The 57671-nt window shown below is 37.5% G+C and carries 63 protein-coding genes, 1 pseudogene and 2 riboswitches; of the genes and pseudogenes, 52 read left to right on the top strand and 12 right to left on the bottom strand.

All coding sequences use genetic code 11. From position 1 onward, the window contains the following. Positions 1-42: 42 nt before the first annotated feature. The gene (locus tag Q1B07_RS15185) at positions 43-441 is read right to left on the bottom strand and encodes a hypothetical protein (RefSeq protein ID WP_299091472.1); all 399 of its coding nucleotides are present in this window, start codon (positions 439-441) and stop codon (positions 43-45) included. Between the two features lie 350 nt (positions 442-791). Between Q1B07_RS15185 and Q1B07_RS15190 the strand changes: the two genes are divergently transcribed. Both Q1B07_RS15190 and Q1B07_RS15195 read left to right on the top strand, forming a co-directional pair. Further along, positions 792-917 carry a hypothetical protein gene (locus Q1B07_RS15190; protein ID WP_299091474.1) on the top strand — a complete coding sequence of 42 codons (126 nt, stop codon included), beginning with the start codon at positions 792-794 and terminating at the stop codon, positions 915-917. Positions 918-1034: 117 nt separating this feature from the next. Continuing rightward, a complete protein-coding gene (locus Q1B07_RS15195) occupies positions 1035-1532 on the top strand; it encodes a nucleoside hydrolase (protein WP_299091476.1) in 498 nt (165 codons plus the stop codon). A 354-nt stretch (positions 1533-1886) separates the two neighbouring features. On the opposite strand, the gene Q1B07_RS15200 is transcribed toward Q1B07_RS15195, so the two are convergent. Beyond that, positions 1887-2738, bottom strand: a complete 852-nt coding sequence (locus Q1B07_RS15200) for a helix-turn-helix domain-containing protein (RefSeq protein WP_299091479.1) — start codon at positions 2736-2738, stop codon at positions 1887-1889. Between the two features lie 216 nt (positions 2739-2954). Here Q1B07_RS15200 and Q1B07_RS15205 point away from each other — a divergent pair, with 216 nt between their 5' ends. The 7 genes from Q1B07_RS15205 (at position 2955) to Q1B07_RS15235 (ending at position 9700) form a co-directional block, all read left to right on the top strand. Beyond that, complete coding sequence (locus Q1B07_RS15205; RefSeq protein WP_299091480.1) at positions 2955-3317, top strand: HIT family protein; 363 nt, start codon at positions 2955-2957, stop codon at positions 3315-3317. A 13-nt stretch (positions 3318-3330) separates the two neighbouring features. Next, positions 3331-3657, top strand: coding sequence for a nucleoside triphosphate pyrophosphohydrolase (locus Q1B07_RS15210; protein WP_299091483.1), 327 nt, complete (start codon positions 3331-3333; stop codon positions 3655-3657). Positions 3658-4001: 344 nt separating this feature from the next. Beyond that, positions 4002-4193 carry a hypothetical protein gene (locus Q1B07_RS15215; protein WP_299091485.1) on the top strand — a complete coding sequence of 64 codons (192 nt, stop codon included), beginning with the start codon at positions 4002-4004 and terminating at the stop codon, positions 4191-4193. Beyond that, on the top strand, positions 4138-4977 hold the full coding sequence (locus Q1B07_RS15220; RefSeq protein WP_366945204.1) for an MFS transporter: 840 nt from the start codon (positions 4138-4140) through the stop codon (positions 4975-4977). The genes Q1B07_RS15215 and Q1B07_RS15220 overlap by 56 nt, the downstream gene beginning before the upstream one ends. Positions 4978-5422: 445 nt before the next feature. Beyond that, on the top strand, positions 5423-7150 hold the full coding sequence (locus Q1B07_RS15225) for an ABC transporter ATP-binding protein (RefSeq protein WP_299091489.1): 1728 nt from the start codon (positions 5423-5425) through the stop codon (positions 7148-7150). 2 nt (positions 7151-7152) lie between these two features. Further along, positions 7153-9015 (top strand): ABC transporter ATP-binding protein, encoded by a 1863-nt coding sequence (locus Q1B07_RS15230; RefSeq protein WP_299091492.1) that lies wholly within the window; start codon positions 7153-7155, stop codon positions 9013-9015. A gap of 295 nt (positions 9016-9310) precedes the next feature. Further along, entirely contained in the window at positions 9311-9700 is a 390-nt protein-coding gene (locus Q1B07_RS15235) for a cupredoxin domain-containing protein (RefSeq protein WP_299091495.1), read from the top strand. A 306-nt stretch (positions 9701-10006) separates the two neighbouring features. Here the strand turns inward: Q1B07_RS15235 and Q1B07_RS15240 are convergent, their stop codons facing one another. Together Q1B07_RS15240 and Q1B07_RS15245 are read right to left on the bottom strand one after the other, a co-directional pair. Further along, entirely contained in the window at positions 10007-10165 is a 159-nt protein-coding gene (locus Q1B07_RS15240) for a hypothetical protein (protein WP_299091498.1), read from the bottom strand. Between the two features lie 270 nt (positions 10166-10435). After that, on the bottom strand, positions 10436-11059 hold the full coding sequence (locus Q1B07_RS15245) for a LysE family translocator (RefSeq protein ID WP_299091501.1): 624 nt from the start codon (positions 11057-11059) through the stop codon (positions 10436-10438). A 248-nt stretch (positions 11060-11307) separates the two neighbouring features. Here Q1B07_RS15245 and Q1B07_RS15250 point away from each other — a divergent pair, with 248 nt between their 5' ends. The 5 genes from Q1B07_RS15250 to Q1B07_RS15270 all read left to right on the top strand — a co-directional run bounded on the left by Q1B07_RS15250 (position 11308) and on the right by Q1B07_RS15270 (position 16155). Continuing rightward, the gene (locus tag Q1B07_RS15250; RefSeq protein ID WP_299091504.1) at positions 11308-11997 is read left to right on the top strand and encodes a response regulator transcription factor; all 690 of its coding nucleotides are present in this window, start codon (positions 11308-11310) and stop codon (positions 11995-11997) included. 14 nt (positions 11998-12011) lie between these two features. Beyond that, a complete protein-coding gene (locus Q1B07_RS15255; RefSeq protein ID WP_299091518.1) occupies positions 12012-13013 on the top strand; it encodes a sensor histidine kinase in 1002 nt (333 codons plus the stop codon). A gap of 86 nt (positions 13014-13099) precedes the next feature. Then, positions 13100-13864 carry an ABC transporter ATP-binding protein gene (locus Q1B07_RS15260; RefSeq protein WP_299091520.1) on the top strand — a complete coding sequence of 255 codons (765 nt, stop codon included), beginning with the start codon at positions 13100-13102 and terminating at the stop codon, positions 13862-13864. Beyond that, positions 13839-15701, top strand: a complete 1863-nt coding sequence (locus Q1B07_RS15265) for an ABC transporter permease (RefSeq protein ID WP_299091523.1) — start codon at positions 13839-13841, stop codon at positions 15699-15701. Before Q1B07_RS15260 ends, Q1B07_RS15265 begins: the two co-directional genes overlap by 26 nt. A 328-nt stretch (positions 15702-16029) precedes the next feature. Next, positions 16030-16155, top strand: coding sequence for a YjcZ family sporulation protein (locus tag Q1B07_RS15270; RefSeq protein ID WP_299091643.1), 126 nt, complete (start codon positions 16030-16032; stop codon positions 16153-16155). Positions 16156-16383: 228 nt separating this feature from the next. On the opposite strand, the gene Q1B07_RS15275 is transcribed toward Q1B07_RS15270, so the two are convergent. Beyond that, complete coding sequence (locus Q1B07_RS15275; RefSeq protein ID WP_299091524.1) at positions 16384-17001, bottom strand: cell wall hydrolase; 618 nt, start codon at positions 16999-17001, stop codon at positions 16384-16386. 478 nt (positions 17002-17479) lie between these two features. Between Q1B07_RS15275 and argH the strand changes: the two genes are divergently transcribed. Continuing rightward, positions 17480-18940, top strand: coding sequence for an argininosuccinate lyase (gene argH, locus Q1B07_RS15280; protein ID WP_299091526.1), 1461 nt, complete (start codon positions 17480-17482; stop codon positions 18938-18940). A gap of 95 nt (positions 18941-19035) precedes the next feature. Here argH and Q1B07_RS15285 read toward each other — a convergent pair whose 3' ends face one another. Next, a complete protein-coding gene (locus Q1B07_RS15285) occupies positions 19036-19539 on the bottom strand; it encodes a DinB family protein (protein WP_299091528.1) in 504 nt (167 codons plus the stop codon). Between the two features lie 324 nt (positions 19540-19863). On the opposite strand from Q1B07_RS15285, the gene Q1B07_RS15290 reads away from it, so the two are divergent. The 7 genes from Q1B07_RS15290 (at position 19864) to crcB (Q1B07_RS15320) (ending at position 24117) form a co-directional block, all read left to right on the top strand. After that, complete coding sequence (locus Q1B07_RS15290; RefSeq protein WP_366945207.1) at positions 19864-20307, top strand: GNAT family N-acetyltransferase; 444 nt, start codon at positions 19864-19866, stop codon at positions 20305-20307. Positions 20308-20331: 24 nt separating this feature from the next. Continuing rightward, on the top strand, positions 20332-20796 hold the full coding sequence (locus Q1B07_RS15295; RefSeq protein ID WP_299091531.1) for a DinB family protein: 465 nt from the start codon (positions 20332-20334) through the stop codon (positions 20794-20796). Positions 20797-21341: 545 nt separating this feature from the next. Further along, positions 21342-22094 carry an AAA family ATPase gene (locus tag Q1B07_RS15300; protein WP_299091647.1) on the top strand — a complete coding sequence of 251 codons (753 nt, stop codon included), beginning with the start codon at positions 21342-21344 and terminating at the stop codon, positions 22092-22094. 180 nt (positions 22095-22274) lie between these two features. After that, on the top strand, positions 22275-22553 hold the full coding sequence (locus Q1B07_RS15305) for a metalloregulator ArsR/SmtB family transcription factor (protein WP_299091649.1): 279 nt from the start codon (positions 22275-22277) through the stop codon (positions 22551-22553). 98 nt (positions 22554-22651) lie between these two features. After that, positions 22652-23035, top strand: coding sequence for a VOC family protein (locus Q1B07_RS15310; protein ID WP_299091533.1), 384 nt, complete (start codon positions 22652-22654; stop codon positions 23033-23035). A 342-nt stretch (positions 23036-23377) separates the two neighbouring features. After that, positions 23378-23752 carry a fluoride efflux transporter CrcB gene (crcB, locus tag Q1B07_RS15315; RefSeq protein ID WP_299091537.1) on the top strand — a complete coding sequence of 125 codons (375 nt, stop codon included), beginning with the start codon at positions 23378-23380 and terminating at the stop codon, positions 23750-23752. Next, on the top strand, positions 23752-24117 hold the full coding sequence (crcB, locus tag Q1B07_RS15320) for a fluoride efflux transporter CrcB (protein ID WP_299091651.1): 366 nt from the start codon (positions 23752-23754) through the stop codon (positions 24115-24117). Before crcB (Q1B07_RS15315) ends, crcB (Q1B07_RS15320) begins: the two co-directional genes overlap by 1 nt. An 88-nt stretch (positions 24118-24205) precedes the next feature. On the opposite strand, the pseudogene Q1B07_RS15325 reads toward crcB (Q1B07_RS15320), so the two are convergent. Beyond that, positions 24206-24666, bottom strand: a pseudogene (locus tag Q1B07_RS15325) (PLP-dependent aminotransferase family protein); the annotation flags it as partial. A gap of 115 nt (positions 24667-24781) precedes the next feature. Here Q1B07_RS15325 and Q1B07_RS15330 point away from each other — a divergent pair. Beyond that, a complete protein-coding gene (locus tag Q1B07_RS15330) occupies positions 24782-24976 on the top strand; it encodes a hypothetical protein (protein ID WP_299833006.1) in 195 nt (64 codons plus the stop codon). 456 nt (positions 24977-25432) lie between these two features. Here Q1B07_RS15330 and Q1B07_RS15335 read toward each other — a convergent pair whose 3' ends face one another. Together Q1B07_RS15335 and Q1B07_RS15340 are read right to left on the bottom strand one after the other, a co-directional pair. After that, positions 25433-26188: a putative protein N(5)-glutamine methyltransferase gene (locus tag Q1B07_RS15335; RefSeq protein WP_299091653.1), complete on the bottom strand. Its 756-nt coding sequence runs from the start codon at positions 26186-26188 to the stop codon at positions 25433-25435. Between the two features lie 390 nt (positions 26189-26578). Further along, the gene (locus tag Q1B07_RS15340) at positions 26579-27454 is read right to left on the bottom strand and encodes a DMT family transporter (RefSeq protein WP_299091541.1); all 876 of its coding nucleotides are present in this window, start codon (positions 27452-27454) and stop codon (positions 26579-26581) included. Positions 27455-27974: 520 nt separating this feature from the next. Between Q1B07_RS15340 and Q1B07_RS15345 the strand changes: the two genes are divergently transcribed. The 4 genes from Q1B07_RS15345 (at position 27975) to Q1B07_RS15360 (ending at position 30612) form a co-directional block, all read left to right on the top strand. After that, entirely contained in the window at positions 27975-28451 is a 477-nt protein-coding gene (locus tag Q1B07_RS15345; protein WP_299091544.1) for a MarR family transcriptional regulator, read from the top strand. A 361-nt stretch (positions 28452-28812) separates the two neighbouring features. Then, a complete protein-coding gene (locus tag Q1B07_RS15350; RefSeq protein ID WP_366945205.1) occupies positions 28813-29112 on the top strand; it encodes a DUF3231 family protein in 300 nt (99 codons plus the stop codon). 163 nt (positions 29113-29275) lie between these two features. Beyond that, positions 29276-29884, top strand: a complete 609-nt coding sequence (locus Q1B07_RS15355) for a transglutaminase family protein (protein ID WP_299091547.1) — start codon at positions 29276-29278, stop codon at positions 29882-29884. Between the two features lie 197 nt (positions 29885-30081). Next, the gene (locus Q1B07_RS15360) at positions 30082-30612 is read left to right on the top strand and encodes a DinB family protein (RefSeq protein WP_299091549.1); all 531 of its coding nucleotides are present in this window, start codon (positions 30082-30084) and stop codon (positions 30610-30612) included. Positions 30613-30761: 149 nt separating this feature from the next. Here Q1B07_RS15360 and Q1B07_RS15365 read toward each other — a convergent pair whose 3' ends face one another. Continuing rightward, positions 30762-31406: a YitT family protein gene (locus tag Q1B07_RS15365; RefSeq protein ID WP_299091551.1), complete on the bottom strand. Its 645-nt coding sequence runs from the start codon at positions 31404-31406 to the stop codon at positions 30762-30764. A gap of 20 nt (positions 31407-31426) precedes the next feature. Beyond that, positions 31427-31867 carry a GNAT family N-acetyltransferase gene (locus Q1B07_RS15370; RefSeq protein WP_299091553.1) on the bottom strand — a complete coding sequence of 147 codons (441 nt, stop codon included), beginning with the start codon at positions 31865-31867 and terminating at the stop codon, positions 31427-31429. A gap of 125 nt (positions 31868-31992) precedes the next feature. Here Q1B07_RS15370 and Q1B07_RS15375 point away from each other — a divergent pair, with 125 nt between their 5' ends. From Q1B07_RS15375 to Q1B07_RS15395, 5 genes are all read left to right on the top strand, one after another. Beyond that, the gene (locus Q1B07_RS15375; protein WP_299091555.1) at positions 31993-32445 is read left to right on the top strand and encodes a MarR family winged helix-turn-helix transcriptional regulator; all 453 of its coding nucleotides are present in this window, start codon (positions 31993-31995) and stop codon (positions 32443-32445) included. 19 nt (positions 32446-32464) lie between these two features. Further along, complete coding sequence (locus Q1B07_RS15380) at positions 32465-32983, top strand: GNAT family N-acetyltransferase (protein ID WP_299091557.1); 519 nt, start codon at positions 32465-32467, stop codon at positions 32981-32983. Between the two features lie 139 nt (positions 32984-33122). Continuing rightward, positions 33123-33674: a GNAT family N-acetyltransferase gene (locus Q1B07_RS15385; RefSeq protein WP_299091560.1), complete on the top strand. Its 552-nt coding sequence runs from the start codon at positions 33123-33125 to the stop codon at positions 33672-33674. Positions 33675-33759: 85 nt separating this feature from the next. Next, positions 33760-34257, top strand: a complete 498-nt coding sequence (locus tag Q1B07_RS15390; RefSeq protein ID WP_299091563.1) for a GNAT family N-acetyltransferase — start codon at positions 33760-33762, stop codon at positions 34255-34257. A 47-nt stretch (positions 34258-34304) separates the two neighbouring features. After that, positions 34305-34814, top strand: a complete 510-nt coding sequence (locus Q1B07_RS15395) for a tetratricopeptide repeat protein (RefSeq protein WP_299091566.1) — start codon at positions 34305-34307, stop codon at positions 34812-34814. 329 nt (positions 34815-35143) lie between these two features. Here the strand turns inward: Q1B07_RS15395 and Q1B07_RS15400 are convergent, their stop codons facing one another. Then, complete coding sequence (locus Q1B07_RS15400; RefSeq protein WP_299091568.1) at positions 35144-35578, bottom strand: MarR family transcriptional regulator; 435 nt, start codon at positions 35576-35578, stop codon at positions 35144-35146. 371 nt (positions 35579-35949) lie between these two features. Between Q1B07_RS15400 and Q1B07_RS15405 the strand changes: the two genes are divergently transcribed. The 20 genes from Q1B07_RS15405 to Q1B07_RS15500 all read left to right on the top strand — a co-directional run bounded on the left by Q1B07_RS15405 (position 35950) and on the right by Q1B07_RS15500 (position 57587). Beyond that, on the top strand, positions 35950-37194 hold the full coding sequence (locus Q1B07_RS15405) for an MFS transporter (RefSeq protein WP_299091571.1): 1245 nt from the start codon (positions 35950-35952) through the stop codon (positions 37192-37194). Between the two features lie 355 nt (positions 37195-37549). Continuing rightward, positions 37550-37987: a MarR family transcriptional regulator gene (locus tag Q1B07_RS15410; RefSeq protein ID WP_299091573.1), complete on the top strand. Its 438-nt coding sequence runs from the start codon at positions 37550-37552 to the stop codon at positions 37985-37987. Positions 37988-38176: 189 nt separating this feature from the next. Continuing rightward, on the top strand, positions 38177-39208 hold the full coding sequence (locus Q1B07_RS15415) for an NADH:flavin oxidoreductase/NADH oxidase (protein WP_299091576.1): 1032 nt from the start codon (positions 38177-38179) through the stop codon (positions 39206-39208). Positions 39209-39378: 170 nt separating this feature from the next. Then, entirely contained in the window at positions 39379-40590 is a 1212-nt protein-coding gene (locus Q1B07_RS15420) for a multidrug effflux MFS transporter (protein ID WP_299091579.1), read from the top strand. Positions 40591-40710: 120 nt separating this feature from the next. Next, on the top strand, positions 40711-41535 hold the full coding sequence (locus Q1B07_RS15425) for an aldo/keto reductase (RefSeq protein ID WP_299091581.1): 825 nt from the start codon (positions 40711-40713) through the stop codon (positions 41533-41535). Positions 41536-41816: 281 nt separating this feature from the next. After that, positions 41817-42851 (top strand): ROK family transcriptional regulator, encoded by a 1035-nt coding sequence (locus tag Q1B07_RS15430; RefSeq protein WP_299091584.1) that lies wholly within the window; start codon positions 41817-41819, stop codon positions 42849-42851. 181 nt (positions 42852-43032) lie between these two features. Then, positions 43033-44265 (top strand): sugar MFS transporter, encoded by a 1233-nt coding sequence (locus tag Q1B07_RS15435; protein WP_299091587.1) that lies wholly within the window; start codon positions 43033-43035, stop codon positions 44263-44265. 209 nt (positions 44266-44474) lie between these two features. Continuing rightward, a riboswitch (cobalamin riboswitch) is annotated at positions 44475-44671 on the top strand. Positions 44672-44835: 164 nt separating this feature from the next. Beyond that, a riboswitch (cobalamin riboswitch) is annotated at positions 44836-45025 on the top strand. Between the two features lie 270 nt (positions 45026-45295). Further along, positions 45296-45679, top strand: a complete 384-nt coding sequence (locus Q1B07_RS15440; protein WP_299091589.1) for a (2Fe-2S) ferredoxin domain-containing protein — start codon at positions 45296-45298, stop codon at positions 45677-45679. A 12-nt stretch (positions 45680-45691) separates the two neighbouring features. Beyond that, positions 45692-47338 carry a precorrin-3B C(17)-methyltransferase gene (gene cobJ / locus Q1B07_RS15445; RefSeq protein WP_299091592.1) on the top strand — a complete coding sequence of 549 codons (1647 nt, stop codon included), beginning with the start codon at positions 45692-45694 and terminating at the stop codon, positions 47336-47338. Positions 47339-47357: 19 nt separating this feature from the next. Further along, positions 47358-48251, top strand: coding sequence for a sirohydrochlorin chelatase (locus Q1B07_RS15450; RefSeq protein WP_299091594.1), 894 nt, complete (start codon positions 47358-47360; stop codon positions 48249-48251). Beyond that, a complete protein-coding gene (gene cobK / locus Q1B07_RS15455; protein ID WP_299091597.1) occupies positions 48248-49030 on the top strand; it encodes a precorrin-6A reductase in 783 nt (260 codons plus the stop codon). Before Q1B07_RS15450 ends, cobK begins: the two co-directional genes overlap by 4 nt. Positions 49031-49213: 183 nt before the next feature. Continuing rightward, positions 49214-49861: a precorrin-8X methylmutase gene (locus tag Q1B07_RS15460; RefSeq protein ID WP_299091599.1), complete on the top strand. Its 648-nt coding sequence runs from the start codon at positions 49214-49216 to the stop codon at positions 49859-49861. Positions 49862-49864: 3 nt separating this feature from the next. Next, on the top strand, positions 49865-50983 hold the full coding sequence (locus Q1B07_RS15465) for a cobalt-precorrin-5B (C(1))-methyltransferase (RefSeq protein ID WP_299091602.1): 1119 nt from the start codon (positions 49865-49867) through the stop codon (positions 50981-50983). Continuing rightward, positions 50967-52178 (top strand): precorrin-6y C5,15-methyltransferase (decarboxylating) subunit CbiE, encoded by a 1212-nt coding sequence (cbiE, locus tag Q1B07_RS15470; RefSeq protein ID WP_299091605.1) that lies wholly within the window; start codon positions 50967-50969, stop codon positions 52176-52178. Before Q1B07_RS15465 ends, cbiE begins: the two co-directional genes overlap by 17 nt. Positions 52179-52182: 4 nt before the next feature. Continuing rightward, entirely contained in the window at positions 52183-52884 is a 702-nt protein-coding gene (gene cobI / locus Q1B07_RS15475; RefSeq protein ID WP_299091608.1) for a precorrin-2 C(20)-methyltransferase, read from the top strand. Then, a complete protein-coding gene (gene cobM / locus Q1B07_RS15480) occupies positions 52884-53657 on the top strand; it encodes a precorrin-4 C(11)-methyltransferase (RefSeq protein WP_299091611.1) in 774 nt (257 codons plus the stop codon). The genes cobI and cobM overlap by 1 nt, the downstream gene beginning before the upstream one ends. After that, entirely contained in the window at positions 53654-54778 is a 1125-nt protein-coding gene (locus Q1B07_RS15485) for a cobalamin biosynthesis protein (RefSeq protein ID WP_299091614.1), read from the top strand. The genes cobM and Q1B07_RS15485 overlap by 4 nt, the downstream gene beginning before the upstream one ends. A gap of 15 nt (positions 54779-54793) precedes the next feature. Then, positions 54794-56167 carry a cobyrinate a,c-diamide synthase gene (locus Q1B07_RS15490; protein ID WP_299091617.1) on the top strand — a complete coding sequence of 458 codons (1374 nt, stop codon included), beginning with the start codon at positions 54794-54796 and terminating at the stop codon, positions 56165-56167. 72 nt (positions 56168-56239) lie between these two features. Further along, entirely contained in the window at positions 56240-57034 is a 795-nt protein-coding gene (cobA, locus tag Q1B07_RS15495; protein WP_299091619.1) for a uroporphyrinogen-III C-methyltransferase, read from the top strand. Beyond that, entirely contained in the window at positions 57018-57587 is a 570-nt protein-coding gene (locus Q1B07_RS15500; protein ID WP_299091622.1) for a nitroreductase, read from the top strand. Before cobA ends, Q1B07_RS15500 begins: the two co-directional genes overlap by 17 nt. Positions 57588-57671 lie beyond the last annotated feature (84 nt).

The following is a 57671-nucleotide window of genomic DNA, read 5'->3' on the forward strand; positions in this document are numbered from 1 at the left end:
CTAAGGGTTGATATACTTATTTCTCTATCAGTCTGCTAGCCCTTAATTTTTTTGTCCAGCTAAGTGTAACCTATCCAATGCTTTAAATATTATTGATTCACTAACCCAATCGTTATCTTGTCCTATTTTATAATTTTCATCTTCATCTTTTATTAACAAGACAGCTTTTTGCTTATCAAGATCTTTTACCGGGTTTGTAGTAATTAAATTTTCTCTTACAAATGGCTCTAATTCATAATTATCAAGTATCCATGAAATTGATTTTTTTAGAATTTCATCTAAATCATCTTTTCGTTCCCTTCCTTTTTCTGGATGAATTTCTAGTACTCTTTTCCAAAGCCTTCTGTTCATTAAATCATCCATAGTATCAGCGTCTATTTTACTAATTTCTTCAAGCTCTTCTTTAATTAAGTTTAAAAATTTCTCATCAGAAAGTTCCAAATACCTATTTCTTAATTCTTCAGGACTTTCAAACCTTAAAAAATTTTAAACTTTGAAGATGGGTTCCGAAGGAATTGTAGGGGAGGTTTGTCGAAGTTTTCTTTTAATGGTGTTGGTAAGGCTACAATTAAAGACAATAAAAATCCTAAGGATTTAGAATATACTGGAACGACAAAGGTTAATTGGAGAATTAAGAGATATTACTAGACGGGTTTATAGAATCGGTATATTTGATACCTTGGGTACTGACCGGGGGCATTTATAATATATTCTTTAGTTAGAGTTGATTTGTGAATCCATTATTTTTCATCGGAATAAAAGTAAAGCCATTTTTTAAAGGAGTGAAACCCATGAACTTCCCAACAATCAGTACTGAAAAATTATTAAAAAGATTAGAACCCCCAACTTCCAAAATCCAAATGGTCTTAGATACTGATACAATTAATGAGGTAGACGATCAATTTGCGATTGTGTAGGCATTACAATCCGCAGAAAAGCTGGATGTAGAAGCCATCTATGCTGCTCCTTTTCACAATGATAAATCATCTGGCTCAGAAGACCGGATGAAAAAAGCTATGTTGAGATCCTGAATATTGAATGTCACTCCAGAAGGCTTCGTTTATAAAGGGTCTACATACTATTTAAGTGATTTAAATCAGCCCCAGATTAATGAAGCAACATTAGATTTAGTTAAGAGAGCCATGGAGGCTGATGAAGACGATCCATTATTTGTGTTAGCCATTGGTGCGATTACAAATATGCCCTCAGCTATTTTAATCGAACCAAAAATCATCGAAAAAATCGTTGTTGTATGGCTTAGTGGTAATGCGCTGCATTTGCCGGATATAGCTGAATTTAACTTAAAGCAAGACGTTTTAGCTGCTCGATTGATTTTTGATTGTGGCGTACCGTTTGTTCAAATCCCTTATATGGGCGTAACCTCCCATCTACATACGACACTGCTTGAAATTAATCAATATGTAAGAGGTCAGGGTAGAATTGGAAATTTCCTCGCTGAACGATTTGAAGGGTATCATGATGATCATTTTGCCTATTCCAAAGTAATCCTTGGTTCTAGATTATGCAACTAGAATTGAAAACTACCGAATCAAAAATTTATCTATACAAATGAATACAGGACAAAGGACACTTTTAATAAACAATGGATCTGAATCTAAGAGTATAGATTTTTAGAGCTTGTTAAAAAAACCTTCATATGTATTTAAGGAGATCTTAAGTTACGTTTAATCAGATTCTTGAAAATATAACTCAAGAGATGAAAAAACTCTTGGGATATATTTGTATTCAATATTATATATTAAACATCGGTATAGAGGAAATACGAAATAAACTGTTTTCAAACCTATTTAAAAAGACCAAGGAATTGGATTGTCAACACTAAACTAGACAATTATAAGTTGTTAGCTTATATTCAATCGGACTAGTTACTCCCCAATAAAATCATACAAATAACCCCTATTCTCTCTCCGTACCTCCACCAACAACATAGCATATACCACTCGGTAAAAATATCCCTCAAATGTAGAGTGAATTCGATTCATTTTTTTCGCAAAAACAGTTTGTTTAAATGCATCAATAACAGTGTCAATGACATCATCTAAAAAACGCTGAAGGTTCAGTTTATGATAGGCAATTAACACTCGTTTCCAAAGCTTATAGATATCCATGGCACTGAAAAAAGGCTTAGCAGCTTGGACAAAATCCTTGTGAACAGATTCAGGTAGAAAGCTTGTATCTAAATGTTGGATGTCGATAGAATCAATCATATTTAACTCTGAATCATTATTGGGATGATAATCCACGCCATTTTCCGTATTACTTACGTAAGAAGGTTTTGTTTTATTCTCACAGAGTGAACTTTGCTTATTCTCTGTTTTAATAGGTGTGACAGGTGGCGTGACATCGTGGGGTGACATATTATTTTTTAATTGATCAATCGATTGAAATGGCTGGATGATCAAGAGATTTACTCCCTGCTTGCCGTTCATTCTAGCAGTTGGAATTTTTTTGATGATCCCAAGACTTTCAAGCTTTTTCATCGCGCGAATAACCGTTCTTCTGCTTATCTCGATTGCATCAGCAATTGTGTCGTATTTGGCAAAGGATACTCCAATAACCTTCACAGAATGTCTCCATATAAAGGTTAAAACATTTAATGTACTATCTGATAGGGATGATTTGTGCAAATATAAAAAGCCTCGAACCGCTTGATCCATTTCTTCAATTGTAGAGAAAGATTGATAAGATTGAATGTTCTCATATGTAAACTTTTCCATTATGAACTCCCCTTAAAAAGTATTCTTTCACCTTCTATATACATTTTTAAGGGAGGTAGAGTAGCGTCCTTTTAAAATTTTTTTATAAAATAATTCTTTTAATAGCTTATGAACGATATGAAAAATTTGATTGCTATAATCATATGTTCACAATACTAATTCACTAAAAGATTTATTAAAGTAAAAGAAACAATACTTATTAATGAGGTAGACAAAATGTCATACATTTTTTGTACCATAAACGATATTACATTAGAAAACAACTTAGCCATGGCCTTCTTTGATAAATTTCCTGTTACGAACGGTCATCTGCTTATTATTCCTAAACGTCATGTAGAACACTACTTTGATTTAACATCAGAAGAAAAGCAAGCAATGGATGATTTACTTCTTCAAGGAAAGGAGTTATTAGACCATCAATTTAATCCCGATGGTTATAATATAGGAATTAATAATGGGGAAGCAGCAGGACAAACAATCTTCCATGTTCATGTCCATTTAATCCCGCGTTATAAAGGAGATATGAAGGAGCCACGTGGTGGAGTAAGAGGTGTTATTCCAGAAAAAAGAATGTATTAAGGGAGAAATCTAAATGCCAGTTTACAATAAGCTTGTGCGAGATAAAATACCAGAAATCATCGAGAAAACAGGAAAGAAATATAAGACAAAGATTTTATCAAATGAAGAATACATAAAAGAACTGCATGCAAAAGGCTTTGAAGAACTTAAGGAGTATGTTGAAGCCAAGGATAAAGAGAGCTCACTTGAAGAGCTTGCGGATGTTTTAGAAATAATCCATGCGTTGGCAGAGTTTCATGGCTCTTCAATCAATGAAATCGAAGAAATCAGGAGAAACAAAGCTGATGCACGCGGGGGATTTAGAGAAAAAATTTATTTAGTAGAGGTTGAGGATGAGTAAGGTAGAAATAATTACGAGTCAATTAGTTTCCCATATAGTTGATAAAATTAACAAGGCTTCAACCATTTGTATTTTAACTTCGTTCGTTATTTGATTGGCAGATTCTTCTTAATGTGATAATATAAATACGAATATTTGTTCTGTATAGTGGCAAATATAAAAGAATATTGACGGAAAGTTTCCTTGAGCAGACAAGAAATTACTGTAATCATAAACAACTTTGCAGAAAATTTGTATGAGAAATACAATCACACCAAATGTTCTGAACGGTCGGTAAGATTGTTTGACTTTCCAAAGAAATTACATTTAGAACAGCCATTTCGCAAATTGAAAGGAGAAAGAATTTGAAAAATCAAAATGAAGCGACTCTAAACGGAGGGACATTTGGAAGCAAAGCTAACTTTTTGTTGGTCATGATCATGATTCTAGGTGTGTTTGTAGCCATTTTGAATGAAACATTGCTTAACGTAGCATTGCCGATTGCTTTCAACCATAGGTTTCGGGGGGATTCTGTATGGATTCAGCAGTTCCGGTGAAGGACACGGGGGTTGGTCGAGCAATGAAGTCTTGGTTTCAATTGCAATTGGCGTTGTTTCTTTAATTCTGTTTACTTGGAGACAATTGACGATTTCACAACCCTTGCTAGATTTAAGAACATTTAAATACAACATTTTTAGAATGTCAACGTTGATCATGATGATTGTCATGATGGCGATGTTTTCTGCCATGATGCTGCTGCCAATTTTCCTTCAGAATGCGCTAGGTTACAGTCCGTTGCAGGCAGGTTTGATCATGCTGCCAGGCGGTATTGTCATGGGGATCATGTCACCAATCACCGGTCGTTTATTTGATAAATTTGGGGCCAAGTGGCTGTCGCTTATCGGATTAGGGTTAATCGCGAATACGCTATGGCAATTTGCCTCTATTACATTGTCAACTCCATACAGCATGATTATGATTTTCAATACACTTCTCATGCTGGGGATTTCAATGGTCATGATGCCGATCATGACAAACGCTTTGAACGAATTGCCGCCTCCGTTATATCCACATGGAACGGCTATTATCAGTACGCTTCAGCAGGTTGCTGGTGCTGTAGGGACAGCATTGCTTGTATCCATCATGACCAATGGTACTTCTCGATTTTTGGAAAATACGGTGATGAAGGAAGATGAGTCTACTTTACAAATCCTAGCGATAATCTCTGGAATGAAGAGCGCGTTCTTGCTTGCATTTGGACTAGTAGCTATCGCATGGATCGTTTCCATATTTATAAAGCGGGCCGTTCCTCAAGAAATCCATTCGAAAACTACGAACTGACAAAGAGTTAACTCATTGTCAGTGTAGCTTGAAGACAGTTCGTACCTTCATTGGAAAATAGCTGCATAGGATCATGATCCCTTGTGCATCCAAAAGTTGTTTTAGCAGCCTTGAGTAAAGACATTGAGAAAATTCACAAACAATGGGTGGCGTCAGGTATTCCAGAAAAGGGAGTGTTAAATTTGGGGTTGAATTTTAGTGGTTTACCTATAGATCAAAGACGAATTATAATCTGAATATCCTGTTTAACGAATAATCATGAGATGATGGAGTATCTATGCCTTTCATTCAATTGTCCAACCTTCTGCATTAAACGGTGTCTATTTCCTATAGAATCATATAAAAAGTCCTTTTTCAGTATGAAAGTAACCACTAAAAAAGGACTTTTCCCTATTTTCGGAGTATTCTTATAAGTATAGTTATCGCAAAGGATTGGGGATTAGATATGGGGAATTTTACGAAGTACATAAAAAAATACTGGAAGCCGTTTAGCGTTGCGGTATTCTTTCTTACGCTGGAGGCTGTTTGTGATTTACTCCAGCCTACGATTATGGCCAAAATCGTGGATATTGGAGTCGTGAATAGGGATTTAGATTATGTATTAAAAATGGGAGCTGTAATGCTTGGAGTTACTTTACTGGGTGCAGGTGCCGCCTCAACAAGAAGCATCCTGGCAAGCATCACCTCTCAAAATTTTGGTACAGAGCTGCGTTTTGATCTTTTTCAAAAAATTCAACATCTCTCCTTTAAACATATCAACCGCTATGATCGAGCCTCATTGATTACGAGATTAACGAACGATGTGACACAGGTGCAAATGTTTGTCAATGGTCTTATGCGGTTATTTGCAAAAGCTCCTTTATTAGCAATCGGCGGTTTAATCATGGCGACCATGTTGGATATCCATTTATCAGTTGTGTTGGCTGTTGTTGTACCAATGGTTGCGCTGTTAATAATCGTCAATATGAGAATTAGCTTACCTCTCTTTACAAAAGTCCAAAATGCCCTGGATAAAGTAAATGGCGTGATGAGGGAGTATTTATCTGGTGTTCGGGTCGTAAAGGCATTCAATCGTTTTGATTATGAGATTGAAAAATTTGCTGGATTCAATGAAGACTTTCAAGATAAATCGATTGCAGCCACTCGAGTGATCGCTACTTTTTCTCCGATGATTATGCTCGTCATGAATTTAGGGATTGTTGTCGTCCTTTGGTATGGGGGATTCGGGGTTGAAGCGGGAACAGTCCAGGTTGGAAATGTTATTGCTTTCACCAACTACATGACGCAAATTCTTTTTTCTTTAATGATCATTTCGATGGTTTTCAACATGTATGTACGAGCAAAAACGTCGGCCAACAGAATTGGTGAAGTATTAGCTGAGGAAGATGATATGGCATGGAATCATGAGTTGATCCCTTCCACTAAAAGGGGTGGACGAATTGATTTTAACAATGTGTCCTTTTCCTATGAAGGAGCATCTGGGGAACCTGTTCTTAAAAACATTACATTTAGCTGTATGCCAGGAGAAACGGTTGGCATTATCGGCTCGACAGGATCAGGAAAAAGCAGTCTTATTGGGCTCATTCCACGCTTTTACGGTATCACAACAGGTACCATTACGATAAATGGTGAAGATATCAGCAACATAAATCCGAAAGCTTTAAGGGAGATGGTCGCGATTGTTCCGCAGAAAGCAACTTTATTTACCGGGACGATCATCGAAAATATGCGCTGGGGTAGAGAAGATGCTTCCTTGGATGAAATTGAATTAGCTGCAAAAATAGCGGATGCTCACGGGTTTATCACCGACTCTCCAGAAGGATATGAAACAAGAATCAGCCAAGGCGGGGTTAATTTCTCAGGCGGTCAGAAACAGAGACTATCGATTGCCAGAGCGCTGGTAAAGAAGCCTGAAATCTTAATCCTGGACGATAGTACAAGTGCAGTGGATGTTGCAACAGAAGCACGGATCAAGGAATCGTTGAAAAAGTATGCACAAGGACTCACCTGTCTTCTCATTGCCCAGCGGATTTCATCAGTCGTGGATGCTGACCGAATTATTGTCTTAGATGATGGAGAAATAGTCGGCAATGGGAAGCATACTGATTTACTAAATAGCTGCCCTACCTATCAAGAAATTTATCAGTCACAGTTCGGCAAGGTGGTGCTGTGAGATTGGAAGAGAAAACGAATCAAGAGCAAAAAGTCACCAACGTCCCGCCAATACCAGGCCGCCCGGTTGGCGGAGGTGCTGCCCGTTTCGGGGGACAGATTGTCAAACCAAAGGATTTTATGAGGACGATTAAACGGCTTTGGTCTTATTTTGGAAAAGAAAGAAAACTCTTAGCCATTGTATTCATTTTTGTTTTATTCGATTCTGCTCTTGTCCTGTCGGCACCTTACCTAATCGGAAAAGCAGTTGATGCCATGTCATTAGGTGAAACCGTTAACTTTGAATTACTCCATATTACGATTATGACACTTGCAATCGCTTATCTCTCAAATGCACTGCTGAATTTTTCACAAGGCTGGATGATGGCCGGTGTTGCCCAACGGATTGTAAAGAGAATAAGAAGTCATTTATTTAAGAAGCTGCAAAAACTTCCCGTGTCATTTTTTGATTCTCGTACACATGGAGAGATGATGAGCAGGCTGACGAATGATATTGATAACGTAAGTAATTCCATATCACAGTCAACAACGCAATTGATGTCCGGTTCCATTGTCATTACCGGGTCGCTGATTATGATGATTGCGTTAAGTCCAATCTTAACCTTAGCCAGCCTAGTGACTGTACCTTTGGTCTTTTCGCTTACAAGAACGATCGCAAGAAAAACCAGGGTGCTGTTTCGAAATCAGCAGAAGGAATTGGGAACGCTAAATGGGCAAATTGAAGAAACGATTTCTGGTTTAGAGGTCGTAAAAGCCTTTAATTATGAAGAAAAGGCCATTGCCGAATTTCAAGAAGTCAATACAAGACTGTGTAAAGTGGGAACAAGGGCACAAATATGGGCAGGCTTTTTGATGCCAATTATGAATGTCATTAATAACCTTGGTTTTACGATCGTGGCGGTTGTAGGCGGCTATTTAGCTGTTGAAAACATGATTACGATTGGGGTCATTGCAAGCTTCATCACGTACTCACGTCAATTTGTAAGACCATTAAATGAACTAGCGAATATCTTTAATATCCTACAGTCAGGGGTTGCCGGGGCAGAAAGAGTATTCGAAATCCTTGATGGCGAGGAGGAATCTGTGGATCAGTCAGATGCGATTCCGCTCGTAAATCCTAAAGGAATCGTTGAATTTAAGAATGTTAGCTTTGGTTACCGCAATGATGTCCCTATCTTAAAAAATGTCAGCTTTACCTCAGCTGCTGGTAGCAGTACAGCGCTAATCGGACCAACCGGAGCAGGTAAAACAACGATTGTCAACCTGCTGACAAGATTTTATGATGTGACGGATGGTCAAATCTTCATTGATGGACGAGACATCCGGGAATATACAAGAGATAGTCTGAGAACATGCTTTGGGATCGTTCTTCAGGACACGTATTTGTTTTCTGGAACCATTATGGAAAATATTAAATATAGTAAACCTGATGCAACGGATGAAGAAGTACATGCAGCAGCACGTATGGCCAATGCCGATTTATTTATCAATCGTTTATCGAACGGGTATGAGACAAAGCTATCTGAAAATGGCGGGAATCTTAGTCACGGGCAAAAACAATTATTAGCTATCGCCAGGGTGATTCTCAGCAAACCATCCTTGCTTATTCTTGATGAAGCAACGAGCAGTATCGACACCCGTACTGAGTTACAGATACAAGATGCACTGGCGAAGGTGATGGAAGATCGAACGAGCTTTATCATTGCCCACAGACTCAATACCATTCGTGATGTGGATACGATTATGGTCATTCAAAACGGAAAAATTGCAGAAAAAGGGAACCATGATGAACTCATGGCTCAACATGGTATCTATTATCAGATGATTTCTAATCAATATAAATCACTACAGGAAGTTGAAAATTAGTAAAGCCTAGCCCTAGGGCATTGTTGTTATGAAGTCCTGGGGCTAAGCATTTTTCCAGCAACTTTATTTTTTAGGATCGGATTTAAAAAGTACATTTGGCTATAAGATATATAGGTAGGATTAAATTTGCCATCTCATAAGAATGAATTCCAAAAGATCGTCATTAACGGCGATCTTTTTCTTTGTCACTGTTTCAGCTAATCGAGTTAAAAGGTAAAGCACGTTAGAACCCAATTTATCGGATAATATTTTATGAATAGGTAAAAAATAGTCCTAAGAAAAGGAGGGATTGCGAATGTCAATGAAAAAGTGGTTATCAGGCTTGTTCGTATTGCTTGCGATGATTGTGGTTGTGACAGCTCCGGGCTCACACGTCGTTTTTGCCGAATCCAGTGCTGTAACACAGCCTAGTGAGACGGTGAAAGCGATTGAGGTCGAGTTGAACGATGATTACTTTCAACCGAAAGTCATCACTATTCCAACTGGAAGAGCGACAACGTTGATATTGAAAAACAAAGGTAAGAAAGAACACACCTTCACAGTGGAAAAGCTCAGAATTGACGCAGAAGTCCAGCCGGGGAAAGAAAAAACGATTACCGTGAAGCCGCAAAATCCCGGTACATATGAACTAATATGTCGGTACCATGTCCAGGAAGGAATGGTTGGAAAAGTTATCGTCAAATAACAAGCAGGGCAATCATGCCTTGCTTTTTTATAATACCAGAATTTATATATTTTCTTAATATAGCTTGCGTTTCTGAATCTAGCTTCAGGCCCCATCGGCTCTAGGGTCTAGTCAAACAGGATTTGAAGGTAAAGAACACCTTCTATTCCTGTTCGCTTTATGCTTGTCGCCGATAGCCGATAGGCAGGCGCCTTGCGCTTTTTAACAGCAACGTTTAAACCAACGTACTTACTCAATAAATTTGCAGCATATTCACATATCGAAATGATAGATCTAAATAAGAAAAAAACCACTCAAAGTGGTTTTTTAATCGCGCATGGCTCCGGCCTCTCGGGAAGTCATTGCACCTTGTCCCGCGCTTATATCTTTCTGAATGTCTTGTTTTACTTTTTGTGGATCAGTTCCGGAAAATTCTGGTTTCAAATTAGAAGTCACATTCCCTTTTGCCTGTTGATTCTGTTTCATACAAGTCCTCCTTACTTTATTATTTAACAATCTTATTGTTTACAAAAGAACCTGTTATATCCCAAGGATTTGAGCGAATTTTATTTTGGAGCAACAAAGTGAGATAAACACGTTGCTCCTATAAAGATATATCTCATTTTGATACAAAGATAGCTCCATCTTTCCACTCAGCATGGTATGTATCGTATAAGGCAAATCGCTGCTAAGATTAAATAGTCAGGAATGCCCGTAGTGTAAAGAATGAAATCAGCTACTTAATCTTAAAAATGCTCACTTTTGACTAAAGGCGATTTTTAATCCAATTATTGCGAACAGAGACCCTTGAATAATGTTAATTTTCCTGGATAATGATGGATTTTTACGTAGGAAGGAACCTACTTTTCCGGCAAAAATACTGATTAAAAGAAAAATAACTAACGCCTGAACTAGAAAGATCATTCCATAGACAAGCATTTGGATGGAAGCATGACCATTTTCATGATTGATAAACTGCGGAAAGAATGCCAGGAAAAACAAGGAAAGCTTTGGATTTAATAGATTCATGATGATTCCTTTTTTATATAATGATTTGTAGTCTAAAGAAGTCTCAGTGTTAAGGTTAAAGCTTGAGCCTTTTTCTTTAAAAGATTTAAAGGCTAAAAATAACAAATATGCTGCTCCTGCATATTTTACGACTGTGAATGCTAAGGCTGATTGATAAATGATGGCTGTAACTCCAATTGTCGCAGCAGTAATATGAACGATTAATCCTGTGCAAAGTCCGAGTGACGTAAAAATCCCAGCATTTTTCCCTTTTGATATACTCTGTGCCAAGGTGAACAAGTTATCTGGCCCAGGCATAAGGGTAAGAACGATTGCTGCACCTAAAAAAGATATGACAGATAGAAAATCCACATTTATTCCTCCCACAATTATTTTTGTTCATTTTAACACAGCCCAAAGTGGTTTATATATCATAAAACTATATAAATACTTTGTTTAAGAATAGAGCAGGAATCTCTTCATCTTTGTGACGTTTCATTTACTAATTAAATATTTAGATGATCTCTTACATTTACCTTACAGTCATGTAAGCTTAACTATCTCTTTTGAATTCACCTCCATACTATGGCATAATTTTCTAGAGACAAAGGAGTGAGAGGATGCAAACAGTGTTAATTATTGAGGATGATCCGAAAATTGCGGAGCATCTGCAATCCTTTATAGAAAAATACGGCTACAAAGCCACAATCGTAGAACATTTCGATCACATTATGGACGAGTTTCATCAACAAAAACCAGACCTGGTTCTGTTAGATATCAATCTCCCTAGCTTTGATGGCTATTACTGGTGCAGGCAAATCCGGAAGGAATCGATTTGTCCGGTTATTTTTATTTCGGCACGGGTGGGGGAGATGGACCAGGTGATGGCGCTTGAGAATGGCGGTGATGATTTTATCACAAAGCCGTTTCATCCTGAAATTGTGATGGCGAAAATTCGCAGTCAGCTTCGTCGTGCTTACGGGGAATATGCAGCACAAGCCCAGGAACGAATTTTAGAAGTAGAGGGGTTAAAGCTATTTCCGGAAAGACTGGAATTGAGCTTTCGAGATCAAACCGTTCAGCTGTCAAAAAAAGAAGCCGATATTATCGACAGTTTACTAGAACGCTATCCTCGTGTGGCCGGTCGTGAAGATCTGCTGGAAAAGCTCTGGGATGAACAAGTCTATGTCGATGAAAATACGTTAAATGTGAATATTACGCGAGTTCGGAAAAAAATTGAAGCAGTTGGGATTACAGGTGCGGTCGAAACCGTGCGGGGTGTGGGCTATCGTTTGAATGTGACATGGTGAAGGGGAGGAGAGACATGAAGTTATTTTTTAAAGAGCATGCATTGTTAATTGCCGTGCAAATCGTCCAATTTTTTGTGATTCTTGGCATCTATTGGCTTGATGGCTATCGTCATCTCCTACCAGCCCTCTATGCGATCTTTCTCGGCCTTTTCTTCCTCACCGGTTACCTTGTTTACCACTATTTCAGTCGTCGTCAGTTTTATCAGAGGCTGACTAACTCACTTGATTCCCTTGACGACTCCTTCCAAACAACTGAACCAGCTCCGATATCGGAAGGGCTTGATCAGCTATTAAAGGATCAGTACAAGCTTTATCAAACAAAAATTAAAGCGTTGGAATCAAGGCAGGAGGAGCATTTAAAGTTTATGGATCAATGGGTGCACCAGATGAAAACACCGCTTTCTGTCATTGAGCTGATTGCGCAAAACTTGGATGAACCCGATTCATCAAGTATTCGTGAAGAGACGGATCGGATAAAAACAAACTTAAATACCGTTCTCTATATGGCAAGGCTGCGGACCATCGAACAGGATTTTCATATTAAGCCTGTAAATTTGTCGAAAATGGTCAATGATGTCAATGGGGAAAACAAACGGCTCTATATCCGCAACAAGGTGTACCCGCATCTCCTCCAGCAAAAACCGGATATTATCGTTGAGACGGATGAGAAATGGCTGTTTTTTATTCTTTCACAGCTGCTCAATAATGCAGTTAAGTATTCGATAGGCAGAAGTAATAAGATCGACATTTCCATTTGCGAAAAAGCGGGAGAGGCTGTTTTAGAGGTAAAGGACTATGGCGTTGGGATCCCGGAAGCGGACAAGCGCCGTGTCTTTGACCCGTTTTACACGGGGGAAAATGGACGGAAATTCAGAGAATCAACCGGTATGGGGCTCTATTTAACGAAGGAGGCATGCGATCACCTTGGTCATCGCATCGAGCTTGAATCAAAGGTAGGAGAAGGTTCAACCTTTCGCATCATTTTCGGAACAACACAAAACCTTACAACGATGTAAGGAAAGTGAAAGTTTAATCGATTTTTTGCAGATTACATAAAAGATATACTGATCACAAGTCAATGAAATGGAAAGGAGAACTTGTGATGCTAAACGTGAAGCAAGTCAGCAAGATTTATGAAGGAAAAATCGCCTATCGGGCGTTAACAGATATCGATTTAACGATTGAAGCAGGGGAATTTGTCGGAATCATGGGTCCATCCGGAAGCGGGAAAACCACTCTGCTAAACATGATTGCCACAATTGATGAACCGACAACAGGCGAAATCCTCATCAATGGCAGTAATCCTCACAGATTAAAAAAGGAGGAGTTAGCCAAATTTCGTCGCCGTGAATTAGGCTTTGTTTTTCAGGACTTTAATTTGCTTCATACCTTAACAGTAGAAGAAAATATTGTCCTTCCCTTAACATTGGACGGGAAAAAAGTGAAGGAAATGAAGGAAAAGGCCAATGAAATTGCCGAAAAATTAGGGATTACCGGGATTATGAAAAAACGGATCTTTGAAATATCTGGCGGACAAGCGCAAAGAGCCGCTGTTGCCAGAGCAATGATTCATTCCCCGAAGCTGTTACTAGCGGATGAACCAACGGGAAATCTTGACTCCAAGGCTTCAAAGGATGTCATGGAAATGCTTGAATCCATTAACAAACATGAGAAGACCACGATGATGCTCGTGACACATGACCCGTTGGCAGCAAGCTATTGTCATCGCGTCGTCTTTATTCGTGATGGAAAATTCTATTCCGAGATTCACCGCGGTGATCATCGCCAAGCCTTTTTCCAAAAGATCATTGATACACTTTCTTTATTGGGAGGGGATGCACATGACCTTTCGCCAATTCGCGTTTAATAACGTCATCCGTAATAAACGGTTATATGCCGCCTACTTTCTCAGCAGCCTATTTACCGTCATGGTCTTTTTTACCTTCTCGATTTTTGCCAATCATCCTGTCTTGAACGGGAAGGATATGAGCTCAAGCGTAACACTAGGAATGAATACAGCAGCAGGGATTATCTATGTGTTTTCCTTCTTTTTCGTCCTCTATTCGATGAGCTCTTTTTTACAGTCCCGGAAAAAAGAGTTTGGTTTGTTGATGATTCAAGGGATGTCGATGAAACAGATCAGGTTAATGGTGTTTTTAGAAAATATGCTCATTGGATTTTTCGCCACAATTGGCGGGATATTCCTTGGCGTTGTGTTTGCAAAGGCGATTTTGCTGTTAGCGGAAAATGTCCTAATTATTGAAAGTGCACTGCCTTTTTATTTTCCGACGCAAGCCATCATCATCACCTTTGTATCTTTTATCATTTTATTTTTCTTTATTTCCTTATTTGTTACGTATGTTTTGCGTAGTAAAAAGCTGATTGAATTAATTAAAGCAAACAAAATCTCAAAGGGTGAGCCTAAGGCGAATCTATTTTTAACGCTGGCAGCCGTTCTTTTATTAGGTGCAGGATATGTGGTTGCCTTACTTGTAGAAGGACTGATGGTTGTCGCGGCAATGGTGCCTGTGATTATCGTTGTTAGTATTGGAACCTATTTGTTGTTTACGCAATTAAGTGTGTTTATCATTAGACGGTTAAAGAAGAAGGAACAGGTTTTTTGGTTTAAAACGAATATGCTCTTGTTTTCCGATTTAGCGTTTCGGATGAAGGATAATGCGCGGACATTTTTCATGGTCGCGATGGTGTCAACGGTTGCGTTTTGTGCCATTGGTTCGTTATTTGGCTTTCAAACCGTCTTAACATCAAGCATTAAAAATGTGAATGCTACTACGTTTTCCTATGAAACATCTGAAGAAAACGAAGAACAAAATGTTGCGTTTATCAACCAAACATTAAAAGAAGAACAGATTGAAACAAAATCTGAGCATACGGACTTACGCTACTATAAAATTGGCAAGGATGCCATCCTGATTTCCAATCAATCCGATTTTAATCGCTTTGCCACACTCATTGGTGAGGATACGATTGATGTAAAAGTTGGAGAAGTATTGGTGGTGGAATTTGAAGGCACAAACTTTGGTCAAACAACGGAACTGCTCAATGAAACAATCAAACTGACTTCAGGTGTAACCTTGAAACCTGATGAAGTTATTTATTCAAAAGCATTACCAGCAACAGATTCATATTATATTGTGTCAGATGAAGATTTTTATAAGCTTCCTAAACCAGTGGATCAACTAAGCTATTATGCATGGCAGGCAACAGATGGCGAAGAGGGTGTCATGGCTGCCTCCGAAAAGCTATACGAGAAATTACCAAGATATGAAATCATGTCTGTAGAATATGAACTATACGAAATCATGAAAGGGTACGGACCGATTTTATTTGTCGGACTATTTATCGGGATTGTCTTTTTCGTATCAGCCGGCAGCTTCCTTTACTTCCGACTTTACATGGATTTGGATGAGGATAAACAAAAATTCAAGTCGATTTCAAAAATGGGGCTCACTGATAAAGAGCTGAAAAAAGTCATAAACAGACAGACGATGATTTTATTTTTCGCGCCAATAATCGTTGCTCTTATCCACGGAGCTGTAGCTCTTACTGCATTATCGAATCTGTTTTATTTTAACCTATTTAAGGAATCCGTTATTGTTCTAAGTGTTTTCTTAGCGATCCAGGTTGTTTACTTCTTCATAGTCCGCTTTTTCTATACGAAGCAGATTAAGGCATCAATTTAAAGGAATGACAGACTAAATGAGAGGGTCAGACAAACGTCTGACCTTTTTCTTTAAAAATCAGTTATATAAAGTGCTAGTACAAAAAAAGAATTCACTCTCTACCTAATCTGTTAAAAATGGGCTCGAATTTAGGCGTTTTAAACAAGCAGTATGCTTTTTAGACGGGCTCAAAATATTTCTAAACGTATATACTATATCGTCTAAGACTTTTACAAACGAAAGGAAGAGGTTTCGAATGTACGGTTTCGAAAATAACGCTCCGCATGTGGGCGGTGCTATGGCAAACGCACCACATGTTGGTGGTATGGCAAATGCTCCCCACCCTGTAATGACTAGTTATGTAGCTCCGGCTTATGGATATTGTGCTCCTAGTTATGGTAATACGTTTGTGCTTGTTGTCGTGTTGTTTATCTTATTGATTATCATTGGCGCATCATTCTACGGAAAATGCTAACCAAATAATAAGAAAAGCGCAAGCGCCTTGATCAGCCTAGGGCAAATAAGACGCTCATGAATAGAAGGTGTACTTTACCTTCAATTCATGAGTGGCTTATGACCTCGAGGGGCTAGGCGCTGGAGCTAGACACTAAAACTATGTTAAAACTTTATACTTACCTTCTAAAAAGGCACTGTATAGGTGCCTTTTTTATATTGAAAGGATAAACACTTAGCTACATATGTATTAATTTTTAAATACATGCTGACCAATTTCAACTGTTGTCTCTCTTGAATCGAGCCAACGATTTTCTGCAATATCAGGATTGTAAAAGAATAATGAATCTTGAGCGATATGTCTCATGTTTGAGAGCGCTGCTTTTACCGCTTGGATGGATTCGGTATCAGCCGGTTTATTGATTTCACCATTTGCCACAGGCTGAAATTGACCCGGCTGGTAAATCACTTCTTTTATCGTATCAGGAAATTTAGGGCTCTCGACTCTATTTAAAACGACATTCGCCACCGCCACCTTCCCTTTGAAAGGCTCTGATTGTGCCTCGGCTCTAACAATTCTCGCTAATAAATCAAGATCTGCATGTGAGAAATTTAGTTTGCTGGAGCGAATTTCCCCGCGGCTTGGTACTGCAGGGCGTTTGCCTTTATTTGTACGGATATCTTGTCCAACGTAAATTAAATCAAGATCCTTCACTTGCGGATTTGCCTTCGCTAATTCCTTTAATGAGAGACCATGTTCTCGAGCGATTTTTGACATCGTATCACCTTTTTCTACCGTATAAGCAAAAGTAGGTTCAGCGAAAAAAAGAGTTGCTAGTAATGTTAGGAAAAATACTAGTTTTTTCAAAATTTGTCCTCCTAGTGATTATCGTATTTTGAATCTCTATTTAATCCCTATGAACAAAAACGAGAGAATAGTGTTACAAGTTTTTTACATAGTCATTACATGAGATTTAATGGGGAAAATTGGTATTTTAAAGGAAGAAGAAAGGTTGAGAGTACGAAGATGCTTAAATATGAACCTATTACAAATCATTTATTAATTTTTTGTCAAAAAGAACGTAAGTGACTCAGTTTTTGAGGTGAGTGGTTTGAAATATGAGGGTATGGTTTAATTCTTGGTAAGTGGTTCAAAAAATTCGATACATGGTTCAATTCTCGAGAAGAGTGGTTCAATACCCGATTCAATTCTAGAAGAGTAGTTCACCCTGAGACTAATGAGGATAAAAAAACAGTTCCGTTTCCCTTGAACAACAATTTACAAGCTCAAGTGAAGATCCAGAAGAATATACATACATGAAACAATAGAACGGAGTGAACAAACGATGTCATCCAAGCGATCTCCTATCTACATTAAGCATATTCTTGAGCCTGGCTACAGGTTTACAAAAAAGCATTTTCTATCCTATATGATCGAAATCAATATAGCGCATGCTTTCATGCTGGCCCATACAAAGATATTACGGGAACAGGATGCAATGACAATCATTCAAGCGAACCAACAGCTATTAATAACCGGGTTTAATAAGGATTATGACCCGGCATATGAAGATTTGTTTTTTATGATCGAAGCGGAGCTGAAAAAGGAAATAGGTGAAGAGCTGGTTGGCAATATGCATATTGCCTTTAGCCGGAATGATATGGATGCAACCATGTACCGAATGGTATGGCGTGAAAGGCTTGTCGATTGGATGATTCTAGTTACCAACTTGAAAAAGCTCCTTCATAACCTTGCGAAGGAGCATGAACTGACGGTGATGCCGGCCTATACCCATAATCAGCAGGCCCAGCCAACGACATTTGCTCATTACATTTTGGCGATAGACAAACATTTAGAAAGAGACCTCGATCGAGGACTTGCTTTATTAACTCGAATCAATCAATCTCCTATGGGAGCTGCGGCTTTAGGAACGACTGGCTTTCCAATTGACCGTGATTTAATCGCAAAAACATTAGCATTTGCAAAGCCTCTTGATAATTCCTATGATTCTATCAGCGCTGCAGATTACATGCTTGAAATCGCCAGCACCTTATCCATCTTTTTAAGCACCTTATCTCGTTTTGTCTATGACCTTCTATTTCTTACAACAAATGAGGTGGACGCAATCATCATTGATGAAAGCCTGGTCCAAACCTCAAGCATCATGCCGCAAAAACGAAATCCTTCTTCATTAGAACATACCAGATCTCTGATCAGCAGGACCATTGGGGAGTTACAATCTACTTCTATGATGACCCATAGTGTGCCATTTGGTGATATCGTGGATATCGGTGACGATATTCAACCAATCATCGAAAAAGGCTATTCTCATTCAGTTCAAATTGTCGAATTACTAATTGAAATCCTCAGTAACATGACAATAAGAAAGGACAAATTATTTAAGCGATGCCAAGAAGGCTTTTCTACTGCCACCGAACTTGCAGATGTCTTAGTCAGAGACTGCAAGCTTTCGTTTCGACAAGCACACCAGCTTGTTCAAGTTTATGTAAAAAGCTTAGCCAATTCCGGAAAACACCTGCAGGATGGAAATGCAGAGCAGCTTAAGAAAATCGCGAAAAAAAGATTTTCGCTTGAACCACGGTTAACAGAAGAGCAGTATAAAAAGGCAATCGATCCTTATCAATTTATTCTTGTCCGTTCTGTTCTGGGAGGTCCTAATCCGAAAGAAACGGAGAGACAGCGGATCCAATCTGCCCAGCGAGTAGAAGCTTTCATACGTGAGTTAAATGAAGCGAAGAATACATTTAGAAGCTATAAAGATGAATTGAGAAATAGAATAATCTAATGCCTATCATTGATTGAAATCGGAAAAAATAAGGGAAATCCTATATCCAAGGGTTTCCCATTCCTTTTCCTCCCTAACTAAATAGCACTATTTTATTAAAATGGGGGATTTTCCACACCTAAATGAAGCCAATCTTCTTTTGGTGGTCCATAAACGCCAAAAGGTTTGAGTCCAGCTTGACGGATTAGAACGGTAGCCTGCCCGCGGTGATGAACAATATGCTTAATGAGTCCCATTAAAATTTGCGCATTCGTTTCTTCCCGGCCAAATGCCGTTTGCACTTTCTTCAAAGATTCGTCTGTCCATTGTTCTTCTATGACTTGGGCTGCATGAGAACTTACATTTTGAAAGGTTTCAGCTATTTCTTTTGCTGAAGCTGGAACATCCTCTGCATGTTCTACTTCATCTATTTTTAAACCGAAATGAGCTAAATATTCTGGAATACTTGTTGTTAAATGCCAGACAATTCTTCCTAAACTACGTCCTTCTGGATAAACACTTTGTTTTAATGAATAATCAGTCAAACCTTCCAAAACCTTTTGCGTTAACATTGCTTCTCGATTCCATTCTCTAATAAAGTCCGCAATCGTAATATACATAGGCAATACCTCCATACTCAATATTTTTATTGGTATTTTCTCTCAGAAACAAAATTATAAAACATTTGTTCGCATTTTTCAAATTTCTTTCGAACTAATTTTCGGTTTTCTAATCTTGCGTTTCTTTCATTTTTCTTAGGGGAAAATTGAAAAGACTGGTAACCGGTGCGAAATAACATGTTAAAATTCTATTAATGATTAAAGAATGAAAAGAGGAATAGGGTTGAGGGTAGATCCAAAAGAGATAATTATTCATAACTTAGCTATATAATTAGATCTGCAGAAGAAAAGGACGCAAAAAACCTATCTGAGGTTAGATTACAGATCGATAGTGAAACAGCACATTTAGATAGGGAAAGGGGTGAGGCATACATCGATGAAGTAGGCTTTAAACAACTCATAAAAGAGGATTCAGAACAAATCCATAACCCGTTTCTAGTCGCTGTAGTGAATGGAAATATTGCCGGTTTTTCTAGATGTGAAGGTAACTTATTAAAAAGAACCGCTCATAAAGTAGAATTTGGCGTGTGTGTTTTGAAAGATTATTGGGGTTATGGAATCGGGAAACACTTATTGAAAAAATCGATTGAATGGGCAGATGCCAATCATATTAAGAAAATAACCTTAAATGTGATTGAAACCAACGTAAGAGCGGTTGAACTTTATAAAAAATTCGGCTTTGAAGTAGAAGGAATTCTAAAAAAGGACAAAGTTTTATCAGACGGTAATTACTATCATTCGATTGTAATGGGTAGGTTTGCCGAATGATAATTGAAGGTAAAGGTGATACTCATGAATTGTTTACCTGTATTCCATCAAATTGAAGTAGCTGTTAAAACAGTTTTGGAAATTATAGACACGTTAGAGGAAGACGATTTACAAAAAAGACCCACACCTAATAAGCATTCGATCGGGGAGCTTTTAGAACATATTGCCATAATTTGCGAAGCGGATTGGCGTATATCAAACGAAGCAACCCAGGAAGAAATGGAGTATTTTTATTCAACCGTTTCCTATAAAACGATCGATTCGATAAAACATGGTTTACTTACAAACTTTGAATCACTAAAAAATCATTATCTGACCTTACCAGAGGAAGTGCTTCTTTCTAAAGCGACTTCCTATTGGGGATTGACTTATACAAGATACGAATGGTTATTAGAGATAGTAGCTCATATGTATCATCATCGAGGACAATTACATGCTATGCTTGTTCACTGCTGCAATAAAGACCTTAAAATCCTCATGTTTGAATAAATTTTCTGCAGCTGCCACGCACCTTTAAAAGCAAAGTGCGTTGATAATTCAAAAAAGCATAATAATCCTGCATAAACAAGCAAAAGCGACAAACGCTTGATACTTACTTCTTAAAATTTGCTTTATGTTAATTAGCTTTTTACTCTAAGGTCTATTTCACCTAAAAATGTCTTATAGTCGAATAAAACTAAGATTTTATAGTAAAATATTGGTAACCTTATTTAGAGTAGGAGGTTAGTTGATTTTTTTAATACTTTTTGGTTTCATTATACTTATTTTTTCGTTATTTTCTATTGAACGTAGTTTACGGAAAACAATTGAACGAAATGAAGAGATAATAGATTTATAGAAAAAAATATATGATAAATAATACCTCAATAAGCAGCATAATAGAACTTCAATCGAATCAATACCCTGGACTTTCAAAAGATTTTATTACTGTCGGAAAAGGGCTTCCAAAAAGATCCTTTTTCATTCTGATAAAGTAATTTTTACTAATAGCTAAAAAGTATAATTGTGAAAACGAGGTGTTTATATCATTGGTAATGTTAAATCATGATTCTCAATACATTAGGGCTGTCTATCTTAAAAGAGAGCAAATTTCATCTTATGATCATTTTCCGCTAAATCTTCCAGTCATTCGGAACTTTCAAGAATTAAAGCTTCATCCTAGTGTTACCTATATTATTGGTGAAAATGGAATGGGAAAGTCAACTTTACTTGAGGGTATTGCGATTGCTTTAGGATTTAATCCAGAAGGAGGCACGTTAAACTTTCATTTTTCTAGTTATGACTCTCACTCGAATTTAGACGAATACCTCGGTTTAGTAAAGGGAGTCAATAGAGCGAAGGATCATTTTTTCTTTCGAGCTGAAACTTTTTATAATGTAGCAACAAATATTGAGGATTTAGATAAAGAACCAATGTCTGGCCGTAGGATTATTGATTCCTTTGGAGGAAAATCACTACACGAACAATCTCATGGTGAATCTTTTTTTGCAGCATTTATCGAACGTTTTCAAGGTAATGGTTTATACATCTTAGATGAGCCAGAAGCAGCCTTGTCCCCATTAAGACAAATGTCGATGCTGGCTAGAATCAATGAGCTTGTTCAACAAGGGTCTCAGTTTATCATTTCTACTCATTCACCGATCATTATGGCTTACCCAAATGCTAAAATTATTCAACTCACAGAAGCTGGAATGCGTGAATCAACATTGGAAGACACGAATCATTATTCGATTATGAAACAGTTTTTTGAAGATAAAGATCGGTTACTGCACCATCTTTTCCGATAAAGTGTGACTTATCTTAAACGTACGGGAATCTTTCTTCAAGCGTGAATATCCACCAAAATGGGATGGAACGCGTGTTTTTTATAATATTACCATTCGGTTGCATGCTACGATTCCTTTTTCATGCAACCACACAGTTGCTTATATTTGACAAGCAACCGCAGAGTTGCTTATACTCGATATATGAATTGGGACAAAGACGCTATATTCAAAGCACTTGGCGACTCAACTCGACGGCTAATATTAGACGAACTTTCCGAACGCAACGAGCAGACGTTATATGAACTTACGGTACGTCTTATTACGAAGCACGACCTTTCCATTACCCGACAGGCGATAGCTAAACATCTTGCTGTTCTAGAAGATGCAGGGCTCGTAAAATCAAAAAGAAAGGGAAAATATCGAGTAGTTACATTTAACAACGAACCACTTAAAAATTTGCTAAAAGGATGGATAGAATAATTCATTTAAAAACTTCTGACGAATGTATGGTTTTTTCTGCTTGGAGCCAGATGTTTGCAGAGCACCACTGTGGTAAATAATAAAGGAGGCAAAACATTATGAAAATCATTGTTACCAGTCTATTCGTACAAGACCAAGACAAGGCACTGGAATTTTATTCAGAAAAGCTGGGATTTGTAAAAAAGCATGACGTTCCCATGGGGAAATTTAGGTGGATTACGCTTGTTTCTCCCGATGATCATGACGGTACCGAGCTTTTACTCGAACCGAATGATCATCCTGCTGCAAAGGAGTATCAAAAGAAGATATTTGCCGACGGCATCCCTGCAACAATGTTTGGCGTTGCAGATGTTCGCGAAGAGTACAAGCGATTACTGGAAAAAGGCGTGAAGTTTACAATGGAACCGACAGAAATGGGCGAAATCACCTTGGCTGTTTTCGACGATACATGCGGCAACCTTATTCAGATCGTTCAGAAGTAACTTCATGTTGAAGTTATCTATTTCTTAACAACTTTATTGGTAAGTTTTAAATTTGGGAAGTGTTTTTATCAAAATTTAAACCACTTTATGTTAACCCTGTCCTAACTTTTAGGACGGGGTTATGCATTTTTAGTGCCCAAAAATAAATGAAATTGTATCCCATCAAATGTAACATTGTGAATAAGTTTACTTAAACATAGCGGGTGCAAGAGCAGCAGAATATAATAGGTTACTGCGGCAGCCTTATTTCTATATCGTTCTTTAACTAACGAATATTTTAATAAGGATGCTAAAGATTTATAATAAAGGAAATTCTTTTATTGCAAGAAATGAGGATAAAAAATGATTTATTTTTTGGTTGGTATTGCAGGGGCACTTGGCGCAATTCTTAGATATTTAATTGGGTTAATGTTTTTTACAAATTCTTTATTCCCATTAGCTACTTTAAGCATTAATTTAATTGGAAGTTTTTTATTAGCTTGGCTCACTACCAATTTATTTAGGAGGCTTTCCTTTTCTAGTGTAGTAAAAACTGCTATCGGAACAGGCTTTGTCGGTTCCTTTACAACGTTCTCAACAGTAAGTGTTGAAACAGTAGAGTTATTTAAAAATGAGAGTTTTCTAATAGGAATCCTTTACGTTCTTGTCAATATTATTGGAGGAATTTTGATGAGTCGATTAGGTTTCAAACTTAATGTGGGGGAACAACAGGTATGATGCTGCTGCATATATTGTTGGTTGCAATTGGAGGCTTTTTTGGTGCAATAGCACGTTTTTCTATTAGCGAAATATTAAATAATAAACCTGCATCCAGAATTCCCTTGGGTACTCTCACTGTGAATTTATCCGGTGCATTTCTGTTAGGTTTCATCACAGGCGTAAAAGCTGATGCAATGCTTGGACTGTTATTTGGGACAGGTTTTATTGGAGCTTTTACCACTTTTTCTACGCTTAAATTTGAAATGATAAAGTTGTACTTAAATAAGTATAAAAAAGAATTTTTATTTTATACAGTGATCACTTATGGTGGTGGTCTTATCCTTGCTTATCTTGGATACACAATAGGTGTGATTTTTGCTTAAAAATCTAAATTTTAAAACCTTGTTCCGTTAACAGTGCAGTTTAGTGGATTAGGCACTGCAATATTAGATGAGAAAAAACCAACCCATTTTGTCTGCGGCGTTTTACGGGCATTACAGCACCAGTTGGATTATGAAACGTAGGGTCGGTATAAATGATTTTAGGTTTATACTTATCACACAAATTCTGAAGTAAATACACTCTCATCCCATCGCTGTCAACAGGAACGGAAAGTATTGTAACACCTCTCCCACGAAACACATCAATAGCTCCTGGATAAGTGGGAGCTTCCATAACTACTACATCACCTGGTCCAACAAAAGTACGAGCAATTAGGTAAATTCCTTGTAGTGAACCACTTGTAACTAAAATTTGATCAGTGGAAGTTGGCCGTCTATCGATTGTAAATACTCAACCATTGCCTGCCTAAGCGCTTTATCACCTTGAATCTCTCCATACTGTGAGAGAACTCTCGGATTTTCAGCAAGCATTTTATGAATCTCTTGCTCTAAATATCGATTAGGTAGAAGTCCAGGATCAATCATATTTGATGGAAAACTAGATATAAAGCACATTTATACTAAAAATAGGATGGTATACGTAGTGCTTATCAAGTCACAGCTGATATCATAAAGTTAGTGTTAATGATTATTTTAGAGGTGACTAATGATGGACTTCAGAGATGAAGCAAAAAGGTGCTATGAACAATCAATGAGAGATTACGGTCTTTCTGAACAGACAATTAAAGTTGCTTTGTGGGCCTTTGATACAGGTTTCTCGGTAGGTATGGTAAATGAAGCAAATCGAAAAGAACAGATTGAAATGCTAAAAAAGCTTCTTATTCAAAGTGTGATCCATTAAAGATTAACATTGGATTCAATTCAATCATACTCCGTTTTTTAATGTAAAAACAGCTTTCATTTAGAGTCATTTTAAACTAGATATGATCATTTATGATAAACGATCAATTTAGCAAATTAGTTTTATAAATTTATATTCCGGATTCATTTTAATAGGGTAAGGGAGAAACAGAATACATGTTATCACTTACCTCAACACTATACAGAAATGTTAACGAAAAAAGCACTTTAGTTGAATAATGAAAAATTTATTTATACATGAAAAATCATGTTACAGAAGAAAAACCCCTTTAGATACGGTTAAATGGTTCCATTTTGAGGTGAATATTCAAAATAACGAATAAAAATGCACCCGAAATGGATGATGAAATGGCAAACAAATAACCATAAAAATAAGATTCGTCTTAATTCACAAGACAAACCTTTATTTAACTAAAGCAGTTTAGCTGTAGATTACTTAACCAGATTTTGTTCCAATAACAACTGTTGCATCCATTTCTTCATCTCTAACTATTTTGGCAATTAGTCCAGCTTTAACAAAGATTTCAAAGGTTTTTGCACCCTGCAGTTCGCTCGTCTCTATCAATAGATGCCCCCCAGAAACAAGCCATTGGAGAGCCTCTTCCGCTATCATACGATGAAGGTCTAGTCCATCCTTTCCTCCGTCAAGTGCCACTTTGGGTTCATATAAACGTGACTCTCGGGGAAGGAGTTTTACTGAGTCAGTAGGAACGTAAGGTGCGTTAGCCACTATGATGTTCACTTTACCTCTCAATGAATGGGGCAATGCATCATATACGTCACCTTGATAAACGTGACCACCAATCTTAATTATGTTATGGGAAGCACATCGTACAGCAACGGGGTCAATATCAACGGAGTGCAATGAAATCTTTTTAAGATCGGTTACTATTGCAGCACCAACAGCACCAGACCCGCAACATAAATCCAAAACAATATCATATGGGCGGGTTAAAACTTTTGCTTGCTGAACCAGAAACTCCGTACGTCGACGTGGTATAAAAACTCCCCGTTCGACTTCTATTCGTAGACCACAAAACTTTGTAAACCCAAGCACGTATTCAAGAGGTAAACCACATATTCGTTTTTCTACCATATTCATTAGTTCCTCTATACTTCTAGCCTCAGAGGTAAGTAACTGTGTTTCTTCTTCAGCGAAGACACAACCCTCGCTCCGTAGTCTCTTAATTATGCTGTTTTCAGTTTTCTTATCTAAAAATAAATTATTTTTCTGTCCTATTTATCTCACCGCTTCTTTAATCACAAGTTATTTATCTTTTTTATTCTAGAAATAATATAAATGTCCTTCTTCTACTAAATAGTGATTAATTAACTCTTCATAATTTTATGATTTTTTGAAGTTTTCGGGATTCCTTTTATCTAACTGACAATCCTTTTTGTTAGTACAATACCTATTGTTGTAGTGAAAAAGGGGTGTCATTTTCCGATCTAAGAAAAAGCAAACCACACTGATTACAAGAAAAAATGACGTGCCATTTCGCACGTCATTTTTTATGTCATTTAGTCAATATGCACCCTTAAACGGAACCCTTTAAGATACGGTTGAAGAGGTTTTTAAATCTTATTTTTTCTCGATGATAACGAATAAAACACCTATGAGAATTAGGGTAGAGCCAAGCCAAAACATGACACCTATGCTCTCTCCTAGAATAAGCCATCCAAGTACTGTTCCAACCACGGGTTGAAAGAAGAAAAATATCCCTCCACTTGAGGCGTTAAGCATTTGTAATCCACGATTCCAAAGCAGGAATCCACCTGCTGTTGAGACAATTCCCAAATACAAGAGTCCTCCCCAAATGGTCGGGTGAGTCAGCTGGGAGATATCAATTGCGTGTAACCGCGGCAAAACAAAAGGGGTCAACACGATTAGGGCTACCAGAATGGAATAGGTCGTTACGACAATTTGAGAATAATCACTCGGCATACGCTTTACAAGGATAGACATGAGTGCCCATGTTAAAGCAGCAATAAACAGTGAAATACCACCAAGTTTACTGGACAAATCCAAATTCCCAACTCCAACAATAAGGAAAACCCCGAGTGTCGCTAAACAAACAGATAGTCCCTTTTTTAACGTCAACTGTTCTTTAAGGAGTAAGCGGGCAAAAATAACCATAAATGCTGGTGTTGAAGAAGTTATCATGGCTCCCATTTGTGCTGAGGATAGCATCGTGCCAGCTTCCTGAGCAACAATTGAAATGGCGTTACCAATAACTCCAATGGCTATGATTAGTAAGAAATAACGTTTCTCGATTCGCCATTTTTGTCGTGTTATAAAGCCAATAACGAGAAGAGCGACAATAGCCACTACATATCGAATCCACACAAGTTCCAGTGGAGGTATGACCGATACTACAATTTTAACAACAACGTACATGCCGCCCCAAATACTGGAAGCTAAAATTAAATATATTGAACCTAATAAGGTATTTTTCATTTCTTGTACCCTCCGTCTTTTATTTAGGTCGAAAATGCCCCTAACGGAGAGATGTAGACACCTTCACTCCATTAAGAGCAGAAGAGTGCTACTGGTACATCGTTTTCAAATAATGGAGTCCAATACATATTAATTCACCTCTAGTCTAATCTAACTAAAATTATTATAGTTTAAGAAATAATTATTTACCATATTAAATTTATATACAAACCCATATGGTTTATTAGCTTGGAGAAGCATTTCAAAACGGGCAAAGAAATTAAAATTTCCAGACTTTGAGTAAACTCTAAATAATATTCTTTCTTTAAGTCACAAAGGAAAAACAAAGATAATGGACGAGGTTATATTGACATATTTTATTGGATAAGATTTTATGAAAGAAAAGTCAATAAAAGTTAACAGAGACGATTACAATGTCCGAATTTACTCGGATGAAAATAAATTTACATAAACTTGACAAAAGTACGATATCGTATTAAATTAAAAGCAGGAAAATTATTCAAGTACATTGGAGACAAATATGAATCAATTATTATCTCTCTTTCTGCAAAATTGGATGAAACCATTGCTCATTGATCAAGAGATTAATGAAATTACGAAGAAAGTGACACGATCCGAATTGATTGCACTCATTATGTTAAAGCAAAGAGGAGAAGCAACAATGTCTCAGTTAGCGTCCGATATGGGACTTCAAAAAAGTACGCTCACAAATATCAGACAGCGCTTAACAAAGCGTGGACTGATTCACCACTATCGTGATGCAAATGATCAACGTATCATATGGATCAAGTTAACTACAGATGGTGAAGAGCTCGCGGACCGCGTCCTTGATACGATGAAACGTGTGCTTCAAAAAATAAAAGATGCTCTCACCTCGGAGGAACTGGAGCAACTAATTGTTTTGCTGCTTAAAGTAGCAAAGGTGGTTCAAACAACAGAGCAGCAACAGAAAGAAGAGCATACTACATTTAAGCGCATTAAAATCGAAGATGAGTAACTTGGGATTCTCTCCAGGTTAATCGTTTCGGCATAAAGAATATGTAAATTAAAGAGATAATGCCTAAAGTAATTGGAAACCATATACCTTTTGCAGACAAATCTAAATTTTGTATGAAATTTCCCATGATGTGTCTCCTTTAAGAGTGTTTATCGAAATCTAATATATAATTACTATTATTTGTTAATTTATAAGTATATATGCCTATAAGCCGTGAATAAAATAAGTGAAAAACAAAATGGGAAAAGAGTTTTTAGCTCTTTTCCCATTTTGAAGATCCTTTTTAATGCCAATAACCCTCGCATTAAGTTACCTAGATTTGTATTTGATATTCATTTTAGTGATGTTAAGTTAAGATGATTTGCAGCCACCTCTTTCATCAGATGTTTATATAACTGATTCCACAACACCACCATTTTCAGACAAACTAGCAATGTTTCATATGGCATTATTAACTTCAGCAGGATTAGGGAACTACTCAACAGCCGCAGCATCAAGTCAAAGAAATGACCTCATGCTAAATTATGAACGTCTATCGCTTGAAATCGCTTTATATGCGAAAGATGGTGCTGATATTATGATTCAAAATGTGTGGTTAGAGCAACCGCCTGGAACGTTAGATAAAGAGCAATTAACAAAAACTAAGAACCAAAATAGTTAAATTTTATTCGAAAGGAAGTGATGGGGAAGTTTAATAAATAAGGATTAAGCGACAATAAATTTTAGCATGTATTAAAGAAGGCGCGTTATATAGGAACGTGTCTTTTATTGAATAAATATCTATTTTAATGTATAATTATGCAAAAAAGAGGTGGGAAGTACATATGCAACTTATACCTGAATCTTCAGACATGACCGATTATTTAAAGGAGTTGGATGTGGTTGACTATTCACATTCCATAATTCAAAAAAAGGTTGATGAAATCTTTGGCAACGAACTTTCAGAAATAGAAAAGGTTAAAGCAGCTTTTGAGTTTGTACGAGATAATGTATCGCACTCTTGGGATATTCAAAGCAAAAGAGTTACTTGTAAAGCATCAGAGGTCCTTAAATATCGAGAAGGTATTTGTTATGCAAAATCTAATTTGTTAGCAGCACTATTAAGATCGGTAGGAATCCCAACAGGTTTTTGTTATCAACGGCTAATGATTTTTGACACTCCAGATGAAGGTTATTCTCTACATGCATTAAACGGAGTCTTTCTAAAGTCATTAAATCGTTGGATTCGTTTAGATGCTCGTGGAAATAAACCGGGAGTACAAGCAGAATTTTCAATAAACGAAGAAATTCTTGCATTTCCAATTAGAGAAGAGGTAGATGAAAAAGATTATCCTATCATATATACAACCCCTAACCCAAAGACTATCACTGCTTTAGAAGCAAATACGGATGCAATCGAAATGTACATACACCATTTACCAGATGCTTTATAAATTATTAATTACCTATCTTAGGTCAAAGTAACTTTTCAGCAGCCCATATATCATGCTCTTTAATCAGTTATAATGCAGGATAGTGTTAAATGACCTATTTAGAAATCACTAGATTGCAATTACGAGATTGGAAAGAAACAGACTGAGTGCCATTAAGTCAACTAAATGCAGATGAATAGCGAGGGAGGAAAAGATGGATGTTTTACGATTTACAAGGTGAAGCAAATATGTCACCAATTGTGGGAATATTATATTCCGCTGTGAAGGAAAATAGCCAACGACTACAATTAATCACTGATGGCATGTCTCAAGAAGAAATAGATTACAAGGGTCCAAATAACAAGTTTAATAGTACAGCTCAGTTAATACAACATATCATGTACGTAGACCTTAATTGGATTTATCGGATCAAAGGACAGCCACTTCCTGATTCTCTAAAAGAGCAATATGGCCCCATGATAGATGCAAACAATAGGCTTCCGATGGTCAAAGGGAAGTCTTTGCTCACACTTATAACTGACTATGAAGGTGTAATAAAATTGTTGGAAGATACATGTACACAATTAACAGATGCTGATCTAGACAAAGTTGTCACTTTTGGACATGAAAACGAAAAGCAAGCAACCATTCGATGGGGCATATGGCATATGGCTGACCATAATCGCTATCATCAGGCTCATATCAATCAGCTTAGAAAGTGGTATAAGGAAAATTCTCTTTCAAATTAAATGTAGAAAATACGTAAATGAATGCTGACGATACCCCTAAACATAACTGGTGCTTACCTAACAGAGTTTGGTTGCTACAATGAAGCCCCTTGTACATCACAAAAGTAAATTTGGGGCTGGTTCGTTAAACAAGAAAAATAAAAAGCATTCTATATTGATTGCTTTTTATTTTTATCATAATTTACTAATGTACTAGAGTTTGTTAAAAAGCGGTCCAATACTTTTTCAGTAATTGGCATAAAGTAATTAAGGATTAGCCCACCTAAACAAACGGTTAATAACGTTCCAACGCCAATTGGTCCATTTAAAATCAAGGCCATGATCAAGAATATGAGGTAAATGAATGTTCTCGAAAAAAATATATTCGTTCTCGTTAATTCCTTTATGATTAATGTTAATCGGTCAACTGGAATCGGTGCAAAGTTTGTTTGTAAATATGTTGCAGTTCCTACTCCTATAAAAACTAAGCCGATTCCAAAACAAACAACTTTGCTGTACCATAGTTCAGGTGTTATAAAAAAGTGCAATAAAAAAAGCCACATATCAATACCAATACCCGTTATAAATGCTGTTAATAACCCCAAAACTTCTGGTTTTTGTCTTATTAATAACGAATTACAACAAATCAATAGTAAAGCTATTATGATTTCCCAGCTTCCTACAGTAAGCCCCACATTTAAGGATAGTCCTACCAAAAGTGCATCAAAAGGTGAAGTTCCAAGGTCAGATTGTATCGTAAAAGAAATACCAAGGGTTAAAATTAAAATTCCTAATACATAAAAAACATATTTCACTTCACTCGACCTCTTTATTATTATTTTCTAGACAATTCTTTGAGCATTAAAATGTGTGGGATACCATCCTCCATAAAGATATTAGATGCAATACGATAACCAAGTTTTTTATAAAAACCTTTTGCCTGTGTTTGTCCATGTAATTTAACCTGTGAGGCTCCCCGTTCTTCCGCAATTTCTTCCAAGGCTTTTATAATAATTTTTCCAAGACCAAATTTTCGGTAAGATTCGAGAATGCAGATTCTTTCCAATTTGCCTACTCCATCAATAAACCTTATTTTTCCCGTTCCGACTGGTTGTTCATTGTAATGGACTAATATATGTTCGCAAAGTCCATTCAGTGTATCAAATTGATCAAATTCATCTTCTAGTGGTACACCTTGTTCTTTTACAAATACTTCTTTTCTTATAGCAAATGCTACCCTTAAATCTTCATCGATCGTTACTCTTTTTACTTTCATTTTTATCAGTCCTTTTAAATAAAATTGCTTATCATTTTTGTTGCAAATGCAACAAAAATACAATATATTAAATTTAACCTAACTTTATTGCATTTACAACAAAAATATGTAAAAAGGAGTTAAATATGAAGGAAATTCTTCGTGAAATTGGAATGATCGCAAGGGCATTAGATTCTATAAGTAATATCGAATTTAAAGAATATGACCTTACAAAAGGGCAGTATTTGTACCTTGTGCGAGTATGTGAAAACCCGGGAATCATTCAAGAAAAGTTGGCTGAGATGATAAAAGTAGATCGGACAACAGCAGCTCGTGCTATAAAAAAACTTGAAATGAATGGCTTTATCGAAAAGAAAGAAGATAAACATAACAAAAAAATTAAAAAACTCTTTCCAACAGAGAAAGGGAAAAATGTTTATCCTTTTATAAAAAGAGAAAATGATTATTCCAATACCGTTGCATTAGAGGGATTTTCCGAAAGTGAAGTAGAAACCATTTTCCATCTTCTCCAAAGAGTAAGAAAAAATATAGAAAAAGACTGGGAATTTGTAAAAAAGGGAAATAAGAGAAATTATTGATTATATAAAGGAGCGACATATGAACATAAATATAAAAAAATGTACCCTTGAAGATTTACACAAACTTCAAGAAATTAGTTATGAAACATTTTATGAGACATTCAAGCATCAGAATTCACCCGAAAATATGAATGCTTATTTGGAAAGGGCATTTAACATAAAACAATTAGAAAAAGAATTATCCAATATTTTCTCGCAATTCTTTTTTGTTTATTTTAATAAAGAGGTCGCTGGGTATTTAAAAGTCAATACAAATGATGCTCAGTCTGAAGAAATGGGTGATGAATCACTTGAAATCGAGAGGATTTATATTAAGAACAAATTTCAAAAACATGGACTTGGTAAATATCTGCTAAATAAAGCAATGGAAATTGCGATAGAAAGAAATAAAAAGAAAATCTGGTTAGGCGTATGGGAGAAAAATGAAAATGCCCTTGCTTTTTATAAGAAAATGGGGTTTGTTCAATCTGGAGCCCACTCCTTTTATATGGGTGATGAAGAACAAATGGATTATATTATGACCAAAACACTCATATAACTTTTTTGAAAGCACAGCGGTAACATGTCAATCCCCTAAAATTAGAAATACTTTATAGTACCTGAAATTATAGCGTTTGTAACCATAACGTTTTAAATTGTCAAAATCCTGACACTATCACTATTAGGAGATGATTTTAATGAAAAGAATTCCAGTTAAAATGGTGAGAAAAGATTTGTTGGATATTCCTGAATATTCGCTTCCAACTGGATTTCGAATAAGGTTATTTGAAAAAGGTGACGAACAAAATTGGGCTAAGGTTGAAGCTAGTGTAAATGAATTTAAAAACGAGAAAGATGCATTAGATCACTTCCTTAAAGAATTTGGACCATATATTAATGAGATGTCCATGCGGTGTGTTTTCATTGAGAATAAAAATGGTGAAGTGATTGGAACAACAACAGCATGGTATGGCGACTTAAATAACGATGGAGAAATATGGGGAAGAATCCACTGGGTAGGTGTTGCTCCAGAATATCAAGGGTCAAAACTTTCAAAGCCTTTACTTAGTGCTGCTATGAATATTTTGACCAATTACCATTCAAAAGCCTATCTTACGTCTCAAACTACAAGCTATAAAGCGATCAATATGTACTTAAACTATGGATTTGAACCTTTAATTACAGGTCCTAGCTGTTATGAAGCTTGGACCTTATTAGAAAATAGTTTAAACCGAAAAATATTAAAGTAGCTTTAAATGAAAGTTTGTCCGTTAAAAGTAGATAATCCTATAGTAAAATAAATATAAAATTCATATTGATTATAGGGAGAGAACGATGGAGATAAGACTTTTAAATCCACTAGATGCAAAGAACTATCTTGATCTACGGTTAGAAGCTTTACAAAATAGCCCTGAAGCATTTTCTTCTAGCTATGAAGAGGAGAAAGATCATCCTGTAGAAAAATACGAAATCAGGTTTCGATCTCAAGACTCGTTTACCTTCGGTGCGTTTGAAAATGAAAAACTTTTTGGTGCAGTTACGTTGGTAAAAGAAAAGAAGCTTAAGCTGAAACATAGAGCGAATATCTTTGCTATGTACGTTTCTCCTGATAAACGCGGCATGGGTGCTGGAAAGTGTTTAATGCAGGAGGCAATTAAAAAGGCAAAAGAAATGGTAGAAATTGAGCAAATTTATTTAACTGTGATGTCCACTAATCATTCAGCAAAAAGACTTTATTCTTCTTTAGGGTTTGAAATTTTTGGAACAGATAAAAGAGCAATAAAATTAAATGATACATATTTTAATGAAGATTTAATGGTTTTATTTCTTTAGAAGATGCCTAAAAAATTGTATAAACAACAACGTTAGGAGGAGAGCATATGAGTCAAAATGAAAAGGATTGTAGTTTTACAGAACAAAATACCCAAATAATCGATTTTAATGAAAAAAAATCAAAGATTAATGTTGATGAAGGAATTAAATGGTTACGCGCAGCCATTCAATCAGGGGACATAGGTGCTATGAATGAGATGGCATATCTGTTGTTAACAGGAAAAGTAGTCAAGCAAGATGTTGAAGAAGGAGAAAAATGGCTTAGAAGGTCTGCTGAAATGGGTGATCGATGGGCTATGATGGAATTAGGCTACCGGCTGCTTGTTGGAGAAGATCTCAAGAAAGATGCTGTAGAAGGAGAAAAATGGCTTAGAAAGTCAGCTGAATTAGAATATCCAACTGCAATGAGAATACTAGGTTATCGATTATTAGCAGGACGAGAATTAGGGCAAAATATAGAAGAAGGGGAAAAGTGGTTACGGAAAGCTGCTGAAGCAGGGGAAGCTATTGCGATGAGAGAATGGGGAAAATACTTAATAAATGGGTTCATTAAGTAACTTAATGAACAATCATTTAAAATAAAAAAGCCATTATAAACTATCTAATTGTTCCGAAAGGGCACTTTCCAGGATCAGGATAGACGCTCATTTACTCCAACGTCAACCAAATGAAAGTGGTTACAATAAACTGAGTTTACCATTAACAACTAAAGTATTTTCGAAAGACGATTTTGCTGCATGAAAACATTCTATAGAGGCTGTGCCAAAAGTGTAAAATTTTCTGGCATGCCTCTTACCTATATGATCCTCTATTTTTTCTGCTTGTTGTTCTTTTAAACATATTTAACAATTAATAAGGAGTATACCAAAAGTAATAAAAGCTAATTTCATTTTTTTCTCATGGACGATTCGTTAAATTTTTTTAACAGCTCTCCGAAACTTTCACATTCCTCATCAGACCATTCGTTTAGAACTTCTGTTAATCGATCCAATCGAGCTTGCTTATTTTCCAATAATACCTTTGTTCCCGAATCTGTAATCTGATAAAAATAAGCTCTTCCATCTGTTGGGTCTGGAACTTTGATCACATATCCTTTTTGCTCGAGGGCTGCAGCTTGCCTGCTTACAGTAGATATATCCAATTGAAATTCATCGGCCAAAAATTTAACTCCTGAAGAACCATCAATGTAAAGTTGATGTAATAAAAGATAGGCAGATCGGTCCAATGGCCAATTTTTTTTATCCGAGGTAATCGTTGTGAGACGGCGAACCAAGACGGCCATTTCCAGCTCTATTGTTTCCAGTGAATGTTGATTATTCATTTCTTTACCACCTTAAAATTGCTCTCTATATTCATGATAACCTACTATATTCGATTGTCAATTTAGTTACGTTTCACATTGAATTTTACAACCATATAGTTGTATGATACAATTAAATGGTTGTATCATACAATTACTTTCGCTTTGTTTTTTACAGAAATAATCGTCATCTAACTAAAAAATAGTCTATACCGTAACCACTATTCTGAGCCAAGGTTATAAAGAGGTCCTGTACACTCTGGCATTGAAAAATTTTGGGCAACCGTTTCATTGCGTAATGACAGAAATGGAATTATTTACGAATTAAGTGATTGTAATCATTGGAATCGAATCGATTCTCAGAAAAATAGATTTATAAAGGAGAGAAATAAATGTCATCAACTACTCAAAACGCTTCAACTTTTATAAGCAAGACAAAACCATCGATTCCTGAAGAAGGAGGTCTTCTTCAGCAGCCAAAGGCAGTATGGGCAGTCTTTTTCGCTTGCATTATTGCTTTTATGGGGCTTGGCCTCGTGGATCCAATTTTGCATGCCATTGCTGAGCAATTAGATGCAACACATACACAAGTAACCCTGCTTTTTACCAGCTATAATGCTGTCATGGCGGTTGCGATGTTAATAACCGGCATGATTTCTTCTAGAATTGGAATTAAATGGACTTTGCTTGCTGGTATTGTCATTATTGCGATATTTTCAGCACTTGGGGGATTTTCAAGCGACATCTGGTCACTTGTTGGGCTTCGTGGTGGATGGGGTCTTGGAAACGCACTGTTCGTTGCTACGGCTTTGGCAGCTATCGTATCTCTTTCAACTAGTGGAACCGCTCAAGCGATTATTTTGTATGAGGCAGCAATAGGACTAGGAATTTCCGTTGGACCATTGCTTGGCGGCTGGTTGGGAGCCATGTCATGGAGAGGTCCGTTTCTAGGTGTTGCGACATTAATGGTTATTGCCTTTATTGGACTTTACATTCTTATGCCTAAATCTTCCGTTGGAAAATCGGTAAAATCGAAAACATCTCTAATGGATCCGTTCAGGGCATTAAAACACCGTTCTCTTTTGGTTTTTGGGATTGCAGCTGCTTTATATAACTTTGGATTTTTTACTTTATTGGCTTACGCTCCCTTCGTTATGGGATTAGATGAGCATGGTTTAGGATTTGTGTTCCTTGGTTGGGGGATTTTACTAGCCGTGACCTCTGTTTTCATGGCACCAAAGCTCGGGGAATGGTTTGGAACAATAAAATCGATGAGTCTTATGTTGATCTTATTTGCTGTACTCTTAGGCGCAATGGGGATTTGGACCTCGACACAATGGGTGGTTATTGCTTCGGTCATTCTCGCTGGTGCATTATTAGGAAATAACAATACGTTAATTACGACTGCCGTTATGAATGCTGCACCTGTCGAACGATCTACAGCATCTGCTGCTTACAGTTTCCTTCGTTTCATTGGTGGAGCAATTGCCCCATTTACGGCAGGTAAACTTGCTGAAATATACAACCCAAGTGTACCTTTCATTGTTGGTGCAGTGTTCGTACTTATTTCAGTAGTCTTTATTTGGGTCAATTATAAGCATGTTCAACATGTTGATCATATAGAATCCGCTCATTAATAGAAGGGGGGATCTGGCGAATGGCAGATCCTCTTGTATCATATATGAACCACTTAAGAGTTAAAACGTGACACCTTAGCTGATTGGTATTTAAGATTAGAATACCTGTTCCACCTCGTGCTAAATTGAGAGGAATACCTGCCTTAACTAAAACATGGAAGAACAGATAGGATGGTAACATCTAAGCACTTTTCAAAAATAGCAACGAATTGCTTAACACCGAAAATTGAATGATTTGACGATCCCTAAAACGACTTGATAATATAAAAGAACAACATCAGGTTTTAGTGACAGTTTAATTAGCAAATCGCTATGATTCATGAAAATTAGAAAGACCTAGAATAGGTGGCTATAAATGGAAGCAAATCAATCAAATCAACTGATCTCAAGCTGGTTATCATTTACACACATCCAAGCAAAAATTACGGATCAATTAGAAACGATCCTTCAAGAAAAGCATCAATTATCGGTAAAGGAATTTTATGTGCTATTATTTTTATCAGAGGTTCCTGAGAAAAAATTAAAGCTGCAGCAGCTGCAAACAATGGTTGGCTTAAGTCAAAGTGCCATGTCGCGCCTTGTCAGCAGATTTGAAGCAAAGGGCTGTGGTGCCTTAAAACGCCATCATTGTGTAGACGACCGCAGAGCAATTTATACCTCCTTGACAAAAGAAGGGGAGGAAAAGCTAAAAAAAGCGCTCGTTACATTTCAAGAAACACTTGAACAGGCGTTTGCTGATGAAGACATTCAGGCAGAACTAAAGGGCATTATTATGCGTCATATTCAACAATAAGGGATATCTTTATATCCCATTTTTGTTAAGTAATGCATTTCATTTGACGATGTGATTTCCCATATGCTAATTTGTATGCATGCACATACATTTACAACCTGAAGTTTCTTTTTCCTAGGCTGACAGAATTGTGAATGAAAACCTTCAAAATGTGCTCATTACAATGCAATGAAAAAAGGAGTTTTATTCATGGAACATTTATTTAGCCCTTATACGCTTAAAGGTTTAGAATTAAAAAATCGCGTCGTGATGCCGCCAATGTGTCAGTACTCTGTCACCAATAAAGATGGGATTGCCACAGATTGGCATTACGTCCATTATGTAAGTCGCGCCATTGGAGGTGCAGGTTTAATAATTATCGAAATGACGGATGTTGAACCTGATGGCCGTATTTCCGATTATGATTTAGGCTTATGGTCAGATGAGCAAATCCCGGCTTTAAAACGAATTGTCGATGCTTGTCATGAGCATGGAGCGAAAGTGGGGATCCAAATTGCGCACGCCGGCCGAAAAGCAGAAGATGCTGAAGTCCCAGTGGCACCATCGGCAATTCCTTTTGATAAAAACTCAAAAACACCGAGAGAGCTTTCCACAGATGAAGTAAAAGAAATGGTCGAAAAATTCCGTTTAGCTATCCGTCGCGCCGTAAAAGCAGGGGTGGATGTGATCGAGCTCCATGGTGCACATGGCTACTTGATTCACCAATTCCATTCAGCTTATACAAATAAACGAACAGATGAGTACGGAAAAGAGCGAACAAAATTTGGCGTGGAAATCATCGAAGCAGCAAAAAGTGAAATGCCTGGTGACATGCCGTTAATTATGCGTATTTCTGCAAGAGAATATGTAGAAGGCGGATATGGCATTGAAGAAAGCATTGAGTTTTCTAAAGTGTATCAAAAAGCAGGCGTCGATATGTTTCATGTCAGTGCTGGCGGAGAAGGGCAGATTGCGGCTGCCGGTAAACCAGGTACACATGTTGCCTACCAAGTGCCACTAGCAAGAGCCATTAAGCAAGAACTAAACATCCCAGTCATTGCCGTTGGACGACTTGATGAACCAGCGCTCGCGAACTCAGTCATTGGAAATGAAGAGGCTGATTTAGTTGCAGTCGGAAGAGGGATGTTACGAAATCCGTACTGGACATTGGAAGCTGCAACCGTCCTGCTTAAAGAAACAGAATTGCCAAAGCAATATCTTCCAGGATTCCCAAGAAGATAATTTTGACTAAACAATAAGAACGAGTGTCTTTTTTGACACTGGTTCTTGATTAAAAAGATAAACTATACATTAGTTATGGTTTATCTTTTAACCGGTTAAACCTATAATAGATGAAGAGTTATGTAGTTTACTAGAAAATGTCTGTATGGACAGAAAGGCGAGAAAAAACGGTGACAAATTTAACAGGAGCGAAACGAATACAACTTGCGTTACTTTTAGGATCACTTGGACTTTTAGGTCCATTTACGATCGACACGTATTTGCCATCATTTCCTACCATTGTAGAAGATTATCATACGAATGCTTCACTGGTTCAAATTAGTTTAACGTCATGTCTTTTAGGACTTGGGTTAGGACAATTATTTATTGGACCAATGAGTGATGTTCAAGGGCGGCGTAAGCCATTGCTCATTTTCCTTACCTTATATTTATTAGCATCATTAACATGTGCTATTGCACCTAATATTTATTTCTTTATCGCTTCTCGTTTTGTGCAAGGTTTTGCGGCAGCCGGAGGACTTGTCATTTCTCGAGCGATTGTTCGAGATGTTTATAGCGGCAGGGAGCTTACAAAGTTTTTTTCTTTATTAATGTTAGTCGGAAATCTTGGGCCGATTGTGGCACCAATCGCTGGAGCTGGAATCCTTGCTTTTGGAGATTGGACCTGGGTGTTTATCGTTTTAAGCTGCATTGGTCTTGTGCTATTATTGACCGTTGTATGGAAGCTTGAAGAAACATTGCCACAGGAGAACCGGATACCAAGCAACCTTCCACAAGTTGTCAAGAATTTTGGAACCCTGTTAAAGGATCGTCAATTTGCAGGCTACACACTGACACAAGCGTTTATTGTAGCGGGTATTTTTGCTTACGTATCAGGTATTTCGTTTGTGTATCAAAATATTTACGGTGTTTCGCCACAAGGATTTAGTTTATTATTTGGCGTAAATGGGATTGCGTTAATTATCGGCAGCCAAGCAGTTGGCCGTCTTTCTGATGTTATCTCCGAAAAAAACTTTTTAAAAATTGGTTTGATAATGGCTAATACATCTGCAGCCTTATTGCTTGTTGCCATTTTTCTAAAAGCACCACTGTTCTTGTTTGCGATTCCGGTCTTCTTTTTCGTAGGTTCGATTTCGATAATTTCGACAACATCGTTTTCATTAGCAATGGAAACACAAGGACATATTGCCGGAAGCGCCTCTGCACTTCTTGGGGTATTGCCATTTTTCTTTGGCTCCTTAACCGCTCCACTTGTCGGCTTAGCAGGAGAATATTCAGCAGTGCCAATGGGCATTATTATCTTTTTATCAAGCCTATTTGCTTTCTTATCTTATTACGGATTAGTCCGCAAACCTTCTATACGAGTACATGCGACAAGATAAAGAAAGTAATTTACTAACCATATTAATAACAATTTAACCTTACTAGTATGAAACCAACTAATAAAATATATATTAGTATGGTTAGATTGTTTATCATATTAATAAAAGGAGACATGCAAAATGAATTATGTAACCTTGAACAATGGATTAAAAATGCCGCAGCTTGGATTTGGAGTATGGCAGGTTCCTGATGAGGGGGCTACCGCTGCAGTTAAAAAGGCAATTGAGGTTGGCTACACATCAATCGACACAGCGATGATCTATCAAAACGAAGCTGGTGTAGGAAAAGCAATTAAAGAATCCTCTGTTCCACGCGAGCAATTATTCATTACAACAAAGGTGTGGAATAGTGACCAAGGCTATGACAATACATTGCGTGCTTTCGATGAAAGCTTGGAGAGATTAGGTCTGGATTATGTGGATCTTTATTTAATTCACTGGCCAACACCACAATTTGATGAGTATGTTGATACATATAAAGCATTAGAAAAGCTTTACCATGATGGCCGTGTGAAAGCAATCGGCGTTTGCAACTTTGAAATTGAGCATTTAGAGCGTCTCTTAAAGGAATGTGAAGTCGTTCCTGTCTTAAACCAAGTTGAGTGCCATCCATACCTTGCACAATCGGAATTAAAAGAATTCTGCGCAAAACATAATATCTTTGTTGAAGCGTGGAGTCCTCTTGATCAAGGCGGAGAAGTGCTGCAGGACGAAGTGATTAAAAAGATTGCTGCATCACACAGCAAAACACCGGCACAGGTTGTATTACGCTGGCATTTACAAAACAATACAATTGTTATTCCGAAATCTGTCACACCATCAAGAATTGAAGAAAACTTCAATGTTTTTGATTTCGAACTAACGGCAGATGAAATGGCGGAAATTAACCAAATCAACCGTGACCGCCGTAAAGGTCCGCATCCAAATGATATGAATGTTCGTTAAAACCTCGCCCAGCCTCGCTGTCACAGCAGGCTGGTTTTTTTATACGTTAAGAAAAGAAATTTGCAGCGCAGGAGAAAATTCGACGTAGTGGCAAATTTTAAGAATTAAGTATAAGTGCAACTAGGCAGTCGCACTGCGCCTAAAGGCTTGGCGCCAGCCAAGTTTTCTTTAACGTATTAAGGACATTAAAAGACTATTGTTTTCAAAAATTGGATATGGTATAGTAACACCGTAACTTATTAAACTCCTTTAAAAAGTTTATTTTTTAGGTGGTGAAGCTAGTGAATAAGCTATTGGCTACTCCAAAATCCATGAAGAAGGTGATCCTTCGTGGTATTCGTACAACTCTTCTAAAAGTTGGGAGTGCAACAAAAGTTGAACTCAGCGATACATTAGGAATTAGTTTCCCGACGATAAGTAAGTTCCTGGCACAGATGGAGAAGGACGGGGAAATTATGTTAGTCGGTTTAGATGATTCAAGTGGTGGAAGAAGAGCAAAAAGATATACATATAATCCTGAGCATATGTTAGGTCTGGCAATCTTTTTAGAAAGAACAGAGACGAATTATACCATTTTTAATTGTGCGGGAGAAGTAAAAGAACAAGGAAAAGCGCCGAGTGTATTAATAGATGATGGTTTACATTTATTAACTGCGTGTATTGAAAACATAATATCTAGCTACCCAAAAATCAGTTCGATCGCAATTGGGGTTCCTGGCTCGGTTGAAAATGGCAGGATATTTTATATACCAGGATACGAGCAATTTCAAAATTTTGATGTAAAAGGATACTATGAGGACCATTTTTCTATACCTGTCGTTGTAGAAAATGATATGAATGCTGCTGTTCTTGGATATTACAATAATAAAGGAATAAAAGACAAACAATCCCTTATCTATTTGTATTCAGGTCAAAATGGTCCAGGTGCAGGAATCATGATAAATGGAGATGTTGTACGAGGAAGTACTTTTTTCTCAGGAGAGGTTTCATTCGTCCCGCAGTATAATGACCAAAATTTTCGGCAAGCATTAGAAAACGGAAGTGGTTCAAGAAAAGGAACGCTCCGTGAGGATAATGAGATTGATGCAATTAGCAGATTAGTTGCCGCGTTTACAGCGATCATTAACCCTCATACCATTATTTTTTGTCATGATGAAGTAGAAAAAGCAATATTAGACAAAATTAAGATATGCAGTTCAAAATATATTCCTTCAGAACATCTCCCAGCGCTTGCAATGAGTGACTGGAAACAAGACTATTTAATTGGACTGCAAAGTCTGTGCCTTGACCTCATGCTCGATGGAATAAACAATTAATCTGTTTGAAATACTAGTAACTTATTAAATAAAAAATTTAATAAGTTTTTATTTCTATACTTTTTAAACAACTTTAATAAGTTCAATTACAAAGGAGGGATCTCAAGATGGAAGCTGCTTTATTAAAATGGATTTCAAAGTTTTGAACTAGACTACAAACGAATGAAAGGTGAGGTTTCATATGACAACATTTCTATTAATCATCATTTATTTGGCTTTTATCAGCTTAGGATTACCTGATTCATTGCTGGGGGCAGCGTGGCCGGTGATGCAATCGGACTATGGGGCTCCACTCGAGACTGCTGGATTCCTTTTTATGACAATTGCAGGTGGGACAATTATCTCTAGTTTAGCCAGCGGAAAGATTCTTAAACGGTTCGGCACTGGCAACGTCACATTTGTCAGCGTCCTAATGACTGCTGCTGCATTGCTGGGATTTCACTTTGCTCCTTCAATCATTTGGTTAATTATTTGTGCCATCCCACTCGGATTAGGGGCAGGAGCTGTTGATGCAGGATTAAACGATTATGTTGCTACACATTATAAGGCACATCATATGAGTTGGTTACATTGTTTTTGGGGAGTGGGAGCTACTTTAGGTCCTATCATAATGGCTCAGTTTATTTCAGAGGGAAATTCTTGGAGAAATGGGTATTTTGTTATTTCTGGCATTCAGTTTGCGTTAGTTGTAATCCTTCTCTTCACTTTGCCTTTATGGAACAGAGTGACCAAAAACAGCAATCTTACTCTAACTGAAGAAACAGAAGATTCAAAAGGTGTAATAAATGCTGAAGATGCTGAAGATGTAAAACCTTTACAAATTAAAGGAGTTAAACTTGCTCTTGCATCCTTCTTGTTTTATTGCGGGGTTGAAGCAACAATGGGCCTTTGGGGAAGCAGCTTCTTGGTAAATGTCAAAGGATTAAGTGCGGCAACTGCAGCTGGGTGGGTTTCCTTTTATTACGCAGGCATAACAATTGGTCGATTTATAACAGGCTTTATTACCTTTAAAATGACGAACCGTACTCTTATTCAGCTCGGACAAATAATAGCATTAATTGGTGCCGTTATTCTAATTTTACCATTGCCGTCCATTTTCTCACTTATAGGTTTTATTATTGTTGGACTAGGATTAGCGCCGATATTTCCGTGTATGTTGCATGAAACGCCAACACGTTTTGGGAAAAAACATTCTCAGACAATCATGGGCTATCAAATGGCAATTGCTTATACTGGCACTACATTCATGCCGCCTCTTCTTGGTTTCATTGCAACTCATTCAACAATAGGAATCTTCCCATTTTGTATTGTTGTTTTTGTAGCAGCAATGCTCCTAAGTTCTCAAAAATTAAATAGTTTACTGACAAAAAAGGCTGTATTCAAAAGGAAAGATTCAATCTCAGCAGTACTTTAATCAAATACGGGGTTAAATTTATCAGGCTTCGTTTTTAGTTTTATCATAAAAAACAAAACTCTTTAAATTTACTAATCATCTATTGATATTATTTTAATTGCTTATGACGAAAAAGAAGCGGCCATGTAAATTTTGTCTTATTCACCAATAATATGTTGAAATATCTTACATAACACTTTATTATATAATCTATCGAATTTAATAAATCTAACAAAGCAATAAATTAAGATGCCAAGTTGGCTTAATAGGGAATCTGGTGAAATTCCGGAACTGTCCCCGCAACTGTAAGTGTTGACGAAATAAGTTATACCACTGTATAACCATCTTAAATTGGTGGTTATATGGGAAGGGCTTAAAGTAGATTGAAACACAAGTCAGGAGACCTGTCTTAGTTTATAAATTTCAGTTTCTTCGGGAGGTGAGAAGGTGAAATGATTGCAACCAAATAGATTTTTTTGGTATGCCTTCATTTTACTTTTCTCCGCTCAGTTGAACCTGAGCGTTTTTTTTTTGAATAATTAAAGTGGACATATTATTCATAGCAATCAAATACATTTAAGATGAACAATTAAATATTTTAAAAGATTAGGTGTACTTCAACCTTTTGTTGAACATAAGAGGGAAGTCGGTGAAATTCCGACACGGTACCCGCCACTGTAATGGTGAGCTTTATTACAAAATAGTCACTGATTTATATTGGGAAGACGTAATAAAGCAATGAACCTTAGTCAGGAGACCTGCCTTTTCTTTTTAACTGATACCTACGGGGATATAGGTGGATGTGTATTAGAAAATGCTATATTCATAGCATTATTTTTTAGTGCACCTCTATCTATATAGGGGTGCACTTTTATTTAGTTTTTAAGTTTTGGAAAGTTTTCTGTTCATTTTCTTTTGTAAGGTGTTCACTTATCTTGGTAAGTCTCTTTGGTGGATTTGAGGTCTAACTTTTTTTGAGCTGATTCACAAACTTTTTACTTCTTTAAACAGTTAATAAAGTCTAAATATTTAATAGATTGGAAGTGTTCAGATGACAACTTGGAATTTAACCGAAACAATGCATCACGTATTAATATGCAACGGAAGCAGCTGTATGAGAAAAGGTGGCGAGGAAGTTACACAGGCAATTAGAGAAGAGATTACAGCCTTAGATTTGGACAATAGAATTCATACAACTCGAACGAGATGTAACGGGAGATGTAAAGATGCTTGTGTAGTTGTAGTCTATCCAGAAGGAGTATGGTACAAAGCTGGTACTCCTGAATTAGCAAAAGAAATTGTCCAAGGGCATCTGGTTGATGGAAAAGTCATAGAAGATAGTGTGATTTACACATATGAACATGAGCATTTTGTAGCACCTGAACATTCAAAGTCGATCGTCGGTATAGATAAACCACAAAAAAGCAAAGTGTAAGGAGGAAATGCATTGTTAGGAAAGTTACTTGTTATCGGTTTTGGCCCAGGAAGCTTTGAGCATATGACGAAAAGGGCTCAAGATGCCATACAAGAGAGCGATTGTATTATTGGTTACAAAACCTACGTAGAATTGATTAAAGATTTATTAATAGATCAAGAGATTATTAGTACAGGGATGTCTGAAGAAGTGAGCCGTGCCCAAGCAGCCGTTCATCTAGCAGAAGAAGGAAAAACGGTAGCAGTTATTTCGAGCGGAGATGCTGGGGTATATGGAATGGCTGGACTTGTATACGAGGTGCTGATTGAAAAAGGCTGGAAAGAAGCAACAGGTGTTAGTGTTGAAGTCATTCCAGGTGTTTCAGCTATTAACTCCTGCGCTTCCTTGTTAGGGGCACCGATTATGCATGATGCTTGTACGATAAGCTTAAGTGATCATTTAACCCCATGGGATTTAATCGAAAAAAGGATAGATGCAGCGGCACAAGCTGATTTTGTTATCACCCTTTACAATCCTAAGAGCGGAAGGCGTACAAGACAAATTCAAGAAGCACAACGAATTCTCTTAAACTACAGATCACCCGCGACTCCGGTTGGTCTTGTAAAAAGTGCATACCGTGATCGACAACATATTGTCATCACAGATCTTAAACATATGCTAGATCACGACATCGGCATGCTTACAACTGTTGTTATCGGTAATTCAACAACTTTTTTATATGACAATAAAATGATCACGCCTCGTGGTTATCAACGAAAATATACATTGAATTCAACTGAGCAACGATTAAAGCCTCATGAACGACTTAGACACGAAAACGAGCCTTGGGCGCTCCATAAAGGGAAAAATGATATGGTACAGCAGCCCAAAAAATGGAAAGAAAAAAACCCTGAGAGAAGCTCATTACAAATCGCTCTAGAGGCACTTCAAAAAGTGGAGAAGAATTTCGACAAATCCACGAACAATAAGCAAATTCAACAAAAACAAGTGGTAGTTAATAACCCTATTACATCCATTTTTGAATTAGCTGTAAGCCCTGGAATTGCCAATAAAAAGTTTACTCCAAAGCAAATGATGATACTTGCAGAGGTTGTTGGAGACGAAGGCTCAATGGAGTATACACCACACCATCAAATCATACTTAGAATTCCAACAAGTAATCCTGACTTAATCACAAAGAAACTAGATGATGTTGGGTTTCTATTAGAACCTATCGGTGATGTGTTTCAACTAAAAGCATGTGATTTTTGTGAGGGTGAAAAAAAGGATTCGATTCCATATGCTGAAGAGCTTCATGAAAAACTAAGCGGTCTTGATTTGCCAAAAGAATTAAAGGTAGGATTTAACGGCTGTGGTATGGCATGTTTTGGAGCTGTTAATGAAGACATTGGCATTATCTTTCGAAAAGGGAAATTTGATTTATTTTTAGGTGCGAAAACAGTTGGGAGAACCGCTCATCCAGGTCTGCCTGTTGCAGAAGGAATTGAACCTGAGAAAATTGTCGAAGTAATCGAAAAAATTGTCTATGAATACAAAGAAAAAGGCCATCCAAATGAGCGATTTTTTAAATACTTTAAGCGAGTAGGGAATGTACAAGGCTATACATATAAAGACATGGCACCAAAGATAGAAATAGAACCAGCTCCATGTGGAGATTAAAAGGATAGGGGAGAATCTTATGAAAGCCATTTTACTAGTTGGTCATGGAAGTCGAGATCCAGAAGGAAACGAGCAGGTAAGACAAACAATTGAAGAACTAAAGCCACAGCTTGATTCAGAGCTTTTAGTGGAAACCTGTTTTCTAGAGTTTGAAAGACCAGCCATTGACCAAGGTATTCAAACATGTGTAGAAAAAGGAGCAACAAGTGTTTTTGTTATCCCTCTCATGCTTCTTGCAGCAGGTCATTCAAAAATTCATATTCCAGCAGCTATTGATGAGGCAAAGGAAAAATATCCTCATGTTTCATTTACCTATGGAAGACCGTTTGGCATTCATGAAGAAACAATAGAAATTTGCAAAAGCCGCTTAGAAGATGTTGGCGAACAAATAAATGAAGAGGATCCTAATACTTCTGTCATCTTATTAGGTCGAGGTGGAAGTGATCCTGATGCGAACAGTGATTTGTATAAAATCACTCGACTATTATGGGAAAAACTCAACTACAAATTCGTAGAACCTGCTTTTATGGGGGTAACAGATCCATTAGTTAAAGAAGGCGTTGAACGCTGTGTCAAATTAGGTGCAAAGAAAATTGTCATCTTACCTTATTTTCTTTTTACGGGAATCTTAATCAAACGTCTTGAAAACATGATTCTAGAGTTTGAGCAAGAGCATCCAGATGTTGAGTTTAAACTTGCAGGCTATTTTGGCTTTCATTCTCGGCTGAAGACCATCATAAAAGATCGTATAGAAGAGGCATTACAAGGTGAAGTAAAAATGAACTGTGACACATGTGTTTATCGAATTGGAGCAATGGAACATATTGATCATCACCACCATCATCACGATCACGACCATGATCATGTACATCATCACCACCATCATCATGAACATGAGGTTCAAAAAGGATGATTCTCTTTTTAGCTGGTACAAGTGATGCTAGAGCTTTAGCGCTAACAATAAAAGATTCAGGTTATGAGGTCCTCACAACAGTTGTAACAGAAAATGCCGGAAAAGAAATGAAAAAGACAGGATTAAATGTTTTGGTCGGAAGACTAACGAATGAGGATTTTGTGAAAATCATCCAAGAACAAGGCTTTAAAGCAGTGGTTGATGCAAGTCACCCTTTCGCTGAAGAAGCAAGCAAAAATGCTCTTTTAAGTGCGAAAGAAGCAGGAGTTCCTTATATCCGATATGAACGTGAGTCAAAGTTATATGAACATAAGGGAATTACAACGGTTGACACTTATGAAGATGCGGCAGAAGCAGCTGCTGAAAGAAGAGGAGTTATTATGCTCACAACAGGCAGCAAGACATTAGAAATATTCACGAGTCGATTGTTAAACCAACCAGATACCAGAGTGATTGCTCGAATGCTTCCAAGAAAGGACAATATGGAAAAATGCGAAAAGCTCGGTTTTCCTCAAAAAAATATTGTCGCCATTCAGGGTCCCTTCTCTAAGGAATTTAACTCTGCCTTATACAAGCAGTACGGAGTGACAACGATGATCACAAAAGAAAGCGGGAAGGCAGGCTCTGTTGATGAGAAATTGGAAGCTGCGCTTGAGCTTGGCATTGAAACGATCATGATTAAAAGACCGAAGATTCAATACGGAAATGTATATTCAGATTTTCAAAGTGTACTTGCTCATATTAATGGGTTATTTAAAACAAAAACTGTTGAAGGATGATTGGAACGGATATGCCCCTTATGTGGATGAGGTGGAACAGGTGAGACCTCCTCTGGCATATCACCAAGGATGTTCACCGCCCGCTTACGGAAAGCGAGCTTCCTAGAGTGGATATCAATATTTCGAAATAATGCTTAAATAGAAACCAAAAAAGCTTATAGAAATGAAATGGAGGAATAGAAAATGGACTTTAAAACAGAATTTAAACCACTAACTGTCCAACCTCAAGAAATTGAGGGTATCAGCTTTAACATGATTGATTCAGAGTTTGGTGAACATAGTTATACACCAGAACAGTATAAAGTTGTTCAACGTGTTGTTCACGCTTCTGCTGATTTTGAATTAGGTCATAGTATGTTGTTCCATGACAAAGCTGTTCAAGCGGGAATCGAAGCTATCCGTAAAGGCGAACAGGTATATGCTGATGTTCAAATGATTTTAGGCGGCGTAAGCAAAGGAAGAATTGAAAAGCATGGGGGAGGTGTCCATGTTTTTATTTCAGATCCCGACGTTATGGAAGAAGCAAAACGCTTAAATACGACACGAGCCATTATTTCTGTCAGAAAAGCAATTAAACAATTTGATGGTGGTATCTATGCCATTGGTAATGCACCAACGGCTCTACTTGAATTGATTCGGTTAATTAAGGAAGGGGAGGCAAAGCCAAGTTTAGTGATTGGTTTACCGGTTGGATTTGTATCAGCACCAGAATCAAAGGAAGAATTAGCAAAATTAGATGTCCCATTCATTACGAATGTAGGCAGAAAAGGCGGTAGTACGGTAACGGTTGCTGCATTAAATGCAATCTCTTTATTAGCTGATAAGGATTAACCAATGGACGGAAAAGAAAAAAAGAAGGACAAAAAGGAAATGCGTACCGGCTATACAACTGGTGCATGTGCTACAGCAACAACAAAGGCAGCTCTAATGGCACTTATTACGGGTGAACCCCAAACGGAAAGTACGATCTTTCTACCAGTTGGAAAATTTGCAACATTTGAAATGGAGAGCTGTGTGATTGACAGTGAATATGCTGAAGCGGAAACAATTAAGGATGCTGGTGATGATCCAGATGCTACCCATGGAGCTCTGATTAAATCAACTGTTTCGTGGAGTAATAAGCCCGGTATAACACTTGATGGGGGAATTGGGGTAGGACGTGTAACAAAGGAAGGGCTTCCGGTTCCCGTTGGGGAAGCAGCGATTAATCCAGTGCCACGAAAAATGATTCTTGAAACGGCCGAAGAAGTTCTTACATCACACAATATATCCAGAGGTATTACCATCATCATTTCCGTCCCTGATGGGGAAAAATTGGCAGAAAAAACATTAAATAAACGTCTCGGGATTATTGGCGGTATTTCCATTTTAGGAACAAGAGGAACCGTCATTCCATTTTCAACTTCGGCTTACATGGCAAGTATTGTTCAAGCAATTAGTGTAGCAAGAGCAAGTCAATGTGAGCATGTCGTAATTACAACTGGTGGACGAAGTGAGAAATACGCTATCCAGCAATATCCGGAGCTTCCCGAAGAAGCTTTTATCGAAATGGGCGACTTTGTTGGTTTTACACTAAAACAATGCAAAAAGCAAGGGATTAAAAAAGTCTCTCTCGTTGGTATGATGGGGAAATTTTCAAAGGTCGCGCAAGGGGTCATGATGGTTCATTCCAAAAGTGCTCCTGTCGATTTCAATTTTCTTGCAAGAGTAGCAGTTGAAGCAGGAGTAACCGATGATGAACTTCTTGAAACGATTAAACAAGCTAATACCGCATCCCAAGTTGGCGATTTAATGGTAGAGAACGGGTTCAACAACTTTTTCACCCTTCTATGTACCTATTGTTGCTTATCAGGGTTAAAGGAAGTAAATGGTGGTATATCGATTGAAACAAGCTTGTACACAATGAAGGGTACATTGCTTGGAAAGGCAGGGAAGCATGAAGGAAACAATTAAGGTGATTGGAATAGGAGATGATGGTAAGAAGAGTCTTCTTCCAGTCTATGAAAAGTGGATTTATGAGAGTGAAATACTAGTAGGTGGAGAGAGACAAATATCTTTCTTTCAAGATTATTGTGGTGAGAAGGTAGTCATAAAAGGCGGACTTTCCTCACTCGTTACGTTTCTAGAAAAAGAGGAGGAACGAAACATTGTTGTCCTCGCATCAGGAGACCCATTATTTTATGGAATTGGCAGCTATCTTGCTAAAAGACTAAATGTAGAGATTTATCCCTACTTAAGTTCCTTGCAGCAAGCTTTTGCAAAAATGAATGAAAGCTGGCAAGACGTATACATCGTTAGTGTACACGGAAGAAACATGAAAGGACTTGCTCAACGTATTAATGGCAGAGAAAAAGTAGCTCTTCTTACGGATACTGAAAACAGTCCTTCGGTTATTGCCCGTTATTTACGGTCATTTTTCATGAATGAATATAAAGCATTTGTTGCAGAAAATCTAGGTGGTGACAATGAACGATATGCTTTCTACGAATTAGAGGAAATGGAACATTTAGAGTTTTCACCTTTAAACATTGTTATTTTAAAAAAGATAACAGATAGCAAAACATGGTCATTCGGAATCGATGATGAAGAATTTCATCAAAGAAAGCCTGAAAAAGGACTGCTAACGAAAAAAGAGATCCGAACTCTTAGTCTAAGTGAAATGAAGTTAAATCAAAAAAGTATTGTTTGGGATATAGGTACCTGTACCGGTTCAGTAGCTATTGAGGCTTGCTTAATCGCCAATGAGGGGCAAGTCTATGCAATTGAAAAAAATGATCATGATTTAGAAAATTGTCGTCTAAACATGCAGAAATTTAGAACAGATTTTACCGTCGTTCAAGGGAAAGCTCCTGATAAATTAGATGAATTTCCAGATCCCGATGCTATCTTTATCGGTGGAACAGCAGGAGGGGTGCAGGAAATTTTATCCGTTTGTTGTTCTCGTTTAAGAAAAAACGGAAGAATCGTTTTAAATGCCATCACGATCGAGAATTTATCACAAGCTGTTGAGGCCTTTAAACGAAACGGTTTTGAAGTAAGCATTACCCTCGCACAAGTGTCGAGAAGTAAGCCAATTTTAAACCTTACTCGATTTGATGCTTTGAATCCAATTTATATTATCGCTGCTCACCGTAAGGAGGGAGAATAAAAGAATGGTAGGAACATTATACGGATTAGGTGTAGGACCAGGAGATCCTGAGCTTTTAACAGTAAAAGCTTTTCGTAAATTAAAAGAAGCTCCTGTCATAGCCTATCCAAAAAAGAGAAAGGGCAGTAAAAGCTACGCCCAACGAATTATTGATGTTTACATAACACCAGGCGAAAAAGAAATGTTAGGGCTCGTCTTTCCAATGACAAAGGACCCCGTCATCCTTGAACGAGAGTGGTCCAACACGGTCGAGCTTGTTTGGGAGAAGCTGAAAACTGGAAAGGATGTAGCGTTTGTAACAGAAGGTGATCCACTTCTTTACAGTACCTTTATCCATATGATGAATCTTGTAAAAGAGCGCTACCCAGAAGTGAACATTCAAACAGTTCCTGGGATTTCATCTATAAATGGAGCAGCATCAAGACTTGGTATTGCTTTGGCTGAAGGTGATGATCACGTTGCCATCATTCCTGCACGAAATGATTATGAAACAATGAAAAAAGCAATTGTAGAAAATGACTGTGTCATCTTTATCAAAGTGGCTAAAGTCATGGATCTTATGCTACGTATTCTTCGTGAGTTAAATTTAGTAGAAAAAGCATCTGTTGTGACAAAAGTAACGTCTGATGAAGAAATCATCTGGGATATCAGTGAATTAGACCGGGCAGAACTCGAATATTTGACATTAATGGTGGTGAGAAAATAGTGAAGATTACAATCATAGGAGCTGGCCCTGGAGATCCAGATTTAATTACCGTAAAAGGCCTAAAGCTTCTTCGGGAGGCGGACGTCGTATTATATGCTGATTCATTAGTTAGCACGGAGCTTATTGAACGAGCAAAACCAGATGCAGAAGTCATAAAAACAGCTGGCATGCATTTAGAGGAAATGGTCGAAGTAATGGTTGATCGAGTACAAGCAGGTAAAAAGGTCATTCGCGTTCATACTGGAGACCCGGCTGTATACGGGGCCATTATGGAACAGATCGCCATCTTAAACAAAAAAGACATTTCAGTAGAAATTATTCCTGGTGTTAGCTCTGTTTTTGCATCCGCAGCTGCCTTAGGGGCAGAACTAACAATTCCGGACCTGACGCAAACCGTTATTCTCACTCGTGCCGAGGGAAGAACACCTGTTCCAGAAGCAGAGAAATTAAAAGATCTTGCTAAACATAACTGTACGATCGCTTTATTTTTAAGTGCCACACTGACAAAAAAAATAGTAAAAGAGTTTCTGGATGCGGGCTGGAGTAAGGATACTCCTGTTGGTGTTGTGTACAAAGCATCATGGCCTGATCAAAAAATTGTAAGATCAACACTTGAACATCTTGATGAAGATATGCGCAAGAACGGTATTCGTAAACAAGCCATGATCTTAGCTGGGTGGGCACTTGACAAGGATATTCATCAAAAGGAGTTTAAATCAAAGCTTTACGATAAGACTTTCACTCATGGCTATCGAAAAGGAGTGAAAGAATGACACTTGTTTTAGAAGAAGGAAAAAACGTCGAACTAAAACAAACTGGTACATATGCCATTGTCGCGATCACAAAGCATGGTGTAGTGCTAGCTCGAAATCTTCATGCAAATTTCCATCAAACCGACTTGTTTTACATGAGCAAGTTTGAAAAGGGCGATGAGGTTGAACAAAACATTACCCTTTTTGAAGGAAATGTCCGTATGCTGCTTCCAACTCTATTTAAAAAGTATAAAGGCATCATTATGATTATTTCGTTAGGTGCCGTCGTACGCATGATCGCACCAATTTTAAAAGATAAAAAAACAGATCCAGCTGTTGTTGTCATTGATGATAAAGGACAGCATGTGATAAGTGTTTTATCTGGCCACTTAGGTGGAGCGAATGAACTTACAAGGGAAGTAGCTGAATTACTTCACGCAACTCCGGTTATTACAACTGCATCAGATGTACAAAAAACAATCCCTGTTGATTTATTTGGCAGCCGATTTGGTTGGGTGTGGGAAAGTGCAGAAAAGTTAACACCAGTTAGTGCTTCTGTTGTAAATGAAGAGCACGTCGCCATTATCCAAGAATCGGGTGAAAAGAACTGGTGGATGCATGATAAAGCATTACCTGGGAATCTAAAAATCTATCAAACAATTGAAGATGCAATTGATGCAAAGCCTAAAGCAGCACTAGTTGTCACACATCGACATTTAACAGATGAGGAGAAAGTGATCCTCCAAAACGGTGTGCTTTACCGACCAAAAGTCATTGTACTAGGGATTGGTTGTAATAGAGGAACATCTAGTGAAGAAATTGAGCAAGTCATTCATACCACATTAGAGGAATTACAATTTTCCGTTAAAAGTGTTAAAGCGATTTGTTCCATCGATTTAAAAAAAGACGAAGCGGGAATTATTGAGGTTGCTCAAAAACATCAATGGGAGTTCAGCTGCTACACTGTTGAAGAGTTGAATTCTATACAAATTGAGCTTCCGTCTGAAACGGTCTATAAATTTACAGGTGCTTATGGAGTAAGTGAGCCTGCTGCCCGCTTATACAGTGGAGCACATACTCTTGCCCTCACAAAGAAAAAGTCAGGAAATGTAACGATATCTGTTGCCGTTATTCCTTATTAAAGAGGTGAATGTTAGGTGACTAATCGAAGAATCGTCATTGCCGGCACCGGCAGTGGTGTTGGAAAAACAACCTTAACCATTGGATTAATGTCAGCATTAAGAAAAAAAGGGTTAACGGTTCAAGGTTTTAAATGTGGACCGGATTATATTGATCCTTCTTATCATACAGCAGTGACAAGCCGTGTATCTAGGAATCTTGATAGCTGGATGCTTACAAAAGAGAATGTACTCGAAATCTTTACACGAGGGAGCGAAGGAGCCGATATCTCTATTATTGAAGGTGTAATGGGGTTTTATGATGGAAAAGATCCAAGAACAAATACAGGGAGTACAGCTGAAATTAGCATGATGATCGAAAGCCCTGTTTTACTTGTCGTGAACTGTGTAAGTATGGCTCGAAGCGCAGCAGCGATTGTAAAAGGATTTCAGGTGCTTTCAAAAGGACCCAACATCGTTGGGGTTATTGCTAATAAAGTAGGAAGCGAAGGTCACTTTAATCTTGTTAAAACAGCAATTGAGCAAGAATGTGATGTACCTGTTATTGGTTATTTAAAGCGGGAAATGGATATTGAAATACCTGAAAGACATTTAGGACTTATTCCTTCTATAGAAAGAGGAGAATTAGATCCATTTTTTGATCATTTAGGTGAACTAATTTTAGAAACAGTAGATATCGATCAACTACTGAAACTATCACAAGCTGATCCAATTGTTACAAAGGTAAGCACTTCTTTATTTCAAAGGAAAAAGGAATCATCCATCAAAATTGCTGTAGCAAAAGATGCCGCCTTTAACTTCTATTACCCTGAAAATCTAGAAATGTTAGAGGCTTACGGGGCGGAGATTGTATATTTTTCACCCCTCGAGAATGATCCATTACCAGATAACATCGATGGCCTTTATATCGGTGGAGGATTTCCAGAAGAATTTGCCAAAGAGCTCTCCGATAATAATGACGCAAAGCTATCAATTAAACAAGCCATTGAGAAGGGCTTACCGACCCTTGCTGAATGTGGCGGATTTATGTATTTAACAGACTCTATTGAAACAACAGACCACACTCGCCATGAGATGGTAGGAATCATTTCAGGCGAAGTAAAGATGCACACGAAGAGAGTCGCGTTGGGCTATCGAGAAATTAAGGGCCGGAAGGGTAATTTTCTCATAAATGAGCAGCAAAAAGCAAAAGGACATGAATTTCATTATTCTACCTTTTCACCAAAAGAAGAAGTTCATCATGCTTACGAAACAAAAGGAATGAGAGGAATAAAGCTTGAAGGCTGCTTAAAGCACAATGTTGTGGCAGGGTATACTCACATTCATTTCGCCTCATGTCCGGAATTAGTGGAAAAGTGGATCGCGTACTGTAAGGAAATCAAAGAACATTGATGCTGATTGAAATGCCGACATTTCAATCAGCAGGGGATTCGAATAAGAAATAACGAGAAGAGAGGGATGTTTTTGACTAAAGGCAACGTTTATTTGGTAGGTGCTGGACCAGGGGACCCTAAATTAATTACCGTCTATGGCTTAGAATGTATCCAAAAAGCGGACGTCATTTTATACGATCGATTGGTCAATAAAGAATTATTAAACCATGCAAAATCGGAGACAGAGCTTATTTTTTGTGGAAAGCTTCCCGGAAAACACGAATTAATTCAAGAGCAAATCAATGCCCTTATGGTCGAAAAGGCACTTGAAGGCAAAATCATTACTCGTTTAAAAGGTGGAGATCCTTGTGTATTCGGTCGAGTTGGGGAAGAAGCGGAAGTCCTAGCTGAGCATGAGATAACATTTGAAATTGTTCCTGGGATTACATCAGGTATTGCCGCACCTGCATATGCGGGTATCACCGTCACACACCGAGATTACGCTTCATCATTTGCCATTGTAACAGGACATGGTCGTGCTGATAAACAACAAGATCACATCAATTGGTCTGCTCTTGCCCAAGGCATAGATACGATTGCCTTTTATATGGGTGTAGGAAATTTAGATTACATATGTAAAAAACTCATTGAGAATGGCAAAAGAGCAGAAACCCCAGTTGCCCTTATCAATTGGGGAACAACTGAAAAGCAAAAAACACTAATTGGGACATTAACGACAATTGAACAGCTAGTGAAACAAACTGGCCTTAAACACCCATCCATGATTATCGTAGGTGAAGTGGTGAACCTGCGTCAAAAGATACAATGGTTTGAAGAGATAAAATTAGATCATAAAAAGGAGGAAAAGCATGTCAATCATCAGTGAACTAGAAAGCCGTCGAGCGATACGTGACTACCGCGATCAAGAAGTAGAAGATGAAAAAATTAAACGCCTACTTGAGGTCGCAACTTGGGCGCCAAATGATCGAATGAGAGAGCCTTGGAGCTTCTATATCATAAAGGGAGAAGCTAAAAAACGATATGAAGCTCTAGCAAAAGCCTATTTAGAAGAACGATTTCTAACAAAACCAGATTTAGTGAACAGTTCAATAAAAGTTTTAACAAGTACACCTGTTCATATTGTTGTGACCTCTGATATTGTCCCTGGAGATGAAGAGGCAACAAGGGATAATGATTATGCTGTTTGCTGTGCCATTCATTCTATGTGGCTAGCAGCAAAGGAGTTAGAGCTGGGGTTTGTTTGGCGAACTAGAGGTGTAGGGCTTGTTCATGATGAACGTTTACATCAATTTATTGGCTCCCCAGAAAACAAGAAAGTCATTGGAAATATTTTTATCGGTTATCCTGATAAAGAATCACTTCAAAACATGAAACCTTCAAAGCGAACGTCGTTTGAAGAAAAAACAACGTGGTTATAAACCATTTTCTAAGACAATGGCAAAGCATTTGAATGGAATCAAAGAAACTCAATCGAACTCCTTTTTATCTAAGGCAAACGCTTG

Source organism: uncultured Metabacillus sp., assembly GCF_947503125.1.
Taxonomy (GTDB): domain Bacteria; phylum Bacillota; class Bacilli; order Bacillales; family Bacillaceae; genus Metabacillus.

Bases quoted from the DNA above. Each gene is read 5' to 3' on its own strand.
- Q1B07_RS15190 (WP_299091474.1), top strand. From the start codon at position 792: ATGAACTTCCCAACAATCAGTACTGAAAAATTATTAAAAAGATTAGAA.
- Q1B07_RS15200 (WP_299091479.1), bottom strand. From the start codon at position 2,738: ATGGAAAAGTTTACATATGAGAACATTCAATCTTATCAATCTTTCTCT.
- Q1B07_RS15205 (WP_299091480.1), top strand. From the start codon at position 2,955: ATGTCATACATTTTTTGTACCATAAACGATATTACATTAGAAAACAAC.
- Q1B07_RS15210 (WP_299091483.1), top strand. From the start codon at position 3,331: ATGCCAGTTTACAATAAGCTTGTGCGAGATAAAATACCAGAAATCATC.
- Q1B07_RS15225 (WP_299091489.1), top strand. From the start codon at position 5,423: ATGGGGAATTTTACGAAGTACATAAAAAAATACTGGAAGCCGTTTAGC.
- Q1B07_RS15235 (WP_299091495.1), top strand. From the start codon at position 9,311: ATGTCAATGAAAAAGTGGTTATCAGGCTTGTTCGTATTGCTTGCGATG.
- Q1B07_RS15240 (WP_299091498.1), bottom strand. From the start codon at position 10,165: ATGAAACAGAATCAACAGGCAAAAGGGAATGTGACTTCTAATTTGAAA.
- Q1B07_RS15250 (WP_299091504.1), top strand. From the start codon at position 11,308: ATGCAAACAGTGTTAATTATTGAGGATGATCCGAAAATTGCGGAGCAT.
- Q1B07_RS15255 (WP_299091518.1), top strand. From the start codon at position 12,012: ATGAAGTTATTTTTTAAAGAGCATGCATTGTTAATTGCCGTGCAAATC.
- Q1B07_RS15260 (WP_299091520.1), top strand. From the start codon at position 13,100: ATGCTAAACGTGAAGCAAGTCAGCAAGATTTATGAAGGAAAAATCGCC.
- Q1B07_RS15265 (WP_299091523.1), top strand. From the start codon at position 13,839: ATGACCTTTCGCCAATTCGCGTTTAATAACGTCATCCGTAATAAACGG.
- Q1B07_RS15270 (WP_299091643.1), top strand. From the start codon at position 16,030: ATGACTAGTTATGTAGCTCCGGCTTATGGATATTGTGCTCCTAGTTAT.
- argH (WP_299091526.1), top strand. From the start codon at position 17,480: ATGTCATCCAAGCGATCTCCTATCTACATTAAGCATATTCTTGAGCCT.
- Q1B07_RS15285 (WP_299091528.1), bottom strand. From the start codon at position 19,539: ATGTATATTACGATTGCGGACTTTATTAGAGAATGGAATCGAGAAGCA.
- Q1B07_RS15295 (WP_299091531.1), top strand. From the start codon at position 20,332: ATGAATTGTTTACCTGTATTCCATCAAATTGAAGTAGCTGTTAAAACA.
- Q1B07_RS15300 (WP_299091647.1), top strand. From the start codon at position 21,342: ATGTTAAATCATGATTCTCAATACATTAGGGCTGTCTATCTTAAAAGA.
- Q1B07_RS15305 (WP_299091649.1), top strand. From the start codon at position 22,275: ATGAATTGGGACAAAGACGCTATATTCAAAGCACTTGGCGACTCAACT.
- Q1B07_RS15310 (WP_299091533.1), top strand. From the start codon at position 22,652: ATGAAAATCATTGTTACCAGTCTATTCGTACAAGACCAAGACAAGGCA.
- crcB (WP_299091537.1), top strand. From the start codon at position 23,378: ATGATTTATTTTTTGGTTGGTATTGCAGGGGCACTTGGCGCAATTCTT.
- crcB (WP_299091651.1), top strand. From the start codon at position 23,752: ATGCTGCTGCATATATTGTTGGTTGCAATTGGAGGCTTTTTTGGTGCA.
- Q1B07_RS15330 (WP_299833006.1), top strand. From the start codon at position 24,782: ATGATGGACTTCAGAGATGAAGCAAAAAGGTGCTATGAACAATCAATG.
- Q1B07_RS15340 (WP_299091541.1), bottom strand. From the start codon at position 27,454: ATGAAAAATACCTTATTAGGTTCAATATATTTAATTTTAGCTTCCAGT.
- Q1B07_RS15345 (WP_299091544.1), top strand. From the start codon at position 27,975: ATGAATCAATTATTATCTCTCTTTCTGCAAAATTGGATGAAACCATTG.
- Q1B07_RS15355 (WP_299091547.1), top strand. From the start codon at position 29,276: ATGCAACTTATACCTGAATCTTCAGACATGACCGATTATTTAAAGGAG.
- Q1B07_RS15360 (WP_299091549.1), top strand. From the start codon at position 30,082: ATGTTTTACGATTTACAAGGTGAAGCAAATATGTCACCAATTGTGGGA.
- Q1B07_RS15370 (WP_299091553.1), bottom strand. From the start codon at position 31,867: ATGAAAGTAAAAAGAGTAACGATCGATGAAGATTTAAGGGTAGCATTT.
- Q1B07_RS15375 (WP_299091555.1), top strand. From the start codon at position 31,993: ATGAAGGAAATTCTTCGTGAAATTGGAATGATCGCAAGGGCATTAGAT.
- Q1B07_RS15380 (WP_299091557.1), top strand. From the start codon at position 32,465: ATGAACATAAATATAAAAAAATGTACCCTTGAAGATTTACACAAACTT.
- Q1B07_RS15385 (WP_299091560.1), top strand. From the start codon at position 33,123: ATGAAAAGAATTCCAGTTAAAATGGTGAGAAAAGATTTGTTGGATATT.
- Q1B07_RS15390 (WP_299091563.1), top strand. From the start codon at position 33,760: ATGGAGATAAGACTTTTAAATCCACTAGATGCAAAGAACTATCTTGAT.
- Q1B07_RS15395 (WP_299091566.1), top strand. From the start codon at position 34,305: ATGAGTCAAAATGAAAAGGATTGTAGTTTTACAGAACAAAATACCCAA.
- Q1B07_RS15400 (WP_299091568.1), bottom strand. From the start codon at position 35,578: ATGAATAATCAACATTCACTGGAAACAATAGAGCTGGAAATGGCCGTC.
- Q1B07_RS15405 (WP_299091571.1), top strand. From the start codon at position 35,950: ATGTCATCAACTACTCAAAACGCTTCAACTTTTATAAGCAAGACAAAA.
- Q1B07_RS15410 (WP_299091573.1), top strand. From the start codon at position 37,550: ATGGAAGCAAATCAATCAAATCAACTGATCTCAAGCTGGTTATCATTT.
- Q1B07_RS15415 (WP_299091576.1), top strand. From the start codon at position 38,177: ATGGAACATTTATTTAGCCCTTATACGCTTAAAGGTTTAGAATTAAAA.
- Q1B07_RS15425 (WP_299091581.1), top strand. From the start codon at position 40,711: ATGAATTATGTAACCTTGAACAATGGATTAAAAATGCCGCAGCTTGGA.
- Q1B07_RS15435 (WP_299091587.1), top strand. From the start codon at position 43,033: ATGACAACATTTCTATTAATCATCATTTATTTGGCTTTTATCAGCTTA.
- Q1B07_RS15440 (WP_299091589.1), top strand. From the start codon at position 45,296: ATGACAACTTGGAATTTAACCGAAACAATGCATCACGTATTAATATGC.
- Q1B07_RS15450 (WP_299091594.1), top strand. From the start codon at position 47,358: ATGAAAGCCATTTTACTAGTTGGTCATGGAAGTCGAGATCCAGAAGGA.
- cobK (WP_299091597.1), top strand. From the start codon at position 48,248: ATGATTCTCTTTTTAGCTGGTACAAGTGATGCTAGAGCTTTAGCGCTA.
- Q1B07_RS15460 (WP_299091599.1), top strand. From the start codon at position 49,214: ATGGACTTTAAAACAGAATTTAAACCACTAACTGTCCAACCTCAAGAA.
- Q1B07_RS15465 (WP_299091602.1), top strand. From the start codon at position 49,865: ATGGACGGAAAAGAAAAAAAGAAGGACAAAAAGGAAATGCGTACCGGC.
- cbiE (WP_299091605.1), top strand. From the start codon at position 50,967: ATGAAGGAAACAATTAAGGTGATTGGAATAGGAGATGATGGTAAGAAG.
- cobI (WP_299091608.1), top strand. From the start codon at position 52,183: ATGGTAGGAACATTATACGGATTAGGTGTAGGACCAGGAGATCCTGAG.
- Q1B07_RS15485 (WP_299091614.1), top strand. From the start codon at position 53,654: ATGACACTTGTTTTAGAAGAAGGAAAAAACGTCGAACTAAAACAAACT.
- Q1B07_RS15500 (WP_299091622.1), top strand. From the start codon at position 57,018: ATGTCAATCATCAGTGAACTAGAAAGCCGTCGAGCGATACGTGACTAC.